The organism is Parviterribacter kavangonensis (genome assembly GCF_056863335.1).
This window is the reverse complement of sequence record NZ_JBXPJA010000003.1, coordinates 618,408-672,902: the sequence shown is the minus strand read 5'-3', so window position 1 is coordinate 672,902 and position 54,495 is coordinate 618,408. Positions and strand designations below refer to the sequence as shown.

Genomic DNA, 54,495 nt, shown 5'->3' with positions numbered 1-54,495 from the left:
ACGGCAACGGCTCCGCCGCCAAGAAGCCGATCACCGCGAAGATCCAGTAGTCCGGTTCAGAGGACGACCGCGAGCTTCTTCGCGGTCGGTGCGAGGAGGGCGAGCAGGCGCTTGCCCTCCTCGCGCACCTCGCGCTTCTCGTCGCGCGTGAGCATCTCGAGCGGCGTGACCGTCAGCGTGCCCCCATCGGCGCGCCACATCGCGCGGACGAAGCCGTCGACCAGCACCATCGGGCGGCCGAGCGCGCGGACGACGACGTCACGATGCTCGACCGGGATGACGCGCGAGCGGTCCTGCCAGGCGACGAGCACGTTGTCGTACTCGCCGAGGAAGCGGACGGGCACCTGCGCGTCCGGAGCGGGGAACGGAGCATCGGGGACGTCGAGCAGCTCGCGCCCCGCGTCGTCGGTGACGGTCGTGAGCCGCGGGCGCAGCCGGTCCGTCGCCTCGCGGACGCGGGTGAGGCCCGACCACGCGGCGATGTCGCCCACTGTCGCCGGGCCGAACGCCGCGAGGTAGCGGAGGATCAGCTCGTCCGGCTCGGTGCTCGTCGCGACCGGCGCGCCGAGCCAGTCCTCGACGTGCACCCACGTCGTGCGGCCCGTCTTCGTCCACATCCCGCGCGGCGGCGGCTGAAGCACCGGCTCGGCGAAGTGGACGCCGCGCGCGAGCGCCTCGGGGTCGACGCCGGGGAACCGCTCGCCCAGCAGCTCGCGCAGGTCGGCGGTCGAGCGGGGTCGCTCGCGCAGCAGCTCCCGCGCCACCGCCCGGACCGCGTCGAAGTCCACGCCGTCGAGCGCGCGGCGCATGTCGGGACGGCCGCGCTCGGTCCGGTCGAGGACCGCTTGCGTCACCGGGCGGATCCGCAGCGCGTCCTCGCTCGTGAGCAGGTGGAGCGTCGCGCGCATCACGCCGATGCGGACGACCTCGCGGCGCTCGTAGAGCTCCTCGAGGTGATGCGGGTCGAAGCCCTCGACGCGCGACCACAGGCCGGCGTACGGCGCGCGCGGGACCTGCGCCTGCATGCCGACCAGGCGCTCGAGCACGGTCGTAACCGGCAGCCGCTCCCGCTCGAGGAGCAGCTGCCGGGCGAGCAGCGACCGGTTGAGCGCGCGGACGTTCAGCTGTTCACGCAGGTCTGCGCGGCCTTGATGAGCTTCTTCATGACCGGGTTCTCGGCGTTCGGGTCCTTGCGGACCTCGGCGTCCGCCTTCTTGAACTCCGCGAACGAGACCGTCTTCTCGACCTTGTCGAGCGCGCACTCGCACGTCTTGCGCGACGCGCTGCCCGCGGCGGTGCAGGAGTCGATGAAGGTCTCGCGCACGTCGTCGGGATACTGGTTGCCGGCGGTCGTCTCCTCCGACGAAGACGTCTCGGTCTGCGTCGGCTTCGTCGCAGTGGAGGCGCTGTCGGACGAGCTGTCGTCGTCGCCGCAGGCGGCGACGCCGGCGAGTGCGAGGCTGAGGAGCAGAGCGGTCAGGGCGTGCTTCATGGTGCGTGGGTCCCCCTCGGGGTGGTCGTCGGACTTAGCGGCGGAAGGTCGCGATCGTGCGCTTGCCGGTCGCGTTGCCCGCTGCGTCCTTGGCGAGCACGTCGACGGCGATGGTCGCACGTCGTGTCGATCGCAGGCGGCGGAGCAGGATCTTCCGGCCGCCCTTGGCCAGGAGGCGCAGCGTCAGCGTGTACTGACAGGACTCGGAGCCCGGCCGGATCGAAGGCAACCGCACCGGCCCGCCGGAGCACGTGACGGTGTAGCCCGCCGCGGCCCCGGGCAGGCCCCGCCGCAATGGAGACGGTCCGCTCCTGGCACGAGCTCGACGCCGCGATCACCGACCGGTCCTTCGGCCGCCATCCCGGCCAGGCGCGGTCGACGCTCGTCTTCCGCGGCCTGGCACGCTCCACCTACACGAACATCTCGAGCCTCGCCCGGCTCGAGGGCGACTACGCGACCGTCGAGCGCCATCTGCTGCGCAACTTCCGCAAGTACGCGCACAAGGAGCGACCGGGGCCGACGGAGTGGGACTGGCTCGCGCTCGGCCAGCACCACGGCCTGCCGACGCGGCTGCTCGACTGGACGTTCTCGCCGTCCGTCGCGCTGCACTTCGCGACCGCCTCGTGGCCCGGCGACGACGCGGTCCTCTGGGCGGTCGACGTCGCGGCGGTCCACGGGCACCTTCCCGTCGTGCTGCGCGAGGCGCTCGACGGCGAGGGGTCGCTCGTCTTCACGACCGAGCAGCTCGCCTCCATCGCGCCGACGGTCCACGACCTCGACCGGCTTCGCGGCGACGAGCCGTTCGCGCTCTTCTTCGAGCCGCCGACCCTCGACGGCCGGATCGCCAACCAGGCGGCCGTCCTCTCGCTCCTCGCCGACCCGATGTGCCACATGCACGAGTGGCTCGGCGAGCGCGACGGCATGTGGCGGGCCTGGCGGATCCCGGCCGAGCTCAAGACCGAGATCCGCGAGCGGCTCGACCAGGCCCATATCCACGAGCGCCTGCTCATGCCGGGGCTCGACGGGCTCGCCGCCTGGCTGCGCCGGTACTACTCGCCGCAGCCGTTCGACGACGAGCGCGACCGCGGCGGCTCGATGGACGGCAGCGACGCCCGTCCGCAGACCGAGGGGTCGATGGCCTAGCGGCGCGGGCCCCGGGAGCGCGGGCCTCAGGCGGCGGGCTCGGGGACGCGCTCGCGGATACCAAGCGCGGGCAGCTCGACCGTGAACGCGGCGCCGCCCTCCTCGCGGGTGCGGGCCGAGACCGTGCCGCCGTGTGCGGTGACGATGGCGTGCACGATCGCGAGGCCCAGTCCCGCGCCCGCCGGCCCGCGCCCACGGGCGGGCTCGGCGCGCCAGAAGCGCTCGAACAGCTCGTCGCCGTCCTCGACCGGCAGCCCCGGCCCGTCGTCGGCGACCTCCAGGCGAACGTGCTCCCCGCGACGGTGCACGTCGATGTGCACCGGCGTCCCCGGCGGCGTGTGCACGAGCGCGTTGCGCACGAGGTTCCCGATCACCTGGCGCAGCTCGTCGGCGTCGCCGAGCACGAGCGTCTCGTCGGCGTCGGCCTCAAGGGCGATCGAGCGGTCCGGCGCGGCGGCGCGGCCGTCGTCGGCGGCGTCGCGCGCCAGCTCGGCGAGGTCGACCGCGTCGCGGGCGCGCTCGCGCGTCTCGTCCATGCGGGCGAGCAGCAGCAGGTCCTCGACCAGCACGCCCATGCGCGCCGCCTCCTGCTCGATGCGGCTCATCGCCTTCTCGGTCTGCGCCTCGTCGCTCGCCGCGCCCATGCGGAACAGCTCGGCGTAGCCGCGGATCGACGCCAGCGGCGTGCGCAGCTCGTGCGACGCGTCGGCGAGGAACTGGCGCAGCCGCTCCTCCGAGGCCTGCCGCTCGGCGAACGCGGTCTCGATCTTCGCGAGCATCCGGTTGAGCGCCAGCCCGAGCCGGCCGACCTCCGTGCGCTCCTCCGCCGGCTCGACGCGGTGCGAGAGGTCGCCCTCCGCGATGCGGCTGGCCGTCGCGCCCATGCGGTCGAGCGGGCGCAGCCCGACGCCGATCACCCACCAGCCGAGCGCGGCCATGAGCAGCAGGACGCCGCCGACGACGGCGAGCATCACGAGCAGCAGCCGGTCGAGCTGCTCGTCGACGCCCGACAGCGGGACGGCGACGATCGTCATCCAGCCGGCGCGCTCCGGCTGGGCGTCGACGCGGTACTCGAGCGAGCCGTCCTTGGCGTCGACGGTGATGGTGCGGTCGAGCGGCACGTCCGCCGGGAGCGCGGGCGGCGACGGTGCGGCCTCGCCGTACGTGAGCACGACGGAGCCCTGCGTCGTGCCCGTGTCGTCGCGCCGCTCGGCGTAGACGCCGGGCGGCAGCGACAGCGTGCGCTCCCTCGGCCCGTCGCCGTCGCGGTCCGGGAACGGGCCGGGGCCGCCGCGCGAGATCGGTCCGCCGAAGCGCTCACCCGGCGGCGCGGGCACCTGGTTGTCGTCGAGCGCGCGGCGCGCGAGCGGCTGGGCGGTCGCGGCCTGCTCGTCGACGCGTTCGGTCAGGAAGTTGCGCTGCTGCGTGTAGATGACGGTCGCGAGGACCGCGAAGCAGACGGCGGCCAGCACGAGGACGCCCGCGAGCAGGCGTCCGCGCAGCGACCGCAGCCTCCGGATCATCGCGGCAGGCGCAGCGCGTACCCGACGCCGCGCGCCGTGTGGATGAGCGGCGGCCCGTGGGCGTCGAGCTTCTTGCGCAGGTAGCTGACGTACGTCTCGAGCACGCGGCCGTCGCCGCCGAAGTCGTACTCCCAGACGTTGTCGAGCAGCTGGCCGCGGCTGAGCACACGGCGCGGGTTGAGCAGGAAGAAGCGCAGCAGGCGGTACTCGGTCGCGGTCAGCTCGATCGGCTCGCCGGCACGGGTGACCTCGCGCGTGTCCTCGTCCATCTCGAGGTCCTCGAAGACGAGCTTCGTCGACTCGTCCTCGGTCTTGCCGACGCGGCGCAGGATGGTGCGGATGCGGGCGACGAGCTCCTCGAGGGAGAACGGCTTCGTGACGTAGTCGTCGCCGCCGGCGGTCAGGCCGCGGACCTTGTCCGGCGTCGCGTCGCGCGCGGTGAGGAAGATGATCGGCACGTCGGTGCGCTGGCGGCCGAGCTTCTCCGCGACGTCGAAGCCCTCCATGTCGGGGAGCATCACGTCGAGGACCATGAGGTCCGGCTTGAAGGCGCCGACCTGGTCGAGGGCCTCCTGCCCCGTGGCGGCGGACGCGACCTCGAAGCCCTGGTAGCGGAGGGCCATCGAGACGACGTCGACGATGTTCGGCTCGTCGTCGACGACGAGGATGCGGTGCTCGGCAGTCGTGGTCACGGTCCGATCATCGTCGCGCACGCTTCGGGTGGACTGGGAGCTTCCCGGGAGGAACCCGGGAGCGCGCGGTCCCAGCATCGTCCCGGGGTCGCCCCGGGGCCTTCCGACGGGCGGAACGGAAGGTGGCTCCCATGATCGAGATCGTGGTGCCCGTCTACAACGAGCAGGAAGCGCTCGCGGCGTCGATCCGCCGCCTGCACGATCACCTGAGCGGTGAGCTGCCGTTCGACTGGCGGATCGTCATCGCCGACAACGCCAGCACAGACGCGACGCCGCAGCTGGCCGACGCGCTGGCCGCCGACCTGCCCGGCGTGCGTGCGCTCCACCTGCCCGAGAAGGGCCGCGGCCGCGCGCTGCGGACCGCGTGGAAGGCGAGCGACGCGGACGTCCTCTGCTACATGGACGTCGACCTCTCGACGGACCTCAACGCGCTGCTGCCGCTCGTCGCGCCGCTCGTCTCCGGACACAGCGACGTGGCGATCGGGACGCGGCTGGCGAGCGGGTCGCGGGTCGTCCGCGGCGCGAAGCGCGAGCTGATCTCGCGCAGCTACAACCGCATCCTCCGCGCGGCGCTCGCGACCCGCTTCTCCGACGCCCAGTGCGGCTTCAAGGCGATCCGCGCGGACGTCGCGAGGGAGCTGCTGCCGGACGTGCGCGACGAGGGCTGGTTCTTCGACACCGAGCTGCTCGTGCTCGCGCAGCGCCAGGGCCGGCGCATCCACGAGGTGCCGGTCGACTGGACCGACGACCCGGACTCGCGCGTCGACGTCATGCGCACCGCGCTGGACGACCTGCGCGGCGTCGCGCGGCTGCTCGCCGGTGCTCGCCTGACGCGGTTCCTCGCGATCGGCGTGGCGTCCACGCTGGCCTACGCGGTCCTCTTCCTTCTCCTGCGCGGCGGGCTCGGCGCGGGCGGCGCGAACGCGGTCGCCCTCGCCTTGACTGCCGTCGGCAACACGCAGGCGAACCGCTTGCTGACCTTCCGCATCCGCGGTCGTGAAGGGCTGCTGCGCCAGCACGTCATGGGCGCGGTGGTGTTCGTCCTGACGCTCGGGCTGACGAGCGGCGCGTTGGGCGTGCTGCACGCGATCGACGCGTCGCCGGCGCGACTCGTGGAGCTCGGCGTGCTCATCGCCGCGAGCGTCTGCGCGACCGCGACCCGCTACGTCGCGCTGCGGTCGTGGGTCTTCGCGCGCCGCCGGCACGCCGTCGCCCAGCTCCTCTCGCCCCTCTCCTGAAAGGCCTTCCGATGTCCTCGGCTTCCTTCCCCGCCCCCGCCGCCGCCCTGCCCCGGGCGGCGGCCCGCGCGCGTGCACTGCCGGTCCGCGTGGAGCTGCTCGGCCTCCTCGCGCTCGCCGCCGTGCTGAACCTCTGGGGCCTCTCGATCAACGGCACCGCGAACGAGTACTACGCCGCCGCGGTCAAGTCGATGGCGTCGAGCTGGCACGCGTTCCTCTACGGGTCGTTCGACGTCAGCGGGATCCAGACCGTCGACAAGCCGCCGCTGGCGCTGTGGATCCAGGCGCTCTCCGTGCGCGCGTTCGGCTACGGGTCGCTGCAGCTGCTCGTGCCGCAGGCGCTGATGGGCGTCGCGAGCGTCGGCCTCGTGTACGACCTCGTGCGGCGCCGCTTCGGCCGCTTCGCCGGCGCGGTCGGCGGGCTCGCGCTGGCGCTGACGCCGATCGCGGTGGCGATCTCGCGGCACAACAACCCCGACGCGCTGCTCGTCCTGTGCTGCGTGCTCGCGCTGTGGGCCATCGTCCGCGCGCTCGAGGACGGCCGCGCGCGCTGGGTGGTGCTGAGCGGCGTCGCGGTCGGGCTCGGCTTCGAGGCGAAGATGGCGGCCGCGCTGATGGTCGTCCCGGCGATCGTCGCCGCGTACCTGTGGGTCGCGCCGCGCGGCCGTGCGGTCGCGGCGCGTCAGCTGGCTTGCGGCGGCGCGGCGATGGCCGCGGTCGGGCTCGCCTGGCCGCTGCTCATGTGGCTCACGCCCGCGAGCGATCGTCCCTGGATCTCAGGGACGAGCGACAACAGCGTCTGGTCGCTCATCCTCGGCTACAACGGCCTCGGGCGGCTGTTCGGCCAGGACGGCGGGCCCGGCGGCGCCATGGGCGGGCCGGGTGGCGGCGGCGGTCCGGGCGGCGTGTTCGGCGGCGAGACCGGCGCGCTGCGCCTCTTCAACTCGGCGCTCGGCGGCCAGGCGGGCTGGCTCATCGGCTTCGCCCTCGCCGGCGGGATCGGCATCGCCGTCCTCAGCCGGCTGCGCCGCACCGACGCCCGCACCGGCTGGATCATCGCCGTCGGCGGCACCGCCCTGACGATCGCCGTCGCGTTCAGCCGCGCCGAAGGGATCTTCCACCCGTACTACGTCTCCCAGCTCGCGCCGTTCGTGGCCGCGCTGGTCGGCGCCGCGGCCGGAGAGGTCGTGAGGGGCCGCCGCGCCGCGCGCGCCGCCGCGGCTGAAGACGTCTCGGGCCGTGCCCCTCTCGCCGCCGGAGAGGCGTCGTCGGATGAGGTCGTCGACGACGGCGGGCCTCGCTCGCGCGTCTTGGGCCCGGCGGTCATCGCCGGCGGCGTCTTCTCGGAGATGCTCGTGCTGCGCGAGAACGGCGCGTTCACGTGGCTGCCGCTCGTCCTCTGCGGCGTCGGTGCGTTCACCGCCGTCGTGCTCGCGATGGGCGTGCCGAAGCGCGTTCGTCTCGGGGCGGTCGCCGTCGCTCTCACCGCGCTGCTCGCCGCTCCGGCGACGTGGGCGGCGCAGACGGTCGGTCACGCGACGAGCGGGACGTTCCCCGCCGGCGGGCCGGCGACGATGACCATGGGCGGCCCCGGCGGCGGAGGCGGCGGGATGTTCGGCGGCAACTCGGGCGTCTCGGAGGCGGTCGCCTACGCGCAGGCCAACGGCGGCGGCACGATCGCCGTCTCGAGCCAGAGCAGCGCGGCCGGGACGATCCTGAGGGGCGACGGCGTCGACGTCGCGGCGATCGGCGGCTTCTCCGGCCGCGAGAGCGAGGTGTCGATCAGCTGGCTCGCCGACGCGGTCGAGCAGGGCCGCATCCGCTACGTCCTCACCGACGGCGCGAGCGGCATGCCGAACGACGGCCGCACGGGCGCGACGACCGTGATGAGCGCCGCCGCGCAGGTCGGTCGGGAGACGTCGGTGAGCGGTCTCTACGACCTGCAGGGCACCGCCGACGCGCTGCGGGCGCTCGCCGGCTGACGGACTCAGAAGGCTCCCGGGCGGCCTTCACGGCCGGCCCGGGAGCCACCGCGATCGTGATCCTCATGACCAGCCGCAAGCTCATCTCCACCGCCGCGGCGGCCGCGGCGGCCGCGGCCCTCGCCGTGGGCGCCTTCGCTCTGGGCAGCAGCAACTCCGACGGCGCGACCGGATCGCAGGCCGCGGCGTTCGGGCAGCCGCCCGCGGGCGCTCCGGCCGGCGCTCCGAACGGCGCCATGCCGCCCGGCTTCGGCGAGCCCGTCACCGGCTCCACCGCGACGAAGGTCGCCGACGCCGCGACGGCCAAGTACCCCGGCGAGGTCGACCGCGTCATGAAGCTCGGCGACGGCTCCTACGTCGCGCACGTCATCACCTCCACCGGCGAGCTGCACGTCACGGTCAGCAAGGACTTCGAGGTCACCGGCTCCCGGCAAGGCGGGCCGGGCGGTGGCGGCACCAGCGGGGACACAACGCAGAGCTGACGGGGCCTCTGCGCCGCAGGGGACGCGGGGCCGGCGCGGCGAGCGCCGGCCCCGTCGTCGTTCTCAGCCCCCGTCGATCTCGTCGAGCGTGCGGCCGGAGACGACCGACTGCGGCTCCTCGGCCACGACGTCGTAGCCGCGGCGCGCCTCGTCATCGCGGCGCTTGAGCAGCAGCCACTGCGACTTCAGCCCCTCGCCCCGCGTGCGCTGCAGGACGAAGCCGCCGCGCAGCTTCTCGCCGTGCAGCACGAAGACCGCGTGGCCGCGCTCGATCGCCTCGGGCCACCGCACGCGCCCGCCCTGCTCGTACGTCCCGCGGTCCCAGATCGACACCGGCCCGTAGGACGACGGGCCCTCGAAGTCGTTGTAGGCGAGCCCGTGGTCCTCGACCTGCACCGCCAGGCGCTTGTCGGCCGGGTCGAGCGAGGGCCCCTTCGGCACCGCCCAGGAGCGCATGACGCCATCCACCTCGAGCCGCAGGTCGAAGTGGTGCGCGGTGGCGCGGTGCTCCTGCACGACGAAGACGCCGGCCGGGACGCCGCGGATGCCGAGCTGCTCGTGCCCCTCGGCCTTGACGCGCTCGACGGTCGCCTCGCCGGCGGCCTCGACGAACGACTCGACCGCGTCCGCATCGCCCTCGACGTGCGCCCGCACGGCGCCGTCGTCGTCGGAGCGCAGCCACCCCAGCAGGCCGAGCTCGTCCGCGCGCGCATGCAGCGCATCGCGCACCGCCTCGGGATCGTCGGCGGGATGGATGGTGACTCGCCGGGCCGTCACCCGGCCGAGCGTACTTCAGCTACGCCGCGAAGCTGAGCGGCCGCCGCGCATCGGCGCGGAACTCGCTGGGGCTGACGCCGGCATGGCGGCGGAACGCCTTGGTGAAGTGCGCGGGCTGCTTGTAGCCGACGAGCGTCGAGACCTGGCGGACGGTGAGCTGCGGGTCGCGCAGGAGGCGCTCCGCGTTGCGGATGCGGATCTGCGTGAGGCAGTCGCGGAACGGGGCGTCGGCGTGCTCGGCGAAGCAGCGCTGCAGCTGACGGCGCGAGGTCGCGATGCGCTGCGCGACGTCCTCGAGCGTCAGCTCCCGGCCGTGCTCCTCCTGCATGACGTCGAGCGCCTCCCGGAGCAGGGTGGTGCGGTGCATGTAGGTCGAGCGGCGCTGGGTCATCGTGGTCCTTCTACGCACGAGCATCGGGTGCGGGATGCGTGCACCCGAGCCAGCTCGGCCGATCAGCCGAGGACGAAGTCAGTGCGTCGCGTCGAACAGCAGCCGGCAGCCGGGAAGCAGCAGCTCGCCGCGCGCGGTGCGGTCGGTGGCGAAGGCGACCGTCAGCGTCGCGCTGAGCCGCTTGCCCGCCTGCGTGGCGGTGACGCGCTGCGCTCGTGCGCCCCACGTCGTCTCGCCGTCGCTCGTCGCGCGGCGCAGCACGCGCCGTCCGGCGACCGCGAGCTCCGCGGTGCCGCAGGCCGGAGCGGCGTTCGGACCGGGGGTGATGCGCAGCGACGCGAGCGCCTTGGCCCCGCGCGGGACGGTGAAGCGGCCCGCCGCGACGTAGCCGAGCGCGGGCGACAGCCGCCACGTCCCGGGGCGCGGGCGGCGCGGCGCGCCGGCGCTGCGCAGCCGGGCCACGGGGCCGCGCGCGTTGGCGTGCGTCAGCCCGGCCACGGTCACCGTCGCGACGGTCGTGGGTGCGACGCCGGCGATCCGCGCCGAGCGCTTCCCGGCGGCGACCACTCGCTGCTCGGTCCGGCCGTCGCCGAGCGCGACGTCGACGACGTGGCGGAACCCGGGCTCGCGCGCACGCCACCGCACGACCAGCGCGGACGCGGTGCGCTGCACGCGCAGCCTGGCCGGCTTCGCCGGCTTCGGGGGACCCGGCGCACGGTAGCGGCCCGCGACGATGCGCGCCCGCGGCAGGCCGTTCTGCTCGACCATCGCGACGATCCGCCGCGTGCCCGCCGGGCCGTCGGCGGGCCGGAACCGCTGGCTGCCGCGCGCCGCGGCGGTCGCGGCGATGACGTGCCAGACGTCGCGGCCGCTCTCGACGAAGCGCACGCGCTGGCCCGGGATCGGCCGGACGCGGTAGTGCAGCGTGCGCTTGCGTCCCGTGCCCGAGACGGTCGCGCGGGCGGCCGGGTCGGCGACGCCGAACGCCTCGCGCACGCGGCGGACCTCCACCGCGCCGTCGTCCTCCAGCCTCCACGTCCCCGCCGACGGGCGGCGGATGAGCAGGTACGTCGTTCCCGTCTCGGTCTTGACCGCCGACAGCCGGCCGGCCGTCGCCTGCGGCTGGTCGTTCGTCACGGAGATGCGCTCGCCGCGCGGGCCGGTGAGCGTGACGCTCGGCGCCGCTCCCTCCCCCTCGACGGCGAACGCCGCGCTGCGCAGCCCCGGCTTCAGCACGTAGCGCCGTGCGGCCGCGGCGTGCGCGCGGCTGCCGATCGCCGGGCGCCACGGGCTGAGGTCGCATGAGCCCCACCACGCGTCGAAGTCGCCGCCCCACGTGTAGCCGACGCCCGCGCGGAAGTACGCCTCGATGCACGCGCCGATGCCGATGTTCGACGCGATCATGTCCGCGCCCGCGCACGGGTCGCTGATGAACGGCACGCGGATGCAGACGCGTTCCGACCCCTCGAGGCTGAACGCGTTCAGGCCGTCGACGAAGCCGCGCAGCTTCCCGTTCGCGTAGGCGACGCCGAGGTCCCAGTTCTGGTCGCCGCCCAGCTCGAACAGCCCGGTCGACGAGTAGCGCACGTACGCGCTGCCGAGCTGGAAGCGGTCGCCGAAGTACTTCTCGATGAGGTTGGCGGTGCCGGTCAGCTCGACGACGAACGGGTCGCCGAACACCGCCTTGAAGACGCCGTTGACCGTCACGGGCTGGACGCCCTTGATCGTCGGGCCGGCGCTGAACGCGGCGCTGCCGGTGAGCGAGAACGGGCTGCGCACGACCTCGAACCCGATCCGCTGGAGGTACACGCCGGCCGACACCGGGACGTTGAGCCCGGACACCGACGCGCGGAGGAAGTCGAAGTCGCCGCGGTACAGCCCGAACGCGACCTTCACCTCGTACGGCTTGCCGAAGCGCAGCACCGCGGTGGCGCTGCCGGTCAGCGTGCCGCCGGCGCGGTAGCCGAGCGCGACGTCCTTCAGCTCGAGCCCGAGCGCGGTGACGCGGTCGATGCCGAACGAGAGCCCGTTGAAGCTCGACCCGTGGTCGTTGTCGGTCGTGAACCCGGTCGTCGCCGTCGTCGTGCGGTCGCCGAGGTAGTTGAACGGCCAGAAGCCGAACTTCAGCGTCGGGTCGACCTGCGCGCCGCCGGCGCGAGTGAGCGAGACGACGACGCGCTCGGGGCGGAAGAAGAGGAAGAGATCGACGAGCGGCTCCTCCCCGCCCGCGCTGACGATGAGCGGGCTCGCGTTGTCGATGACCTGCTTCGGGCGGTCAAGGACGCCGCTGAGGTCCCAGTCGACCTCGCCGTCGTAGAGCCGGATGCGCGTGTGGTCGGCGGGCGAGACGCGCACGTCGCCGCCGTCGCTCGAGACGCTGCGCAGGCGCGTGTTGATGACGAGCCTGCCGTCGCTGCCGGGTTCGAGCAGCAGGCCGTTGAGCTTCACCGGGATGCCCGTCGCGACGACCGTGTCGGCGCCCTGCGCGCGCATGCACCGCTCGCTGCGCGCGTCGATGAAGTCGGCGCGCACGGTGCGCACGCAGTTGCCGACGACGCGCATCGTCTTCGTCGCGGTCCGCTCCGTTCTGCCCGCGGTTGGCGACGGCGTCGCGGTGATCGTGATGTCGGAGTAGGCGACGGAGGTCGGGGCGTTCTCGGCCGCGGTCAGCCGCAGCGTCGCGTCCGCGCCGGTGCCGGGCACCGGGTTCGGCGTGAACGTCGCGGTGACGCCCTGCGGCAGGTTCGACGCGCTCAACATGATGTCGCCGTTCGAGCCGTTGAAGCGGTTGATCGAGACGGGCACGTCGACGCCGTCGCCCTCGGGGAGGTTGACCGGGTCGGTCGCGACGGAGAGCGCGAAGTCGGGCGGCGGCGGAGGCTCGACCGCGGGATCGGGCGTGGTGATCGCGAGGTCGTCGATGATGATCCCGAGGTAGAACGCGGGGCCCGAGACCTCGACGGCGGCGATGTCGGCGGTCGTGCTCAGCGTCGTGACCGACAGCTGCTTGTTCGCGGTCGTCGTCCCGGCCGCGACTGTGGTCGTCTGCGTGCCGACGGCCTGGTTGTTCGCGTCGAGCGCGCGCAGGGTGACATCCGTCGTGACGCTCGGGTCGTTGCCGAGCAGCCCGACGCGCACGCTGACCGTGCGCGCGAGGGTCCCGAGCCGGCCGACGGTCCGGCCGCTCGCTCCCTCCGGGCAGCCGCCGGGGCACTCCGAGATGTCGGCGACGCGATCGCCCGACGTCGCCTGCGACGGCACGGACTTGATCACCGGCAGCCAGCCGTCGCCGCTCGCCGGCCCGCGGAACGTCACGCCATGCGACTGCGCGTACTGCGCCGACACCGTCGTGCCCGCCGCCAGGTCGTCGAAGGTGATCGTCCTCGTGACCGCGTGCGCGGGCGCAGCGAGCAGCGCCGTGACGAGGATCGTGAGCGCGGCGAGCCTCACCGGCAGACCCTACGCCTGTCCGGTGCGCTTGTGTGAATCGGTTCTCCGGTGCGATGGTGGAGCCTTGAGCACGCTCGCCTCCGACTTCGCCTCCATCGCCGCGTCGCTGCCCGGCGAGCACGGGCTCGCGGTGTCCGCCGTCGGGCCGGGGCAGCCCGTGGAGTCCACGGGCACGCTGCAGTCGGCGGAGGCGTGGTCGACGGCGAAGGTGCCGCTGGCGATGGCGGTGGTCGCCTCCGGGCTCGGGGCGTCGCTTGCCGACGAGCTGGAGGCGGCGATCTGCGTCTCCGACAACGCGGCTGCGGAGCGGTTGTGGGAGGCGCTCGGGGGCGGTTCGGCGGCTGCCGAGGCCGTGACCGCTCAGCTGCGGGCGGCGGGCGATCGCGAGACGGTCGTCGAGTCGCGGCGCGTGCGACCGCCGTACACGGCGATCGGCCAGACCGCGTGGTCGCTGTCGGCGCAGGTGCGGTTCGTCGCCGGGATGGGATCGCTCGAGGCGGGCGCGGCGGTGCTCGACCTCATGGCCCGCGTCGCGCCCGACCAGCGGTGGGGCCTCGGGACCGTGGACCCGGAGGCGCGGTTGAAGGGCGGCTGGGGACCGGATCCGTCGATCGACCGTCAGATGGGGATCGTGTCCGTGCGCGGGTCGCCGCTCGCCGTCGCCCTGCTCACCCGGCCGGCGGACGGGTCGCACGAGACGGGGATGCGGAACCTCGACGTGCTCGCCAGTGCGCTGATCTAGCTGGCGATCGCGCGCCAGAGGCGGTGCACGTCTCGCTCCGTCGTGTTCGTCTGGCCGATCGAGACGCGGATGTAGTGCGTGTCACCGACGACGGAGGGCGTGACGAAGAGGTCCGGGTGGCGGTTGATCCTCGCGACGAGCGCGTCCGTCGCCTCGTTGCCGTCCACGTGGCGGAAGCTGACGAGCGCGAAGGAGACGGGCGCGATGCGTTCGAGGTCCGGGTGCTCGTCGATCTTCGTCGCGAGGTCGTCGGTGAGGGCGATGTGCTCGCGCAGCTTGGTTCTCAGGCCTTCGGCGCCGAAGCTCCGCAGGACCCACCACAGCTTGAGCGCGCGGAAGCGGCGGCCGAGCGGCACGTGCCAATCGCGGTAGTCGATGACCTCGCCGCTCGCGGACGCGGCGTTGCGCAGGTAGGGCGGGAGGATCGAGAGCGCCTGGATGAGCGGCTCGCGGTCGGCGACCCACAGGACGTTGCAGTCGAAGTTCGTGAAGAGCCACTTGTGCGGGTTGAACGTCCAGCTGTCCGCTCTCTCGCTGCCCGTCGCGTGGTGGCGCTGCTCCTCGAGGAGCATCGCGCTGCCCGCCCAGGCCGCGTCGACGTGGTGCCAGAGGGCGTGCTCGGCCGCGAGGTCGGCGACGGCGTCGACGGGGTCGACCGCTCCGGTGCCGGTCGTGCCGATCGCGCTGGTGACGATGGTCGGGACGAGCCCGTTCGCGCGGTCCTCGTCGATCGCGTTGCGCAGTGCTGTGGGATCGAGCGCGAAGGCGTCGTCGACGTCGACGAGCCGGACGTGCTCGAAGCCGGCCACGCGCGCGCCGCGCTCGACCGAGCTGTGCGCCTGGGCGGAGCCGTAGGCGACGAGGCTGTGGAGCTCGCGCCCCTGCCTCGTCGCGCGGTCGCGGGCGACGACGTGGACGAGGTGCGTCGCGTCCGAGGCGCTCATCTGGATGACGCCGCCGCCCGGCCCGACCGCGGTCTTCCACGTCTCCGGAAGTCCGAGCAGGTCGACGAGCCAGTCGAGCACGTGCGCCTCGATCTCCGTGAGCGCGGGGCTCGTCGACCACAGCATCCCCTGGGCGCCGAGGCCGGCGGAGACGAGCTCCGCGAGGATCGAGGGCGGCGACACGTTCGCCGGGAAGTACGCGAACCAGCCGGGCGACTGCCAGTTCGTGATGCCCGGGAGGACGACGTCGTCGAGGTCCTTGAGCAGGTCGTCGAACGGCTCCGGCCGCTCCGGCGCGCTCGGCGGGAGCTTCGCGCGGGTCTCCCCCGGCTCCACCTGCGCCTGGATCGGCAGGTCCGCAACGCGCTCCATGTACCGCGCGACCCACTCGACGACCTCGTGGCCGTGCCGGCGGAACTCGTCGGGCGTCATCTCCAGGCGGTCGGGCACCGCCCCAGTATGCGAAAGCGCCGCGGCCGCCCACGTCGGGGCGACCGCGGCGCGCCGCCATCCCGGCTGTCCCCGAGCGGCGACTGGTCACCGCCGCCCGGCTCTCACCGGGCGGCGGCGGCTCGCTGTCGTGCTGCTCCTAGTGCAGGACGGGGCGGAGCGGGCGCGCCTTGCGCGGCGCGGGCGCGGCGGCGGGCTCCTCGACGGGCTCCGGCCGCTTCGCCGTCACGGTGGCGGGCTCCTCGGGGAAGCCGCTGTCACCGAGCAGCGAGTTGAACCACATGAGGATGCCGACGGAGAACGCAGCTCCGGTGACCATCGCGAAGACGACAGCCGCAGTCGACGAGACCATCCACATCCCGATCTCGATCAGGATCTGGGTGCACAAGATGAGGGCGCCGTACACGAGGACGATGCCTGGATCACGATCAGCGAGCTTCATGGGCTGATCGTCGGCGAGACGCGCTCCCATCGCGTCCGCAGACCCCGCCCCTCCTCGTACGTAGTTCCCCGCGGTCCCGGGGTTCGGTCAGCCGCCGGCGAGCCCTACTCGAACGGATAGCCGGTGAGGCCGCGCCGCGTGCACCGCGACTGCCGATCGGACGCCGCGACCTTGACGGCCTGGCGCGCCATGTCGTACTGAAGCCGGAGCAGCGACCGCCGAGACTTCCGCGCCCGCTTCACAGCGCGCTTCAACCGCGCCGCCTTCCGCTTCGCCACGGTCTCCGCCTTCGTCGCCGCGAGGCACTCGGCGGTGATGTCGAGCCGGCTGGTCAGCGCGTTGGAGTGGGCGAGCTCGAGGGAGTAGCCAGCGCCCTCGCAGCCGATCTGCTTCACGCGGAGGAAGTACCGGTGTCCCCGTACCGAGGTGAACGCGACGCGTCCGGCCGTCACCGGGGCGGAGGCGGATGGCGCCGCCGGATCCCACCCGAGCCCGATGGTCCCGAGGTTCCGCTCGTACGACACCTCCTCGTCGGCATCGAGAAGATCGATGAGCAGGCGACCGGTCGGCTTGGGACACGCGGTGAGGAGCGTCGCCAGCACCCCGATCTGCTTCGGCGCCCGCACGTACAGGACGTACCAGTCGACGTCCTGCGGCGTCTCGAGCCCGGCGGCCAAGCTGCTCTGGAGAACCGGTCCCGTCGCCGTCGCGGCGGTCTCGTTCGGCTCGAACGGTCCATCCGCCGCGGCAGTCCCGGCGAAAGCGAGCAGCGCGGCGCAGGCCGCGAGGGGGATCAGGCTTCTCAAGTGCACTCCGAACACGTCGGCATTTCGTCGACGTATCTTGAACGTTCCGGCTCAGCCGGTTCAGCGGGTCACGCCGAAGTGCGTGACCGTGAGCGAGGGCGCCTCCTTCGACGGCGGGAGCGTGGGGTCGTCGAAGAGGGCGCAGTCGTCGATGCTCTGGCAGCCGCAGTTCGTCGCGGACTCGAGCCAGGTGCGGACGCGCTCGGCGCGGGCGATGAGGGCGTCGATCTCGGGGAGGCGGCGTTCGGCGACCTCGCGGAGGTGGTCGGACATCGGGTCGGCGCCGTGGTGGACGAGCTCCTTGATCTCGTCGAGCGAGAGGCCGGCGCGCTGAGCGACGTCGATCACCGTCAGGCGACGCAGCGCGGTCTCGTCGTAGCGGCGCTGGCCGCTCACGCGCTCGACCGGCGGGAGCAGCCCGATGCGGTCGTAGTAGCGGACGAGCGAGACGTTGACCCCGGCCTTCGCCGCCACCTCGCCGATCCGCATCGTCGTGTCGTTCTCGTTCATCCCGTGTCGTCGCTTGACCTGAAGCCGACTTCAGCATCCACTCTACGGAGCATGTCCACTCCGATCGCATGCAGCCTCGACCCCGGCGCCTACCGCGCCCGCATCGACGACCTCTCCGCGCTCGCCGCGCGGGCGCTCCTCGCACGGACGCCGACCGAGGGCGGAGAGCGGTTCACCTTCCGCGACGACGAGTCGGTCGAGGCCCAGCTGCGCGCCGCGATCGCCGCCGAGGCGACATGTTGCACGTTCCTGAAAATGGAGCTCGAGCGGCGCGACGGCACGCTCGTCCTCGACGTGACCGCCCCTGAGGAGGCGCGGCAGGTCATCGCGGAGCTGTTCGCGTGAGCGTCTTCGAGAAGCTCCTCGGCGGCGGCGCGGTGCTCCTGGCGCTGTGCTGCGCGCTCCTCCCCGTGCTCGGCGCCGCGGTCGGCGGCGGCCTCATCTCGTCGGCCGGGGCAGTCGGCGTCGTCGCGGGCGTGGCGGTGCTCGCCGGCGTGATGGCCTTCGTCGCCCGCCGTCGCCGTCGGGGCGCCGCCTGCTAGGCCGGCTGGAGGTCGGCCAGCGCGGCGAGGACCTCGTCGTCGTGGGTCTTCGGGGAGGCCTTCGGGATGACGTGGCGGACGACGCCGTCCTCGTCGAGGATGAACGTGGCGCGGAGGTTCCCCCAGTAGGTGCGGCCGTACATCGACTTCTCGGCCCAGACGCCGTACTGCTCGGCGACCGCGTGGTCCTCGTCGGCGAGGAGCGTGAAGTTGAGCGACTGCTTGTCGTGGAACTTCTTGACGTCCTTGACCGGGTCGGGCGAGACGCCGAGGACCGTCGCGCCGGCGGCGTCGTACTCGCCGCCGCGGTCGCGGATGCCGCAGGCCTGCGTGGTGCAGCCGGGGGTGTCGGCCTTCGGATAGAAGTAGAGGACGACCCGCTTGCCGCGCAGCGAGCTCAGCGTGACGGGGTCGCCGTCCTGGTTCGGGAGCGTGAAGTCGGGGGCCTCGGCGCCGGTCTCGATCATGGCCTCAGTATGCGACCCCCGGGCTCACCGGCCCGGATCGCGGACGAGGAACGGCGTGGCATCGAACGTCGCCGATCCGACCAGGCTCACCCCCTGCGGCCCCCGGGGGTCGCCCCACCAGTTGCGCTCGGCGACCACCGAGAGGTTGCGCACCGCCGCCGCCCCGACGCCGCTGGTCACGATCCGGTTGCGGCCCGGGCTGTGGAGCACGCCGCCGCCGAAGTCGATCGCGGCGCCGGCCGCGCCGCCGGAGTAGTCGTCGAACGCGAGTCCGTAGTGACCGCTGCCGGCGATGTCGTTGTGGGCTCCCTTGATCGCCGTGTTCGCGAGCGTGCCGCTGTTGTAGAAGTCGACGCCCGCGTAGGACTGGTCCAGGATCGTGTTCCGGCGGATGTCGGCCGTGATCGACGCGTTGTTGCCCCAGCCGAATCCGGCGTAGTTGCTCAGCATCACCCCAGCGGCCTTGCAGGCCTCCAGCCTGTTGCGGAAGACGTCGTAGTGGGCGACGTTGTCCACGCCGATCATCTCGAGAGCGATGCAGCTGCCGTTGTTGTTCGGTGACCTGGGAGCGTCGCTCGGGACCCACGGCGTGGTCCCCGCGCGGCGGATGGCGGTGTCCCGGACCTCGAAGGCGAGCTCGAGGCCCCGGCCCAGGAGCGCCGCCTGGAGGCCGCTGCCGTTGGAATCGGAGATGTCGCTGTCACGCATCCTCAGGCGGATCGTGCTCCCCGGCTGACTGCCCGGGCCGCGTGGGTTCGGGGGCGCGCCGTAGAGCTCCATCGCGGTGGCTGACGCGTTGCCGAGACGGTTGGGGTTCGTGTAGCGGTAGCCGCGCACGTCCACGCCGATCTTCGCGTCGCCGTCCTGGAAGACGAGCAAGCCATCGTTGTTGGTGATGGCACTTCCGACGTCGTCGACGACGATGCCGTGCAGGCGTGCGCCGACCGTCGCAGCTTCGTCGGCGTCGATCTGCATCGCGTTGTGGACGACGGCGTACGGCGGCAGCTGCTCGGCGAAGGCCTGGAGGTCGCGGAACACGGTGCGCTTCACCGTGAGCCGCACGCGTGCGGCGTCGGTCGCCCGCAGCAGCAGGCCGCCGCTGGCGGCCTCGGCGAGCGTGTTCTCCTCGATGCGGAGCTTCGATCGCGTCGCCCCGGAGCTGCGGAGGGCGATCCCGGCGGCGCCGGAGACGAAGCTCTGGCGCAGGACGGCCCCGCTGGCGTCGGCGAGCCCCGGACCGAAGTTGCCGACCGAGTGCGTGCGGTTGAAGCCGGTCAGGAGGTTCCCGGAGATCGTGACGCGCCCGACGTCCTCGCCGGTGATCGCCGAACGGGCGGTGTCCGCGATGTGGAGGTTCCGGACGACAGTCCGCTCCGCGAGGACCACGCCGGCGCCGTCGTGGCGCGCGGGATCGGTGTTCGTGATCGTGGGCGCGACCGTCGCCGGGTCGGAGACCGGCCCGGCGTCCCCGGTGAGCTTCTGCCCCGGCTTCAGGGCGATCCCGCCGTCGAGCGGCGAGGCCCCGGCCCGCGGGACGAGGACCACGATCTTGTCGCGCGGCCGAGACGCGGACTCAGCCAAGGCGAGCGCGTCGAACGGACGCGTCCGGGAGCCGTCTCCGCCGGGCGCGGCGCCGGCTTGGACGTACCACCGGCCACCACCGGGAAGCGGACCGGTCCCGGCGCCCGCCGGGGCGGCCGGTAGCAGGCAGAGCACCAACACGGCGAGCACGCCGAACCGCCGGCAAGCGTTCGGTGGATGGCCTCTCTGAGCACTGCGTCGCTGCGACATCTCCCAGTTCCCCCGACTCGATCTCGCCCGGAGGCTGGCACCGGCGGGCCGCTGCGAAGTAACCGCCGGGCGGACCGCTTGTCGGTTCGGCCAAGCGGACGACGAAGCTCGCCCGGAGGCTCAGAGGAGGCCGGTGGGGTCGGCGGGGACGTCGACCGCCAACTCGCGGAGGGCTTCGATCGGCACCCACTCGAGTGCGCTCTCGTGGGTGCACGCGAGGATGACGAAGCAGGCCGCGCCGTCGTCGTAGGCGCGCTTCCAGTTCGGCGCCGTGACGCACCAGCGGTCGCCGGGGACGAGGCCGGGGAAGTCGAACTCGAGCCGCGTGGTGACGAGGTCGTTGCCGATCGACTTCTGGTGCGCGAGGAACTCCTCGGTCATCACGCCGCAGATCAGGTGGGTGGACTGGCCGAACGGGTCCGGGCGGCAGCACCCGTCGCGGTGGAACCCGGTCATCGGGTCGACGCCGCACTCCTCGAGCGGCCCTCCGAGCACGTTGCGCTGACTCACGGGCCCGAAGGATCGCGGAAGGCGGCCGAAGGCGCCTCGAAGGCAGGGCGATCAGGCGCGCGCGAGCGCGGCGTTCCAGCGCGCGACCGTCTTGCGGAGGCCCGCGATGGCGAGGGTGCCGCAGGCGGCGGGGACCCAGATCGCGATCGCGCGGTAGGCGAGGACGGCCGGGAGCGCGAGGGAGGCCTCGACGCCGAAGGCGATCAGGACGCCGGTGGTGCCGCCGGCGACGAGGCCGGGGAGCGGGATCGTGTTGGCGAGTGCGCCGGTGAAGTAGGCGATCACGAGGACCTCGACGGGCGGCGGCGAGCCCAGCGCGGCGAAGGTCGACGCGAGGACCGCGAGGTCGAAGCCCCACCAGGCGAACGCGCCGGCCAGGCGGCCGTCGAACCCGCGGGCGAACCCGATCGCGCCGCGAACGGCCTCGCCGAAGAGCGTCTCGGTGCGCGAGAGGACGAGCGCGGCGACGATGACCGCGATGCCGAACAGCGCGGGAAGCAGCGCGAGGGCGACTGGGCCGGTGCCGCCGGCGAGCAGCGCCACCCCGGCGACGGCGAGCGCCGCCATGAACACGGCGTAGAGCAGGACGAGGAACGTCAGGAGCGTGCGCACGGCGGAGCGGGCGCCGAGGCCCGCGCGGGCCAGCGCCCACAGCGTCAGGGCGATCCCGCCGAGGCCGGCGGTCGGCAGCACGCGCGACGCGGCGGTGCCGGCCAGCGAGACCTCGGCCGCCTGGCGCGCGCCGATCGCGTCGGTCGCCCGGCCGGCGATGAGCCAAAAGAGCAGCGCGTAGCCCGTGAACGAGAGGACCTCGCACACGATGCCGAGCGCGAGGAAGCCGACATCGGCGTTCGCGACGCGCTCGAGCGCCTCGGTCAGCTGCGCCGCCGGGCCGCGCGTGAAGGCGAGGACCGCGAAGACGACCGCGCCGAAGGAGACCAGCGCCAGCACCTGCCCGCGGCCCGGCCGCGCAAGCGAGCGCGGCCGGGCCTCGAGCGCCTCCCCCGTGACCCCGCCGGGCTGCGCGGCCGCGAGCAGCGCATCGGCGGCGCCGCTGACGCGCGTCACGAGCGCGTCGCGCAGCCGGCCGGCGCTCGCGGGCGGAGCCGGCGAGAGGGCGATCGGGCGGGGCAGGGTCGGCATGCTCGGAAGGATCGGTCGTGGAGAGCAAGGGGGCATCGGGGGGATCCCGGAACTTGTTCACCAGAGACCCCGGCCGTTACGGAGACTCATCGGGGTCGACCCCGGCGTGTGTGCGATCGGCTACTTGAGGAGCCGCGAGAGGCGCCGGTCCTTGAGGACCTTGCCGCCGGTCTGGTCGTTCGGGCAGTAGCACATGACGTAGTCCTCGTAGTGCACGGCCTCGATCGTCGTGCCGCAGCGCGGGCAGGGCTCGCCCTGCTTGCGGTGGACCTGCAGCGGCAACGGGAGCTTGTCGGGGATGGGGAGCTCGACGACGCGCTCGTAGTGCTCCAGCGCACCGCCGAGGACGTCGACGATCGCCTCGCGCAAGGCGGCGGCCTCTTCCGCAGACAGGTCGTCTCCGCGCTTGAACGGCGACAGCCGAGCGGTCCACAGGATCTCGTCGACCCACGACCGCCCGATCCCGGCGATCACGCGCTGGTCCCGCAGGACGGAATGCAGCGGGCGCGACCCGCCGGCCGCCAGCAGCGCGGCGAGATCCGCCGGAGGGTCGGGCCACGCCTCCGGCCCCAGCGTCGCGATCGCGTCGTCGGCCAGGACCGCGTCCTCACCCCGCAGCACCTTCACCCACGCCGCCTGCCGGGTCCCGAACTCGCGCAGGCGCAGCTCGCGAGTGGGTGGGGTCGAATCCAGCCGCAGCAGCAGCCGGGACGTCCGGTCTCGCAGGCCGGCGCGCTTGTCGTACAGCTGCAGCCGCCCCGCGTTCATGAGGTGCACGAGCACCTTCAGGTCGCCGGCGACGTCGATGACGAGGTGCTTGCCGATCCGCCGCACGCCCTCGATCGCGTTGCCCTCGAGCGCCTGCAGCGGAGGGTCGAACGTCTTCAGGGCGTTGATGCCCGGCGCCAGCGTCGATTCGATCACGACGCCCCGGACGGCCGCGGAGATCCGCCGCGCGGTGATCTCGACTTCCGGCAGCTCGGGCACGCCGGAGCCTCAGCTCGCGGCAACGGCCGCGGCGATCCGGTCGAGCTCGCGCGGGCGCATCAGCGCGATGAGCTCCGCCTGCGTGCCCTCGATGCGCACGCCCGCGACGCCGCCCTTCTTCAGCTCGATCCGCGCGCCCGTCAGATCGAGCACGACCTGCGAGAAGTCCGGCTCGTGCCCCACGAGCAGGACGCGCTGGTCGGCGCCGGCCGCGTGCATCAGCGCACGCGCATCGCCGAGCGTGAAGCCGCCGCGCAGCGGCTCGTGCACGACGGGTTCGATCCCGAGCGACTCGCACGCCAGCACGGCCGTGTCGAACGCCCGCACCTTCGGCGAGGTCCACACGTCGTGGATGACGAGCTCCAGCGCGGCGAGCGCCCGGCCGGCGCTGACCGCTTGCCCACGGCCGCGGTCCGTCAGTGCGCGATCGTCGTCCGGCGCGGGAGACGCATGCGGCACCGCCTCGCCGTGACGGAGGAACCACAGCTGCTGAGCCATAGTCGGGCGAGCCTAACGGGCGAGCGACTGCTCGAGGGCATCACGCGCCTCGGCGACCTCGTCTTCCAGTGCATCGAGCTCCCGGCTCGTCGCCGGATCAAGCGCGCGACCCTCGCGGTAGGCCCCCATCAGCTCCGCCATCTCGCGCAGCGCATCGAGCGCCCCGCCGGCGAGCCGCGACGCCCGCGGATCGTCGCCGTCGCAGCGCTGCACGGCGGTGTCCAGCCGCGACAGCGCGCGATCGAGCTCCCCGAGCGACGCCCGCCCCGCCGGGGTGATCGCGTCGCGGTCCTCGAGCCAGTGGTCCATGGCGTGCTCGAACGCCTGCACCGCGCGGTCCAGGGCGCGCAGCGCCGCCACGCCGTTGTAGCCGTGCTCGCCCCGCTGAACGGGCTCGGCGGAGCCGGGGACGTCGCGCTCCTCGGCGAACGGCGGCTCGGACGGGCCGACCGGCGGCTCGTCCAGCACCGGCCCCTCCAGGGGCGGCGGCTCCACCGGGGCGACCGGGTCGTCGGCGGTGCCGGGCACCCCGTCGGGACCGTCGAGCTCGCTCTCGCGCCGCGATCCGTTGGCGACCCAGCCGGCGACGAACGCGGCCACGAGGAGGACGAGGACAACGATCTGCTCCGCGCTCACGGGCGGGGATGCTCGCACGGGCGCCGGATCGGCGCGCTCAGCGGCTGTAGACCCGGACCGGCGGCGAGGTCTCGCCGCTCCAGCGCAGCCGGAACCGCTCGCCCTTAGCGAACGACGTCGTCAATCGCAGGACGCCGCGGGAGTCCGTCGTGACGGTCTTGAAGGTCCGGTACCGCTTGCCCTTGCGGCCGCGTCGCTGCACCTCGACGCCGGTGCGCGCGGTCGCCGTGCGGACGACGCCCCACAGCGAGACGCGCGACCCGCTGCGCTGCGCGCTGAGGGTCAGCTTGAACGCCTCGAGCGACGGCTTCGCCCGCCCGTTCGCGAACCGCAGGCCGGTCTCGAACCCGCCGTAGCGAGCGCTGGCGCGGACGCCCTCGATCGGCGGGTCGTCGCGCAGCAGGTACTGGGAGAACGCCTTGACGCGCGGGTTGAACCAGGCCATCCGCTCGGCGGTGGCGCGGAACTCGTACTGCTTCATGAGCGACACGCCGAAGTAGCGGTCGGGCGACGACTGCACGCCGAACTCCGTCAGCCACAGCGGCATCCCCTTGCGGATCCGGCCGGCGGCGGCGGAGCGATCCAACGCGCGGGTCAGGCGCGACAGCACCGCCAGCGTGGCGTCGTTCGACGACGGCGGCACGAACGTCGGGCCCTGCTTGGTCGTGTACGGGTGGTGCGCCCAGCCGTCGGCGTCGAGCCTGGAGCACTTGCCGCTGCGCCGGTACGCGGAGTTGAGGCAGAGCACGCCGCGCAGGAACGTCAGCGGCGCGACGACCTTGCCCGTGCCGCGCGGCGCCGTCTCGCCGATCAGCAGCGTGTCGCTCCCGTTGCCGGTCGCCTTCAGCGCCTTGTCGGCGGCGAGGAACATCGAGCGGTAGATGCGCGGCGACAGCGGCCGCTTGCCCTTCGCGTACTGCGGCTTGAGGAAGTCGGGGTGGTTCGGCTCGTTGCCGATCGACCAGATCCGCACCTGCTCGCCGTAGCGGCGGCCCAGCGCGGTGACGAACTTGCCGAACAGCGACGCGCTCGGCCGGGTGACGAAGTCCTTGCGGCCCTTCATCGCCCACTTCGGGCCGGGCGTCGCAGGGGTCATGACGACGGGCCAGCCACGCTCGCCGGCGGCGGCCATGATCGCGTCGTACTTGCTCCAGTCGTAGGAGGCCGGATCGCTCAGGTCGCCGCTCGGCCGCGACCGCGACGTGGCGTTCGGCGCGACGTCCTTCCAGTAGACGACGAGGCGCAGGGAGCGGACGCCGAGGCCGCTCAGCTCGTCCAGCGCGCTCGCGCGGATGTCGTCGCGCAGCAGGTCGCGCGGGGCGTCGAAGAGGAGCATCTGGCTGCGCGACGCCAGCGCAGGGGCGGCCATGCCGGACACGAGTCCGGCCACGAGCGCGCAGATGAGCGTGCAACGGCGAAGCATGAGAACGACGCGGGGGCGAAACGACGGGGATGCGCGTTAGGCGCTCTCTCCAACCCCCCAGACACGGTACTGCGCTCCGAGTTGCGACACTGCCCCGTCACATGGCGCTGCACCAGATCGCTCCCGACGACATCGTCCGCACCCACGAGGAAGCCGAGGCTCACGAGCGTCCACCGCTGCTCGTCACCGAGCCGCTCGAGGCGTTCCTCGACACGCATGGGCTGGGCTCGGGCCCGATCGAGGCGGTTCCGGTCGGCGAGGGCCACTCGAACGTGACGTACATCGTCAGCCGCGGCGACTGGGAGGCCGTCATCCGCCGTCCGCCGCGGCCGCCGCTGCCGCCGAGCGCCCACGACGTGCTGCGCGAAGCGCGCGTCATCAACGCCCTGCAGGGGCAGGCGCGCGTCCCGCGGATCCTCGCCGTCGGCGACGACGAGAGCATCATCGGCGCGCCGTTCTACGTCATGGAGAAGGTCGACGGGCACGTCATCACCTCCGAGGTGCCGGCCGACCTCGACAGCGTCGAGGACCGCCGCCGGATGGGCGAGGAGCTCGTCGACGCGCTCGTCGAGGTCCACGCGGTCGACTGGGAGCGCGCGGGGCTCGAGGGCTTCGGGAAGCCGACCGGCTACCTCGAGCGCCAGGTCCGCCGCTTCTCGGGCCTGTGGGAGCACAACCGGACACGCGAGGTCGAGGCGGTCGAGCGCGTCGCGACGTGGCTGCGTGACAACCTGCCCGAATCGCCCATCTGCACGATCGTGCACGGCGACTTCCGCCTGGGCAACGTGATGATGGCGCCGCAGTCGCCGGCGCGCGTCGTCGCGATCTTCGACTGGGAGATGGCGACGATCGGCGATCCGCTGGCCGACCTCGGCTACCTCTCGACGCTGTGGACCGACGCGGACGATCCGCCGCTCGGGATGTTCGAGCTGAGCGCCGTCACGCGCGAGCCCGGCTTCCCCACGCGGGGCGAGCTCATCGCTCGCTACGAGGAGCGCAGCGGCCGGTCGATGACCAACATCCGCTGGTACCAGACGCTGGCGCTGTGGAAGTCGGTGGTCTTCATGGAGGGCAACTACAAGCGCGCCGTGAGCGGCACGACGGACGACCCCTTCCTCAAGCAGTTCGGCGACGGCGTGCTGGAGCTGGCGCGGCGCGCCGAGGAGGTCGCGCTCGGCGCCTAGGCGCTCAGCGCGGCTTGCCGCCGCGCGAAGAGGCCAGGCGGGCGCGGACGTGCTCGATCTGGCGGCGGGTCTTCGGATCACGGGCGGCGCGGACGGCCTGGCCGGCCAGCCGCTTCCCCTGCGGGCTGCGCGCGAACTGCGCGACCTTGGTGAACAGGCTCATGACCCTGGGCCTGCCCGCCGGTGACCGGGAGTCAAACGTCCGCCTCCAATCGCCGGCGCAGCTCCGCCCCGCGGCCCGCCGCGACCGCACGCGCTGCCCTGCGCTCGGACAGCTCGACGCCGCGCGCCTCGGCGAGCTCCAGCAGCTCCTGGCGCTCCTCCCCCTCCTTCGCAGCCTGCAGGAACAGCCAGCCGAAGAGCACGAGCGTCAGCAGCGAGCCCTCGACCATCATGATCGCCGCCGCCGCGGCCTGGTCGGCCTCGAGGTCGGACGCCGTGTAGACGTCGTAGAGCGGGTGGCCGGTCCACAGCAGGACGTTGGCGAGCACCGCCCCGAGCAGCCGGACGGCAACGATGTAGCCAAGCTTCGCGAGGTTGCCGAACCACGCCGGCTTGGGCAGCGGGCCGAAGAGCGGCATCCACACGTTCACGCCGAGCGTCACGAAGAGCGCGTGCTGCAGCGCGTGGACCGCCTCGTGCTCGACCGCCGCCTCGTGCAGGAACGCAAGGTGCCAGGCCAGCAGGTTGAGCGCCCACAGCAGCAGCGCCGGGACCGGGTGCGTGAGCGCCCGCAGCCAGCCGAGCCAGCGGATGCGCAGCGCCGGCGCGAGCACCGGGCCGGTGAGCCCGAGGACGAGCAGCAGCGCCGCGAGATCGCCGAGCAGCAGGTGCTCGGCCATGTGCGCCGAGAACCGCTCCCCGGCCAGGTGGCCGAGCGCGACGAGCCCGACGACGCCGAGCAGCAGCCCGCTCGCGAAGCAGAGCTGGCGCCACGTGGGCACCGGCCGGCCCTCGCGCGCGAGCATCGAGGCACGGCGGCCGTAGAGGACCCCCGCGACGATGGCGGGGGCCCATTGCAGCGGCTCGGCCGCGGCGGCCAGGTGGGCGAGGACCACGCCCTGCATCCTCGCGCGCTGACGGCTGCGCTGCTACTTGCTAGCTGCGCTTGCCGCGCCCGTACAGCAGCCGCACGAGGCCGCCGACGATCTTGCCCTGGCGCTTGTACGGGAACATGTGGACGTCCTTCTTCGGCGCGAAGCGCGTCACGAGGATCGTCTGCATCGCGCAGTACTTGCGGATGCCGCCCGCGCCGTGGCGCGAGCCGAGGCCCGACGCCTTCCAGCCGCCCATCGGCAGCTCGAGCGCCGAGTAGTTGAGCATCGCGTCGTTGACGTCGACCGCGCCCGACTGCACGCGCCGGGCGATCGCCTCGCCGCGGGCCAGGTCCTTCGTGTAGACCGAGCCCGAGAGGCCGTACGGCGAGTCGTTCGCCAGCCGGATGGCCTCCTCGGCGTCGCGCACCTTCATGATCGGCAGGGTCGGCCCGAAGGTCTCCTCGGTCATGGCCTTCATCGAGTGGTCGACGCCGGTGATGACGGTCGGCTCGTAGAAGGTGCCGCCCTCGCGGCGGCCCTTGCCGCCGGTGACGATCGTCGCGCCCTTCGCCTCGGCGTCGCGGACGTGGTCGTCGATGATGTCGTACTGCGGCGGCGACGTGACGGCGCCGATGTCGACCGAGCCGAACCCGGTCGGCACGCCCTGGCGCAGCGCCTTGACCTTCTCGGTGACCTTGGCGACGAACTCGTCGTGCACGGGCTCCTCGACGTAGACACGCTCGACCGAGATGCAGGTCTGGCCGCCGTTCTGCATCGAGTAGTAGACCGCCGAGTTCGCAGCGCGCTCGAGGTCGGCGTCGGAGAGGACGATCATCGGGTCCTTGCCGCCGAGCTCCAGCGAGACCGGCGTGAGCGTCTCGGCGGCGCGCGCCATGACCTTCTTGCCGGTCGCCGTCGAGCCGGTGAACATGATCATGTCCGCCTCGTCGACGAGCGTCTGCGCGGTCTCGCCGCGGCCGTTGGCGACCTGGTAGACGCCCTCGGGCAGGCCGCACTCGCGCAGCGCCTCGGCCATGAGCATCGAGGTCATGGGCGTGACCTCGGACGGCTTGAGGATCACCGCGTTGCCGGCCATGAGCGCCGGGATGCAGTCGCCGAACGAGTTCGTCAGCGGGTAGTTCCACGGCCCGATCACGCCGATGAGCCCGAGCGGCTGGTAGCGCACGACGAGCTTGCGTCCCATGACGAGCGGCGAGCTCGTCTTGACGCGCTCGTCGGCCAGGTACTTCGACGCGTTCTTCGCCCAGAAGCCGAACGCCGACGCGGCGTAGTTCACCTCGGCGATCAGCGCGTCCTCGTACGTCTTGCCGGTCTCGGCGACGATCGTCTCGACGATCCGGTCGCGGTTGTCGACGACCCACTTCTGGGCGCGCAGCATGACGCGCGCGCGGCCCTCGAAGCCGAGGGCGTTCCACCCCGGCTGGGCGGCGCGCGCCTTGCGCGCGAGCTCCTTGACCTCGTCGGCGGAGAGCTCCTCGACCCGCGCGATCTCCTGCCCCGTCGCGGGGTTCTCGACGATGATCTCGCCGCGCTCCGGCTGCTTGACCGGAGCGGCGACGTCCTGATCCCGCTCGTCCTTCTCGATGACGCGCTCTTCGACGCCTGCCATGTTCGCTCCCTCCAACCGCTCTGGCTGCGCGGCCAACCCTAGCCCAATCGGGCCGGAGGGAGGGGCCGCTAGGCGAGGTCGATGCCCTCGATGACGACGTCGTCGTGCGGCTTGTCGCGGCCGTCGGTGGAGGTGCCCTCGATCGAGTCGACGGCCTCCATGCCCTCGGTCACCTGGCCGAAGACGGTGTGCTTGCCGTCGAGCCAGGGGGCCTCGGGCGTCGTGACGATGAAGAACTGCGAGCCGTTGGTGTTCGGGCCGGCGTTGGCCATGGCGAGCGCGCCGCGGACGACCTTGTGCTGGTTGAACTCGTCCTCGAACGTGTAGCCGGGGCCGCCCGTTCCGGTGCCCGTCGGGTCGCCGCCCTGGATCATGAAGTCCTTGATGACGCGGTGGAAGATCACCCCGTTGTAGAACCCCTCCTCCGCCAGCCTGCGGAAGTTCGCGACGGTCTTCGGGGCATCCTCATCGAACAGCTCGATGGTGATCGGCCCGTGGTTCGTGCGGAGCGTGGCGGTGGAAGGCATCAGGTCAGTTCCTCACTGGAGCAGGTCGACTTCGGGGATCGCGACCTTCGTGTCGGCGGGCTGCTTGGTGATCCAGAGCAGCACGTGCCGGAAGGGCCGCTGACCGACCTTGACGGTCGATTCGAGCCCGACGTCCTTCAGCGTGTCGATCTTCGCCCAGCGGGCGTCGAGGGCGTCGGGCGGGAGCGACTTGGCGTTCGACGCGTAGACCTCGACGGTGAAGCCGGGCGTGTCGGCGCCGAAGCGCAGCTTCTTGATGAGCTTGGCCTCGTCGAGGGTGATCGCCAGGCCGATGCCGACGTTCCCCTGCGGATCGACGGGCGCCTCCCAGGCGGTCGAGGCCTTGCCGTCGATCGCGTCGGCCGGGTCGCCGACGAGGTCGCCGCCGCACTGGTCCGGGTCGTACGTCGAGGCGGCGCCGGCCGAGAGCGGGATCGACTGCAGGCCGGAGCCGTTCTGCTCCGCCGTCGTCGTCGTGCCGTCGCCGGAGGAGCCGGACGAGCCGGAAGAGGTGTCGCCGGACGACGTGTCGCCGGATGTGTCGGTGGCTCCGCCGGAGCCCGTGTCCGCGGGCGTGTCGTCGGCCGGCGGCGGCGTGTCGGCGGTCTCGCTCTCGGGCGCCTTGACGGGCGGGACGTCGGCGCTGTCGGACTTCGGGGCCTCGACGGGCGGCGTCGTCTCCTGCGTCGTGGCGGGGGGCGCGGTCTGGGCGGGCGGCGTCGAGACGACGGGCGCGGCGGCGGGCGGCGGCGGGCTCGAGGCCTCGCGCTCGGCGTCGCTGGCCAGCGCGGCGTACGCGGCGGCGCCGGCGCCGAGCGCGAGCACGGCGACCGAGCCCATCACCGTGACCGCGGCGCGCCAGCCGGCACGGTCGCCGAGGCGGCCGGGCTGCGCGCTGCCGCACTCCAGACACCAGTCCTGGCCCGCGGCGAGCGGGGCGGCGCAGCTCGCGCAGAGGCGGGCGGCCTCGACCGGCGGCTCGGCGGCCTCGGGCGGCTGCCCCGCGCCGGGCGCGGGCTCCTCCGTAACGGGGGGCTGTTCGATCGTCGCGGACATGCGGCGTTCGCCGAGGGGAACCCTCAGCCTACGCGTTAGTTCCGGGCCAGCTCGACTTCCAAACGCCGGTCCTTCAGCGCGCCGACCACACGGTCGGCCTCGCCGGCCGGCACCCCGAGCAGCGAGAACCGCTCGAGGACGCGCACGTCGCGCACGGCTTCGCCGTCGAGCCCGGTCGCCCCGGTGACGGCATGGACCAGGTCCGCCACTTCGACGCCCTCGGCGCGTCCTCCTGCGGCGATGAGCGTCACGAAGGGCTCGTCGCCGTCGCGGGCGACGTGCGGCTTGGAGTGGCGGCGCGGGCGCTCGCGGACCGGCGCCGGCGCGACGTGCGCGCCCTCGATCCACTGCGCGATCGACGTGCCGATGTGGTCCTCGATCGCGGCGAGCTCCTTCTTCTGCCGCGGCTCGACGAAGGTGATCGCGCGGCCGGACCGCCCGACGCGACCGGTGCGCCCGATGCGGTGCACGTACACGTCCGGCGACGTCGGCACGTCGAAGTTGACGACGTGGGTCACGGTCGAGATGTCGAGCCCGCGCGCGGCGACGTCGGTCGCGACGAGGATGGGGACGCGGCCGCCCTTGAAGGCGAGCATCACCCCGTCGCGCGAGCCCTGCGACATGTCGCCGTGCAGCGCCTTGACGTTCATCCCCTTGTCGCGCAGGCGCTTGTAGAGCTGGTCGGTGCGGATCTTCGTGCGCGCGAAGACGATCGCCTGGTCCGGCTTCTCCGCCGCGAGGACGTCGACGAGCTTCTCCGCCTTGTCGGGACCCTTCACCTCGAGCTGGAACTGCTCGACCGTGTCGACGGTGAGGAACTCCGACTTCACCTTGATGTGCTCGGGGTCGTACAGGTACCGGTCGGCGAGCTTGCGGATCGGCGGGGGCATGGTCGCGCTGAAGAGCGCGGTCTGCCGGCTGTTGGGCGTCAGCGAGAGGATCCGCTCGACGTCCTCCATGAACCCGAGGTCGAGCATCTCGTCGGCCTCGTCGAGCACGACGAAGCGGCACTCGGTGAGGATGAGCGAGGCGCGCGAGATGAGGTCGAGCACACGGCCGACGGTGCCCACGACGACGTGGCCGCCGGCGTTGAGCTGCGCCTGCTGCGAGCGGATCGGCGCGCCGCCGAACGTGGCGACGACGTCGACGCCCTTGCGCTGGCCGTACGCGCGGATCGCCTGCGTGACCTGGATGCACAGCTCGCGCGTCGGGGTGAGGACGAGCGCCTGGACGTCCTTCACCTCCGGATCGACGTACTCGATGATGGGGAGGCCGAAGGCCGCGGTCTTGCCCGACCCGGTCTGCGCCTGGCCGATCACATCCCTGCCCTCGAGCATCGGCGGGATCGCCTGCTCCTGGATCGGGCTTGGTTTCTCGTAGCCGACATCGCGCAGCGCTTCGAGGGTCTGCGCGGACAGGCCGAGATCGGCGAAGGTCGTCACGGCGTGTCACTGTAGGACCGACTGGGGGTCAGGGGGAACGTCTACCCTGCCCCGCTCGATGATCTACGGACGCACGCGCGAGCGCAGCGAGCTGGAAGCTCTCCTGGAGGCCGCTCGCGAGGGACGCAGCCAGGCCCTCGTCATCCACGGCGAGGCCGGCATCGGCAAGAGCACGCTCCTCAACGCCGCCGCGGAGGCCGCCGAGGGCTTCCGCGTGCTCCGGGCCCGCGGCTACGAGTCGGAGTCGGAGATCCCGTTCGCCGGGCTGCTCGACCTGCTGACGCCGCTGCTCGACGTCGTCGACCGCATCCCGCCGGCGCAGGCCACCGCGCTGCGCGGCGCGCTGGCGATCGAGGCGCCGTCGCCGCACGACCGGTACGCGGTCCCCGCCGCGGTGCTGAGCATCCTCGCGGTCGCCGCGGAGGACGAGCCGGTGCTAGTGGTCGTCGACGACGCGCACTGGCTCGACGACGCGTCGCGCGAGGCGCTCGTGTTCGCCGCGCGGCGACTCGAGGCCGAGGGCGTCGTGATGCTGCTGTGCGTGCGGACCGGCGAGGGCGTCGCCGTCGAGGCGCTCGGGCTGCCCGCGATGCGCATCGCCGGGCTGGAGCCCGACGCGGCCGCCGAGCTGCTCGACGCGAAGCTCTCCGGCGTGCCGTCCGCGGTCCGGGGGCGGCTCCTCGAGACCGCGGAGGGGAACCCGCTGGCGCTCGTGGAGATCCCGTCGACGCTGACGAGCGAGCAGCTGATGGGCCGCGAGGCGCTGCCCGCGCCGCTGCCGCCGAGCACGACCGTGCGGACCGCCTTCGAGCGCCAGGTCGCCGGGCTGCCCTCCGAGACGCAGCGCGCGCTCGTCGTGCTGTCGGCGATGCAGACCGGGCGGGCCGACGTGCTCAAGCAGGCGTTCGAGCTGCTCGAGCTGCCCGCCGACGCGCTCGACCCCGCCGAGGCCGCGGACCTCGTCCGCATCGACGGCGCCCGGCTCGAGTTCCGCCATCCGCTGCTGCGCGCCTCCGTCTACCACGGCGCGTCGGCGCCCGAGCGGCGCGCCGCGCACGAGGCGCTCGCCGCCGTCGCCCCCGACGCGCGCCGCCGCGCCTGGCACATGGCGTCGGCCGCGGTCGCGCCGGACGAGCGCATCGCCGCCGCCCTGGAGGAGGCCGCGATCGACGCGCGCGAGCGCGGCGGGTCCGCCGCCGCGGCGTCGTCGTTCGCCCGCGCCGCCGAGCTGACCGTCGACGACGAGCCGCGCGCCCGGCGCCAGCTCGAGGCCGCGCGCGACTACACCGTCTCGGGCGGGTTCGACCGCGCGCTCGCGCTCATCGAGGACGCGCTGCTGCGCACGCGCGACGAGGTGCTCAAGGCCGACCTGCGCCGCGCCCGCGGGCACGTCGAGCTGCGGCGCGGCGCGCCGGTCGCGGCGTACGAGCTGCTCGAGGCCGAGGCGATGCGCCTCAAGGACACCGATCCCGCGCGCGCGGCGATGACGCTCATCGAGGGCAGCGTCGCGCACATGATGACCGGCGACATGCACGCGCTCGAGGCGGCGGGGCGGCGTGCGCTCGAGCTGGCGAAGGACCACGACCCGGTCACCACCGCTGTCGCGCAGATCATCATCGGCGAGACGCTCATGGCGCTGGGGCGGACCGCCGAGGCCGGCGAGCTGCTCGACCCGATCGTCCCGATGATCCTGGGCGGCGATGTGCTCGCGATGAACCCCGAGGTCGTCGGCATGATCGGCCACTCGGCGATCTGGGCCGAGCAGTGGGACCGCGCGCAGGAGATCCTCGACCGCATCGTCGAGGCCGCGCGCGAGGCGGCGGCGGTCGGCGTGCTCATCTACCCCCTGTCCGCCCGGTCGCACCTGCACTTCCGCCGCGGCCGCTGGCAGGCCGCCTACGCCGACGCCGGCGAGTCGGTCGAGCTCGCGCGCGAGACCGGGCAGATCGGCCTGCTCGCGCACAGCCTCACGGCGCTGGCGCGCGTCGAGTCGGGGCTGGGCCACACGCTCGACGCCCAGCGCAACGCGCGCGAGGCGCTCGAGATCACGCGGACGCTCGGCAGCGACGCGATCAAGGTCTACGCGCTCTCGGCGCTGGCGTTCGACCACCTCGCGCACGGGCGGATCGAGCCGATGATCGAGCTGCTCGACGAGGCGACCGACACGTCGGACCGGCTGTCGATGAACGAGCCGTCGCTGGTCCAGTGGGCGCCCGACCACGTCGAGGCGCTCGCCCGCCACGGCGACGCCGAGGGCGCCGAGCGCGCGCTCGAGCGATTCGCCGCGCAGGCCGAGGCGACGCAGCGGCGCTGGGCGCTCGCCGCGACCGAGCGCTGCCGCGGCATCATCGCGCGCCAGTCCGAGTTCGCCGCCCACTTCGAGCGCGCGCTGCACCTCCACGACGGCGACGGCCAGCCGTTCGAGAAGGCGCGCACGCACCTCGCGTACGCCGAGCGCCTGCGCCGCGTCAAGCAGCGCGCCGAGGCGCGGCCGCACCTGAACGCCGCGCTGGCGACGTTCGAGCGGCTCGCGGCGAAGCCGTGGATCGAGCGCGCGAAGGAGGAGATGACGGCGACGGGCGGGCCCTCCGGCTCGCGCGCCGACTCCGCCTCCGCGACCGACGAGCTGACGCCGTCGGAGACGAAGATCGCGCTGCTCGTGGCGCAGGGCATGACGAACCGCGAGGTCGCCGCCGCGCTGTTCCTCAGCCCGAAGACGATCGAGCACCACCTCAGCGCGATCTACCGCAAGCTCGACGTGCGGTCGCGCACGCAGCTCGCCCGGCTGTTCGCCGAGGAACGCGCGCCGCTCGCGGCCTAGTCGGCTCCCACCACCCGCCCCCTACCGACCCGGGTCCAGCAGCAGCTTGCCGCTCGTGCGGCGGCCGGCGAGGTCCTCCTGGGCCTCGCGGGCCTCGGACAGCCCGTAGGTCCTCCCGACGGTGACCTTCAGATCGCCGCGGGAGGCGCGGGCGAAGAGGTCGTCGAGGGCCTCGCGGTACATCGCCGGGCGTTCGATGACGTGGTTGATCCACAGGCCGATGACCGCCTGCGAGCGGCGCAGCAGGCGGCCCGTGCGAACCTCGTTCTGCTCCTTCGTCGCGATGCCGTAGGCGATCATCCGGCCGAACGGCGCGAGCGCGTCCATCGACTCGTCGAAGACCCGGCCGCCGGCCATCTCGAGGACGACATCGACCGGCTCGCCGCCGTTGGCGTCGCGCAGGCGGTCGGCGAGCTCGTCGGGCTCGGCGCCGATGGCGACGTCGGCTCCCAGCTCGAGCGCGAGGTCCCGCTTCTCCTCGGTCGACGCCGTCGCGATGACGCGGCCCGCGCCGAACGCCTTGGCGAGCTGGACGCACAGCGAGCCGGTGCCGCCGGCGGCGCCGTGCACGACGACGCTCTCCCCCTCCGCCAGCCGCGCGGCGGTGCGCAGGAGGTGCCAGGCGGTCGTGCCCTGGATGAGCAGCGACAGCGCGGTGCCCTCGTCGAGCCCCTCGGGCAGCGGCACGGCGTGCTCGGCGCGCACGGCCGCGACCTCGGCGTAGGCGCCCTTGCCGCCGGTGAGCGCGACGACGCGCTCACCCGTGTCCTCGCGGACGCCCGCGACCTCGCTGCCGGGGATGAGCGGGAGGTCGGCCTTCTGGATGTACTTGTTCTCGCGCTGGTGCGTGTCGGCGAAGTTCATGCCGACGCGGGAGACGCGCACGAGGACCTCGCCGTCGCCGGGGACGGGCTCCGGGACGTCGACGAGCTCGAGCACCTCGGGGCCGCCGAACGCGGTCTGCTGGATCGCCTTCATCGAGCGGCGGAGGCTATCTTCGCTCCGCGATGAGCCTCACCGTGGTCGGATCCATCGCCTTCGACGCCGTCAAGACGCCCTTCGGCGAACGCGAGCGCATGCTCGGCGGCGCCGCGACGCACTTCGCCCTTGCCGCCTCGTTCTTCGACGAGGTCCACGTCGTGGGCGTGGTCGGCGGCGACTTCGAGCCCGAGCACGAGGCCGTGCTCACCGATCGCGGCGTGGTCACGCGCGACATCGAGCGCATCGAGGACGGGCGCACGTTCTTCTGGGCCGGCGAGTACGGGTTCGACCTGAACTCGCGCGAGACGCTCGACACGCAGCTCAACGTCTTCGAGACGTTCGAGCCGAAGCTGTCCGAGCAGTCGCGCTCGTCGGACGTCCTGTTCCTCGCGAACATCCAGCCGGACCTGCAGCGGCAGGTGCGCGAGCAGTGCGCGAACGCCCGCTTCGTCGCGATGGACTCCATGGACCTGTGGATCACGATCGCGCGCGACTCGCTGCAGAAGACGATCGAGTCGGTCGACGGGCTGCTGCTCAACGACGCCGAGCTGAAGATGCTCACCGGCAAGCCCAACCTCATGCAGGCCGCCCGCGAGGTCATGGGCTGGGGCCCGAGCGTCGTCGTCGCCAAGCAGGGCGAGTACGGCGCGGCGCTCTTCACCGAGAGCGGCTTCTTCGCGCTGCCCGCCTACCCGCTCGAGACCGTGCTCGACCCGACCGGCGCGGGCGACTCGTTCGCCGGCGGCTTCATGGGCTACCTCGCCGCGCACCGCGACGCCCCGCTCGACGACGGCGTCCTGCGGCGCGCGATGGCGTACGGCACGGCGGTCGCGTCGTTCAACGTCGAGGACTTCGGCACCGACCGCGTCAGCCGCCTCACCGCGCCCGAGATCACCGACCGGGTGACCGAGCTCGCGCGCGTGACGCACTTCGAGGACGCCCCGATCGAGCTGCGCGCCTAGACGCCTCTTGCCATGCCAAGAGGTCTTTGCAAAGATCTCTTGGCATGGAGGTCGATCCCACCCGGCTGCGCGCGCTGTCGCATCCGCTGCGGCTGCGGATCCTCGGCGAGCTGCGGCTGAACGGCGCGGCGACCGCGAGCGCGCTCGGGCGGCGCCTTGGTGAATCCTCGGGGTCGATCAGCTACCACGTCCGGCAGCTCGCGCAGCACGGCTTCGTCGAGGACGCGCCGGGCCACGAGGGCGGCCGCGAGCGCTGGTGGCGGGCGGTCGAGCAGTCGACGAGCTGGTCGCTGCGCGACGCCGATCCCGCCGCCGTCGAGCTGTCGGGGAACGTCGCCGCGATCCACGCCGGCTGGGCGCGCGACTGGCTCGCCGAGGTCGAGCAGTGGCCCGCCGAGTGGCGCGACGTCGGCGGCTTCAGCGACTGGCTCCTGCACCTCGACCCGGAGAGCCTCGAGGCGTTGAACGCTGAGGTCGCCGAGGTGGTCGAGCGCTACCGCGGCCGGCCCGCCGAAGAGGGGACCGAGGCGATCGCCGTCGTCTGGCACGCGCTGCCGAGGAAGGCGCCGTGACGGCGCGTAGGAGGCCTCGTCGTCGCATGACCCTCGAGCGGCGGTTCGTCTTGCTGCGGGCGCTTCGGTGGGCGCCGCTGGGCGTGCTGATGCCGATCATGGTCCTCGTGCCGCTGGATCGCGGCCTCGACCTCCCCGCGGTCGGCGTCGCCTTCGCGGTGCACAGCGCGGTCGCGATGGTGCTGGAGGTCCCGAGCGGGTGGCTGGCGGACACGGTCGGGCGCAAGCGCGTGCTGCTCGCCGGCGGTGCGCTCATGGCCGCGTCGCTCGCCGCGTTCGCCGCGGCGTCGAGCGTGCTCGCGTTCGCCGGGACGCTCGCGGCGCTGGCGGCCGGGCGGGCGCTGATCTCCGGCTCGCTCGAGGCGTGGTTCGTCGACGCGCTGCGCGAGCGCGATCCGGACGCGGCGCTGCACGGCGGGATGGCCGCGGGCACCGCGGCGGAGGGGCTGGCGATGGCGGCCGGCGCGATCGCCGGCGGCGCGCTGCCGGCGCTGACGGGCTCGTTCACGCCGGCGATCGTCGTCAGCGCGGGCGTCGCCGTCGTCTACGTCCTCGCCGTCGCGGCGCTCATCGACGAGGTCCGCCCGCGGGAACGAACGCAACCCGCGCCCGACGCGCGCACGCTCGCCGTGCTCCGCGCCCGGCCGCAGGTGCGTCTCTTGCTGCTCCTCATCGCGCTCTTCGGGATCGCGCAGTCCGGCATCGAGCTGCTCTGGCAGCCGCGCACCACCGACCTCCTCGGCGGCGACGCGATCGACGGGACGCTGCTGCTCGGCGGCCTGACCGCGGCGTCGATGGTCGCCGTCGCCGCCGGCGCGATGGCGTCGCGGCTGACCTACGCGGCGGCGATGGCCGCGGCGGCGGTCGCGGTGGCGGGGCTCGCGCTCGCGGGCGGCGTGGTCGTCTTCGCGATCGCCTACCTCGCCTGGTACGCGGCGCTCGGCGCCGTCGACCCGGTCCACGCCGCCGCGCTGCACGACGCGGTGCCCTCGGAGACGCGCGCGACGCTCGCCTCCGTCGACGGCCTCGCCCACCAGTCCGGCGGCCTGGCGGGCAACCTCGGCCTGCCCACCCTCGCGGCCGCCGCGGGCGCGCCGTGGGGCTTCGCGGCCGCCGCCGGGTTCCTCGCACTCGGCGCGCTGCTTGCCCGGAAGGTGACACCCGCGGCTTCACGCACCGAGATCGCGGGCATCGCTTCACCATGTCCGACCGGATCGCCAACCCCTGGGGCACCAGGACCCCCTACGGTCGCGGCACCGAGTGGCCGCGCCGCGTCGACCAGTTCCTGACCGAGGGCCTCGCGCCCGAGGACGTCGACGCGTGGGTACCGACGGCCTCGATCCTGCACTCGAACGGCGACGCGCTCGACATCGCCGTCAAGGACGGGCGCATCGCCGGCGTCCGCGGCCGCGCCGACAGCCGCGTCAACCACGGCCGGCTCGGCCCGAAGGACCTCTTCGGCTGGCAGGCCAACAACGCGAAGGACCGACTCACCAGGCCGCTGCTGCGCGTCGACGGCGAGCTGGTCGAGACCGACTGGGACACCGCGATGGACGCGATCGCCGAGCGGTCGCGCACGCTGCTCGACGAGCAGGGGCCGGGAGCGTTCGGGTTCTACACCTCCGGCCAGCTCTTCCTGGAGGACTACTACACGCTCGCGGTCATCGCGCGGGCCGGCCTGAAGACGAACCACCTCGACGGGAACACGCGCCTGTGCACCGCCACCGCGGGCGAGGCGCTGAAGGAGACGTTCGGCTGCGACGGCCAGCCGGGCTCCTACACGGACGTCGACCACTGCGAGGTGCTGCTGCTCGTCGGCCACAACGTCGCCGAGACGCAGCCGACGCTGTGGGAGCGGATGCTCGACCGGCTCGACGGCCCGCAGCCGCCGCGCCTGATCGTCGTGGACCCGCGCACCACGCTGCCCGCGCAGCGCGCCGACGTGCACCTCGCGCCGAAGCTCGGCACGAACCTCGCGCTGCTCAACGCGCTGCTGCACGAGCTCATCACGATCGGCGCGGTCGATCGGGACTTCGTCGACCGGCACACCGTCGGGTTCGACGACCTCGAGCAGCAGGTCCGCGGCTGCCCGCCGGAGTGGGCGGCCGGCATCTGCGACGTCCCCGCCGACGACATCCGCGCCGCCGCGCGGATCCTCGCCTCGACCGACCGCATCCTGTCGACCTGCCTGCAGGGCGTGTACCAGTCGCACCAGGCGACGGCCGCCGCGGTCCAGGTCAACAACGTCAACCTGCTGCGCGGCGCGCTCGGCAAGCCGGGCGGCGGCATCCTGCAGATGAACGGCCAGCCGACGGCGCAGAACACGCGCGAGACCGGCGCGAACGGCGACCTGCCGGGGTTCCGCAACTGGGCGAACGACGCGCACGTCGAGGAGCTGGCCGAGCTGTGGGACGTCGACCCCTCCGACATCCCGCACTACGGCCCGCCGACGCACGCGATGGAGATCTTCCGGTACGCGGAGGAAGGCTCGATCCGGTTCCTGTGGATCAGCGCGACGAACCCGGCGGTGTCGCTGCCGGAGCTCGCCAGGGTCCGCTCGATCCTCGCGCAGGAGCGGCTCTTCGTGATCGTGCAGGACCTGTTCCTGACGGAGACCGCCGGGCTCGCCGACGTCGTTCTCCCCGCCGCGACGTGGGGCGAGAAGGAGGGCACGTTCACGAACGCCGACCGCACCGTCCACCACTCGGACAAGGCGGTCGACCCACCGGGCGAGGCGCGCGCCGACCTCGACGTCTTCCTCGACTACGCGCGCCGGATGGACTTCCGCAACCGCAGCGGCGGCCCGCTGATCACCTGGCACGACCCCGCGTCGGCCTTCCGCGCGTGGCAGGCCTGCAGCGCGGGCCGGCCGTGCGACTACACCGGCCTCTCCTACGAGCGGCTGCGCGAGGGCGGCGAGACGCAGTGGCCGTGCAACGAGCGCTTCCCGGACGGCCGCGAGCGCCTCTACACGGACGGCGACTTCTTCGCCGCACCGGACACGGCCGAGACGTACGGGCGCGACCTGATGACCGGGACGGCGGTCGAGCCCGACGAGTACAAGGCGGCCAACCCCGACGGCAAGGCGATGCTCAAGGGAGCGGAGTGGACGCCGCCCGTCGAGGTGCCCGGCGAGGAGCACCCGCTGCAGCTGACGACCGGCCGCACGCTCTACCACTTCCACACCCGCACGAAGACGGGGCGCGCGCCGCAGCTCGCGCGAGCGGCGCCCGACGTCTGGGCGGAGCTGTCGGCCGCCGACGCCGAGGAGCTCGGGATCGGAGAGGGCGACGTGGTCGACGTCGTCACGCCGCGCGGCCGCGTGCGGGCGCGGGCGCGCGTGACGGCGATGCGCGCCGGGATCGTGTTCCTCCCGTTCCACTACGGCAGCTGGGACCTGACGGACCTCAAGGACGAGCACGACCGCGCCGCGAACGAGCTGACGATCACGGCGTGGGACCCCGTGTCGAAGCAGCCGCTCTTCAAGACGGGTGCGTGCCGGGTCGAGAAGCGCGCCGACGCCGGGGGCGAGCCGGCTCCCGCGCCGACCACGACCGCGTCCGCCCCGGTGCACGCCGGCGTCCCACCCACGACGGGCGGCGCCGACGCGGAGGTCAGCGAGGAGGTGGCGGCATGAAGATCGACGTCGCGCTGCGCGAGGCGCACGCGGCCGAGGCGGCGCTGGCCGACGAGCTCGAGCGCGTCGGCGCGCAGCACAAGGCCGACCACGACGTCTTCCACCTCACGAAGACGCTGCGCTCGTGGTGCGACCGCCATGCGCGCCGCCTCTCCGAGCAGGCGCCGCGCTACGGGATCGAGCTCGACATGACGGCCGGCGACGGCGAAGGCCATCACGGGGTCCTCGACCGCGCGCGCGAGAAGAGCTCCGAGCTGCTCGGCCGGAGGCCGGAGCCCGGCCTGCTGCTGCTGAAGGACCTCCGCGAGCTGCACCTCGCCGCGGCACGAGCGTCGTTCGCCTGGACCGTCCTCGGCCAGGGCGCGCAGGCGGCGCGCGACGCAGAGCTCCTGGAGGTCGTCACCGAGTCGCATCCGGAGACGATCCGGACGCTCAAGTGGACGGTCCAGAGGGTGAAGGAGGCCGCGCCGCAGGTGCTCACGAGCTGACGCACGTTGGGTTCGTGCGTCAGGTCACGAACCTCCCGTGCCGATCGGGGCCGACAGGGGTAGGCTTCGGCCCGTGGAGGCGTGGGGCTTCATCTGGATCATGCTGGTCCTGAAGATCCCGCTCGTGATGCTGCTGTACACGGTCTGGTGGGCGATCAAGCAGACGCCCGAGCCCGTGGACGACGGCTCGGGCGAGGGCGGCAGCGGCGATCGGGAGCCGCCGCGGCCCGAGCTGCCGCGCTGGCCGCGCCGTCGCGGCCCGCACGGCGAGCCGACGCTTCCCTCGCCGCCGCGCACGCGCACGTCCGTGCAGTCGCGCGACCGCGTCGGGCAGTAGCTTCCCCGGCGTGAGCGCTCCGACCTCCGTCCTCTCCGACGGCACGATCCGCCGCCTCATCGAGGACGGCCGCATCCGGATCGACCCGTGGGACGCCGGCATGGTGCAGCCCGCGTCGATCGACCTGCGGCTCGGCGCCTCGTTCCGCGTCTTCCACAACCACCGCGCGGCGGCGATCGACCTCGACGATCCGCCGGAGAACCTCACCGAGTCGGTCGTCGTCGACGACGACGAGCCGTTCGTCATCCACCCCGGCGAGTTCGTCCTCGGCCGGACGCTCGAGTGGGTGTCGATCCCCGATGACATCGTGGCCCGCATCGAGGGCAAGTCGAGCCTCGGCCGGCTCGGGCTCATCGTGCACGCCACCGCGGGCTTCGTGGACCCGGGCTTCGAGGGGACGCTGACGCTCGAGATCACGAACCTGACCCGTGTCCCGATCAAGCTCTACGCCGGCCGCCCGATCGCGCAGCTGTCGTTCATGACGCTCGATCGGGCCGCGGAGCGGCCGTACGGGCACCCGGACCTCGGCAGCCACTACCAGGGTCAGATCGAGGCGACCGAGAGCCGATACGGCGCGCAGACGTAGCTGCGCGAGGGTCAGCCGCGGCTGAGTTGGGGTACTGTCGCCCGCATGGACCTGGTGACCATCTTCGCCGAGGCGGCGGCGCACGAGTCCAAGGACTCGACCGCCTTCTACGTCATCGGCGGACTGCTCGCGGTGTTCGCGGTGATCGTCGGCCTGCTCGGCATCACCCGCCCGTCGTGGGGCGAGGGCCCCTCCCGCGCTGTGATGGGGATCGGCGCGATCCTCGTCGTCGCCACCGTAGCCTCGGCGATCATCGCCACCTGAGCCCTGGAGACCGTCATGAGCGCCGACACGCAGCAGGACGAGCAGCAGTCGGGCGGCAACGGCCAGCCCGGCAACAACACGCTCACCGTCACGGACAACCGGACGGGCAAGACCTACGAGGTCGAGATCACGGACGGCACCGTCCGTGCCATGGACTTCCGCCAGATGAAGGTCGACGAGGACGACTTCGGCCTCATGACCTACGACCCCGCGTACACCAACACGGCGTCGACGCGCAGCGCGATCACCTTCATCGACGGCGACAAGGGGATCCTCGAGTACCGCGGCTATCCCATCGAGCAGCTCGCGGAGCAGTCGACGTACCTCGAGGTCGCCTACCTGCTGGTGAACGGGGAGCTCCCGAACCGGCAGCAGCTCGACGACTGGGTCGGCGAGATCACCATCCACACGTTCGTGCACGAGAACGTGAAGAAGTTCATGGAGGGCTTCCGCTACGACGCCCACCCGATGGGGATGCTCTGCGGCGGCGTCGGCGCGCTGTCGACGTTCTACCCGGACGCCAACGACATCAAGGACCCGGCGAACCGCCACATCCAGACGATCCGGCTCATCGCGAAGATGCCGACGCTGGCCGCGTTCGCCTACCGGCACTCGATGGGGCAGCCGTACGTCTACCCGGACAACGACCTGTCCTACAGCGGCAACTTCCTGAACATGATGTACAAGATGACGGAGCTCAAGTACGAGCCCGATCCGCGGATCGAGCGAGCTCTGGACGTCCTGTTCATCCTGCATGCCGACCACGAGCAGAACGCGTCGACGAGCGCGGTCCGCAACATCGGCTCGACGCAGGTCGACCCGTACTCGTCGCTGGCCGGCGGCGTCGCGGCGCTCTACGGCCCGCTGCACGGCGGCGCGAACGAGGCCGTGCTCCGCATGCTCCGCCGCATCGAGTCGACGGACAACATCCCCGACTTCATCAAGGGCGTGAAGGACGGCAACGAGCGCCTGATGGGCTTCGGGCACCGGGTCTACAAGAACTACGACCCGCGCGCGAAGATCATCAAGAAGTCGGCCGAGGAGGTGTTCGAGGTCACGGGCAAGAACCCGCTCCTCGACATCGCCACCGAGCTCGAGAAGATCGCGCTCGAGGACGACTACTTCATCGGGCGCAAGCTGTACCCGAACGTCGACTTCTACTCGGGTCTCATCTACGAGGCGCTCGGCCTGCCGGTCGCGATGTTCCCCGTGATGTTCGCCATCGGGCGGACGAGCGGCTGGATCGCCCAGTGGCTCGAGCTGGTCGAGGACAAGGAGCAGAAGATCGCCCGCCCGCGTCAGATCTACACGGGCGAGCGAACTCGCGACTACGTCCCGCTGGACCAGCGCTCCAGCTAGGGCTGCAGCGGGCCGTCGACGACCTTCAGGTCGGTGACGATCCCGACCACCTTGTTGAACGAGTAGGCCGGGTTGAACGCGGTCGGCACGGGATCGGCGTTGCCGTAGCCCTTCTGGTTGACGAGCTGCGCGACGTAGGCGGCGTGGTTGGCCTCGACCGAGTGGATCGAGAGCGCCGCCTTCGTCACCGCGGCGTTCGAGAGGTACGGCGCGGCGCCGGCGTACGCGGCGGTGCCGACCGGCTCGATCGACGCGGCGGTCAGCAAGAACGTCTGCTGGTCCTTCAGCAGCGCGTTGACCGTGTCGGCGTTGAACGCCGGCTCCTTCACCGCGGCGCTGCCGAGCACCTTCTTGAGCGCGTTGACGTGCGCACGCTCGTGGACCGCCAGGATCTTCGCGGCCTGGTTGACGTCGGCGTCCGGGAAGTCCTTCTTCACGGCTGCCTCGTAGAACGCGGCCTCGATGTACTCGAGCGTCAGCGCGTAGTTCGCGATGACGACGTCGTTCTTCGTCGGCTTCTTCGCCGTGCGGCGGACGGACGCGAGCTTCGTCGAGTACGCGCCCTTCTGCTTGGCCGTCGCGGCGGCGTAGGCCTCGAGCGGTGAGAGCAGCCCGAGCGCGGCGGAGCCGGCCGCGATGCCGCCCGCGCCGACGATGCCCTTGCGCATCAGCTCGCGCCGGGTGTCGCCCGTCGGGTCCAGCGCGCCGGCGTCCTCGGCCAGCGTCCGGATGTCGCCGGAGGTGTCGAGGGCGTCCAGATCGATGCGGGTCATGTGGCCTCCTGTCGTGGTTGACGCACGCCGAGGCGGTAGCGCGACGGGGGCGGAGGCGGATCACGCGCTCGAGGCGTGTGGCGCGCAGGCGTTCCCGTGAGCGGACGCACAGTGCCGCCGGTTGCTCGGTTGCATCATGCGACCTTGAACCATGTCCCGTCCGCTCCCCCCGATCCTCTTCCGCCACATCCGAGCGGACGACAAGGGCCGGCTGGCGGCGGGGCTGCAGCGGTTGTCGCCCGAGTCGCGGCAGCGGCGGTTCCTCATGCCGAAGCCGCGCTTCAGCTCGAGCGAGCTGCGCTACTTGACGGAGATCGACGGGTTCGACCACGTCGCGATCGTCGCGGTGTCCGCGTCGGACCCCGACGTCTTCTACGGCGTCGGGCGGTTCGTTCGGCTGGCCGAGGATCCGCAGACGGCGGAGGTGGCGGTCGTCGTGGGCGACAGCCTGCAGGGGCGTGGTCTCGGGCGCGAGCTCGGCAGGCGGCTGGCCGACGAGGCGCGCGAGCGGGGCGTGCTGCGCTTCCGGGCGACGCTGCTCGGCGACAACGAGGCTGCGCACCGGCTGTTCGCGTCGATCACCCGTCGGCTCGACCGCAGCAACGGGTGGGGCGCCGCCGAGGTCGTCGGCGAGATCGCGGCCTAGCCGAGCGCGCGCCGGAGCGCGTCGACGGCGCTCTCGCCGTCCTGCTGCTCGACGAGCTTCTTGCGGATCCAGCCGGTGTAGGCCTCGGCGGATCCGTCGCCACGGACGTCCACGCCGCCGCGGAGCCCGTCGGGCCCCTTGATGTCGAAGCGGCCGGCGACCTGCTGGATCGGCTCGTACGAGCGGGCGATCCCCTTCGTGTGCCCGCGCTGCCCCACGCCGCCGATCCTCGCCTCGAGAGCATCGAGCAGCTCCCCGAGCGAGGCGAACCGCTCCTTGCGGATCTCCGGCCCGACCCGGGCGGTGAGCTTGTAGGGGGTGCGCGCCACGAGCCGGCGAGTCTAGGGGTCGAGGCAGGGCACGTCGTGGCCGTACGGGCCGCGACCGGCGAGGCACCAGGCGCCGCAGGTCGCGGCGAAGCGCAGCGCGTCGTCGAGCGGTTGCCCGGCGCCGAGGGCGGCGGTGAGCGCTGCGGCGAACGTGTCGCCGCAGCCGTACGTGTCGACGGGCGGGCCGGGCGGGGCGACGGTCTCCCAGCGCCCCGACGTCCCGTCGGCGGCCTGCCAGCGCCCGCCGCGCTCGCCCTCCGTGCGCACGACGAGGCGCGGCGGCGGGTCGAGCTCGTCCGGCTCCATCGCCTCCCCGGCGTCGCTGCCGCTGCCGACGAGGACGTCGACCTCGACGCCGGCGGTGACGAGCGCGTCGCGGCCGCGCGGCGTCGCGACGAGGACGCCAGCCGCCCGCGCCGCCTCGAGCGCCCCGGCGTCGCCGCCGGTGAAGTAGACGCCGCCGCAGTCCGCGAGCCGCTCCCACGGCAAGTCGTCCTCGCGGTGCGGGACGAGGCGCTCGCCGATCACCGTGATCGTCCGCTCCGACGCCTCGTCGAGGTGCGTGAACGCGCGTCTCTGCGGCGCGTCGCGAACCGCGGCGTGGACGTCGACGTGCCAGTGGTCGCGCAGGCGCTTCTCGGCCTCCCGGCCGAGCGCGTCGTCGCCGACCGCCGTGAGGAACAGCGCGTCGCCCACCATCCGCGCGAGCTGCACCGCGGCCACGGCACCGCCGCCGCCGGGCTCCGCGAACCCCGACGACGCCTCCACGATCTCCCCCGCGCGCGGCAGGTGGTCGACGAGCGCGAAGTCGACCCACTCGACGTGGCCCACCACTCCGACCGTCATCGCCCGCCTCCTCCCATCACGCCGGCCGCCGCGCCGGAGGGCGCGGGTTCACAGGACGAGGGTTCCCCCGTGGCGGCGAAGCCAACGCCGCGGGCGCTGGTACTGCGGCAGGTGGCGCTCGACGAGGGCCCAGAAGCGGGGCGAGTGGTCCATGACGAGCAGGTGGCAGGCCTCGTGCCAGACCACGTAGTCGAGGACCTCCTCGTCGGGCGCCAGCAGCAGGCGCCAGTTGAAGCTCATCGCGCCGGTGCTGGAGCAGGAGCCCCAGCGCGTCTTCTGGTTGCGGATCGTCAGCGTCGTGTACGAGGTTCCGAGCGCCGCGACCGCCTCGTCCAGGCGGGGTGCGATCTCCGCGCGCGCCATCCGCCGGTACCAGCGCTCGACCGCCGGCCGGTGGTCGCCCTCCGGGACGAGCAGCGTGTCGCCGCGCCGGTGCGCCCGCGTGCGCCCGGCCTCGGGGACGAGCACCAGGCTCGTGCCGAGGTACGGGAGCGTGCCGTCGCGCGCCCCGACCGCCTCCCGGACCGCCTCGGCCTCGCGCAGCCGCCGCTCGATCCACGGGCGCAGCTCGCGCACCGCCTCGGCGGCCGCGCGCTCCGGTGCGCGGCGCGGGAGGATGACCTCCACGCCCCGCTCCGGGTCGACGGAGACGCGGACCCGGCGGGCGCGGGGGGACCGGCGGATGGAGTAGTCGATGACGCTCACGGAGGGCGGGAAGGGTACGCCGCCCTCCGGTCGCTCAGACCTTGCTGTTCGTCTTCAGGTCCCAGCCGAACTTGACGGGCGCGCCGACCGTGCCGTCCGCCTTGACCGCCCAGAAGCTCATCTCGATCCGGCCGAACGAGAGCGAGCCGCGATCCTTCGTCACCGCGAGCCCGTTCGCCCAGGACGACACGAGCACGTCGGTCAGCTTGTACGCGAGGATCCGCACCGGCTTCGGGCCGGTCTTCATGACCTCGATCTGCACGGCCGGCAGATGGGTGCCCTGGACGGCCGCGGCGAAGAGCTTCGGCGACGACGAGTCGACCTTCTTGACGACGTCGAACGTCGAGAACGACGGCTTGCCGCCGGCGCCCTGCGTGACCTTCAGCGAGAAGCCGCTCAGCTGGATCCAGTCCTTGTGCTTCGCATCCGTCGCATCGCCCTTGATCCCGTCGACCTTCATGAAGAGGTCGACCGAGGCGTTGTCCTTGACCGTCCCGCCCTTGAACGCGTCGGTCGGGCTCTGCGGCACCGCGGGCCCGGCGAACGTCGTGACGCGGCTCGCCGTCGTGCCGGTCGGCCCGGCGGGACCGGCGGGGCCTGCGGGGCCTGCCGGTCCGGCGGGGCCGGTCGCGCCGGTCGCCCCCGGCACGCCCTGCTGGTTCCAGCTCAGCGCGAGCTCGCCCGCGGAGCAGGTCGCCGTGTCCTCGATCACGCGCAGGTCGCCGGTCTTGCCCGTGGTGTTCGTGCCGGTCATGTAGCAGCCCTTGATCGCGCCGTCGCCACCGGGGATGGCCGCGATCGCAAGCGCGCTGGCCACCCCGGCGAGCGCAACGGCGAGGACGAGGACGGAGAGGGAGCGCCTGGACATGGCGCGACACTACGGACCCGGGGCGCCGCGGTCCACGAGCTGCGAGAGGACGACCTGCGAGCGCGTCCGCACCACCGTGCCGTCGCGCTGGAGGTCGCTGATGAGCCGTTCGAGGTCGGCGTTGTCCTTCGTGCGCACGCGCGCGATGGCGTCGGGCTCCCCCGTGACGCTCCACGCCTCGACGACCTCGGGGATCCGCCGCAGCGTCGCGGCGACCGCGTCGAGCAGCGTTCCGGGCGCGTAGAACAGCTCGACGAGCGCCTCGGTCGCGTCGCCGAGCGCCGCGTGGTCGACGACCGCGGTGAAGCCGCGGATGGCTCCGGAGGCGCGCAGGCGGTCGACCCGGCGCTTGACGGCGGGCGCGCTCAGCGCGACGTGCTCTCCGATGTCGCCGTACGAACGACGCGCGTCTTCGCGCAACAACGCAACGATCTTGCGGTCAACCTGGTCCAAGAGACACATCGTTGCAGGTAGACGCAGCCACGTCCGCCGTTCCGTGCCGCACACTGAAGGGCATGCGCAAGCTCGCCCGCGTCCTCTTCGACGAATCGCACTCCGAGGCGTGGACGATCCGCCCGGACGTCGCGCGCCAGATCCAGCCGAGCCACCCGGCCGACTCCTCGTACGCCCGCGCGGCCGAGGTGCTCGCCGGCCGTGACTTCACCGTCGCCGCCCACACCGACGGCCCGCTCACCGCGAGCACGCTGGCGGTCGCCGACGTGCTCGTCATCGCCCACCCGAGCGACCCGAAGTGGGAGCGCACGGTGCCGGGCGGCTCCCCGCTCTTCTCCGATGCCGAGCTCGACGCGATCGAGGCGTTCGTCCGCGACGGCGGCGGCCTCGTGCTGCTCGGCGAGGAGGAGCAGGACAAGTACGGCACGAACCTCGGCGACCTCGCGACCCGGTTCGGCGTGACGATCGAGAACACCGTCGTCTCGGACTACGAGCGCCACGACAAGGCGCCCCATTGGGTGGTCGCCGACCTCGCCCCCGGCGGGCTGACTGCACGCGTCGGCGCGGCGACGTTCTACCGCGCGACGACGCTCGACGCGAGCACCGGCACCGTCCTCGCCCGCGCCGGCGCGTCATCGTCCGCGCCCGGAGGCGCGCTCGCCACGGTCGTCGAGCACGGCCGCGGCCGCGTCGCCGTCCTCGCCGACTCCGACCTCTTCGGCGACGACTGCATCGACGAGCACGGCCACGCAGCGCTGTGGCAGAACCTCGTCTACTGGGCGGCACGCGGCGCCTTCGCCGCCGACATGCCGAAGCCCGCCTCGCCGGCGAAGGCCGACGCGCACTGGAGCAGGCTCAAGGCCGAGACGGACGCGCTGCGCCTCAAGCAGAACCCGGACGGGTCGTGCGACGAGGACGTCGCGCACCACGTCACCGCGATGGCGCAGGCGATCGCCGGGCTGAAGGGCCACTTCCCCCACCAGGACGCCTACCTCGCGGCCGTCATCGACGACCTCCTCGCCTGGCGCGAGGGCGGGTTCGCGCGGCCGGACTTCACGCGCTCGCTTGAGCTCTTCCGCCCCGAGCAGCAGCGCGTCGACGGCATCGAGCACCTCGTCGTGTTCCCGATGTACCTCCAGAACGCCTCGCGCGACACGCGGTTCGAGGCGCTCATCATCCGCGTGCCGTGGCCCGAGTGGCTCGCGCAGCTCGAGCGCACGCGCTACGACAACCCGAAGTTCGTGCCAGTGACGTTCGTCGACAACACGGCGGGCTACGACAGCGAGTGCGCCGTGCTCTTCCCGGAGACCGTCGCCGTCGCCGGCCGCCCGGTCAACAACTTCGGCGGGATCTTCTGCGACCGCGAGGCCGCGCGGTTCCGCCGCGTCATCTCGCAGGCCGCCGACCTGCTGCACCTCAACCTGCCGCCGGACGCCGGCGCGATGCTCGTCTCCGAGCAGCTGTCGCGCGACGCGTACCTGCTGTGGGACCTCGTGCACGACCGCGCGCACTCGCACGGCGACCTGCCGTTCGACCCGTTCATGATCCGCCAGCGCTCGCCCTACTGGATGTACTCGCTGGAGGAGCTGCGCTGCGACCTCACCGCGTTCGGCGAGGCGGTCAAGCTCGAGGCGGAGGGCTTCGCGTTCGCGCGCTACGTGCAGTACGCGATCCTCTTCGACCGCCTCTTCCGCTTCCCCATCACGGGGTCGCGGGTGCGCAACTACGACGGGCTCGGCGGTCAGCTGCTGTTCGCCTACCTGCACAAGCACGGCTTCGTCCACTGGACCGACAACCGGCTCACGATCGAGTGGGACACGGTGGCCGACGGCGTGCAGGCGCTGCGCGCGATGGTCCAGGAGCTCTACCGTGCGGGGATCGACCGCTCGAAGGTGAACCACTGGATCGCCGCGCACGACCTCGTGGCGACGTACGTGCCGCCGGCCACCGCCTCGAAGTGGGCGGCGGGCGCGCGCGCGACGGAGCTGCCCGCCGACGAGTCCGAGCCGAAGGCCTGGATCGACCTCGTCTGCGACGACGAGTTCCCGCTCTCGATGTTCTACCTGCAGCTGCAGGGCAAGCTCGCGGTGGCCGCCCCGGAGAAGGCCGCCGCGTGATCGTCGTCACCGGAGCGGGCGGGTCGCTCGGGCCGTACGTCGCCCGGCGGCTCGCCGCGGACGGCATCGACGTCGCGCTCGTCGACACCGACGTGTCGCGGCTGGACGGCCTGCCCGGCGAGCACCACGCGGTCGACCTGCTCGACGACGACGCGGCGCGCGCGTTCGCGGAGAGCCTCGACGGGGTCACCGGCGTGGCGCACCTCGTCGGCGGCTGGCGCGGCGGCACGCCCGTGCACGAGCAGCCGCTCGAGGAGTGGGCGCTGCTGCACGACCTCCTCATCCGCACGGTCCAGCACGTCACGCGCGCGTTCACGCCGGCGCTGAAGGCGGCGGGCGACAAGGGCCGCTTCGTCCTGGTCTCCAGCAGGACCGCGCAGGCCCCCACGAGCACGAACGCCAACTACGCCGCGGCGAAGGCCGCGGCCGAGGCGTGGACGCTCGCGCTGGCGGATGAGCTCGGTGAGACGCGCGGGACTGCCAACATCCTGGTGGTGAACGCGATCGTCACCCCCGAGATGCGCGAGAGCAACCCCGACAAGGCGTACAGGACGTTCACCGACGCCCGGCACATGGCGGACGCGATCGCGTTCCTGTGCTCGGACGCGTCAGGCGCCATGAACGGGCAGCGGCTCTCGCTGCACGGATGAGCCCGCACCCTCGCGGCTTCGGCTCCGACAACCACGCGGGCGTGCTGCCGGAGGTCGTCGCGGCCATCACGGCCGCGAACGACGGCACCCATGCCCACTCGTACGGTCACGACGCGTGGACCGAGCGCGTCGAGGCGCTGTTCCAGCGCGAGCTCGGCGACGACGCCCGCGCCTTCCTCGTCTTCAACGGCACCGGCGGGAACGTCGTCGCGCTGCGCGCGCTGTGCCGTCCGTGGGAGGGCGTCGTCTGCGCCGAGACCGCGCACCTCAACGTCGACGAGGGCGGTGCGCCCGAGCGGATGGGCGGCCTCAAGCTGCTGACCGTCCCCACGCCCGACGGCAAGCTGACGCCGGACCTCGTGGCCCGGCGCCTGGTGCGCTTCGGCGACGAGCACGCGATCCAGCCCCGCGTCGTCTCGATCACGCAGTCGACGGAGCTCGGCACGCTCTACACGCGCGAGGAGCTGCGCGCGCTCGCCGACCAGGCGCACGAGCAGGGCCTCCTCCTGCACGTCGACGGCGCGCGGATCACGAACGCGGCCGCAGCGCTCGGCTGCTCGCTGCGCGAGGCGCTCGACGGCGCGGACGCCGTGACGTTCGGCGGCACGAAGGCCGGCCTGCTCTTCGGCGAGGCGGTCGTGTTCCTCACCCCCGGGCTCGGCGACGGCGCGCTCTACCTGCGCAAGCAGTCGATGCAGCTGGCGTCGAAGATGCGCTTCGCCGCCGCGCAGTTCGAGGCGCTGCTCGGCGACGGCGAGCCGTGGCGCCGCGCGGCGGAGCACGCCAACGGCATGGCCCGGCGGCTCGCGGACGCGCTCGACGACGTCGTCGAGATCACGCAGCCCGTCCAGGCCAACGCGGTCTTCGCGATCCTCCCGCCCGGCGCCGCCGAGGCGCTGCAGGGCGAGTTCTTCTTCTACACGTGGGACGAGCACCGCGGCGAGGTCCGCTGGATGTGCTCGTGGGACACGACCGAGGAGGACGTCGACGCGTTCGCCGCGGCCGTGAAGGAGGTGGCGTGCCGCACGCCGTCGTGAAGCTGCCGCCCCACGTCCCGTCCGAGGGGATCGAGGTCTTCGTCAACGGCGTGCCGCAGCGCGCGGGCGCGGACTACCGCGTCGAGGGCCGCACGCTCGTCTTCGACCGCGAGCTCAAGCAGGAGGGCAAGCTCGGCTTCTGGCGCTGGTTCCTCGGCGCGTGGGGCATCGGGACGTACCGCCAGAACGACTCGGTCGACGTGCGGTACGAGGCGCGCGGGATGCCGCAGGTCGCCGAGCGGCTCGAGATCGTCGCTCCGTCTACGGAGCAACCGCCGGAGCGCCAGACGAGTTAGCGCCGGGGGCGCCGTGGGCAGACTGGTCGTGCCATGAGCTTCGACTCCTCCTCCGAGGACCTGGCCCGCCGGGGCCGCGCCCACACCCGTCTGCGCGAGCTCCTCGACGCTCGCGGTCCCGCGCTCCTGCACAGCTACGAGCGCGAGCAGCTGGTCGACGCCGCCGACGCCCTCCTGTTCGGCGAGCCCGACGCGATCGAACGCCGTGACGCCTCGCTGGACCTGCTCGACGACCTCGTCGAGTTCGGCCGGTGGGAGCCGAGCGCCGCGAACGCCGCCGCCCAGGCGCTGCGCGCCTGCGGCCCCGTCACCGTCGGCCGCTAGCTCCTAGCCCAGAGCGAGGGAGGCCTCGCCGAGGCCCGAGCCCTCTTCCCACGGCCGCATGAGCCTGAGCGCGGCGAGGATCGCGCGCGTGGCCGGGGAGCGGTTCAGCGTGTAGAAGTGGATGCCCGGTGCGCCGCCGCGCAGCAGCTCGGCGCACTGGAGCGTGGCGAACGCGACGCCGAGGTCGCGGACGGCCTGCGGGTCCTCGCCGCGGACGTCGAGCGCGTGCTGCAGCCCGGCGGGGATCGCCGAGCCGGACAGCGTCGCCATCCGGCGGATGCCGTCGACGCTCTGGATCGGCATGACGCCGGGGATGATCGGCACGTCGATGCCGAGCTCGCGGGCCCGCTCGACGAACGCGAAGTAGACGCTGTTGTCGAAGAAGAGCTGCGTGATGAGGAACCGCGCGCCCGCGTCGACCTTCTCCTTGAGGTAGCGCAGGTCGTCCTCGGGCGAGGTGGCGTGGATGTGCGTCTCCGGGAACGCCGCGCCGCCGATCGCGAGGTCGGGGTACTCGGCGCCGATCAGCTCGACGAGCTCGCGCGAGTACTCGAGGCCGCCCTCGGTCTTGCTCCAGTGCTCCTGGCCGGGCGGCGGGTCGCCGCGCAGCGCGAGCACGTTCGCGATCCCGGCGGTGCGCATGCGGTCGAGCACCTGGCGCAGCTCGTCGACCGTCGCGCCCACGCACGTGAAGTGCGCCATCGCGTCGAGGCGGAACTCGGTCTGGATGCGCTCGACGATCTCGATCGTCTTGTCGCGCGTCGAGCCCCCCGCGCCGTAGGTGACGCTGACGAACGCCGGCTCGAGCCGCTTGAGCTCGCCGAGCGCCGCGAACAGGTTCTGCTCGCCCTCGTCGGTCTTCGGCGGGAAGAACTCGAAGGAGAAGACGGGCTCGTCGCTGGCCGCCAGCAGCTCGTCGATCCGCATCGTCAAGAGGGTAGGGCGCTCCAGCGCTCTGGCTCGCCGGGGATGCGCTCGGCCCGGCCGGTCACCTCGAGGTGGCGCAGGTAGCAGAGCGTCTCGGACAGCCACCAGTTCGCGTTCAGCTGCGTCACGGGCGCGTCGTAGACGAGCGGGATCGTCTCGAACGCGGTCTTCGGGCCACTGCCGTCGCCGATGGCGGCGCGGACCTTCTCCACCCGCTCGCCGACGAGCGCGCGGTTGGCGTCGATGTGCGCCCGGATGTCGGTGAACGTGCGGCCGTGCCCGGACAGCGCCAGCCGCGCGTCGAGCTTCTCCACCACGTCGAGCGAGCTGAGGAACTCGCCGGCGGGGTCGGGCGTGTAGCCGTAGTCGTAGTAGAGCGAGACGCGGCCGAGCAGGTGGTCGCCGGAGATGAGCAGCCGCCGCTCCTTCTGGAAGAGGCAGACGTGCGACGGCGCGTGGCCGGGCGTCTCGTGGACCGTCCACGTCCCCAGGTCGGTCTCGATCTCGACGCCGGGCAGCAGCGGGCGGTCGGGCGGGATGAGCTCGGCGATGCCGATCTTCTGGCCCTTGCGCTCCTCCA

At 72.9% G+C, this 54,495-nt stretch carries 60 protein-coding genes (2 of these 60 running past the window's edge); 25 read left to right on the top strand and 35 right to left on the bottom strand.

Translation table 11 applies throughout. From position 1 onward, the window contains the following. Positions 1-50 carry the 3' portion of an acyl-CoA dehydrogenase family protein gene (locus AC1UE4_RS23155; protein WP_482919697.1) on the top strand. Its footprint begins 1,924 nt before the window's first position, so only the last 50 of its 1,974 coding nucleotides appear in the window; its start codon lies off the left edge, out of view; it ends in the stop codon at positions 48-50. A gap of 6 nt (positions 51-56) precedes the next feature. On the opposite strand, the gene AC1UE4_RS23150 is transcribed toward AC1UE4_RS23155, so the two are convergent. From AC1UE4_RS23150 to AC1UE4_RS23140, 3 genes are all read right to left on the bottom strand, one after another. Beyond that, positions 57-1,046 (bottom strand): winged helix DNA-binding domain-containing protein, encoded by a 990-nt coding sequence (locus tag AC1UE4_RS23150; protein WP_482919696.1) that lies wholly within the window; start codon positions 1,044-1,046, stop codon positions 57-59. Positions 1,047-1,120: 74 nt separating this feature from the next. Next, positions 1,121-1,492, bottom strand: coding sequence for a hypothetical protein (locus tag AC1UE4_RS23145; RefSeq protein ID WP_482919695.1), 372 nt, complete (start codon positions 1,490-1,492; stop codon positions 1,121-1,123). A 34-nt stretch (positions 1,493-1,526) separates the two neighbouring features. Further along, the gene (locus AC1UE4_RS23140) at positions 1,527-1,727 is read right to left on the bottom strand and encodes a hypothetical protein (protein ID WP_482919694.1); all 201 of its coding nucleotides are present in this window, start codon (positions 1,725-1,727) and stop codon (positions 1,527-1,529) included. 59 nt (positions 1,728-1,786) lie between these two features. Here AC1UE4_RS23140 and AC1UE4_RS23135 point away from each other — a divergent pair, with 59 nt between their 5' ends. Continuing rightward, positions 1,787-2,635 (top strand): FRG domain-containing protein, encoded by an 849-nt coding sequence (locus tag AC1UE4_RS23135; RefSeq protein ID WP_482919693.1) that lies wholly within the window; start codon positions 1,787-1,789, stop codon positions 2,633-2,635. 26 nt (positions 2,636-2,661) lie between these two features. Here AC1UE4_RS23135 and AC1UE4_RS23130 read toward each other — a convergent pair whose 3' ends face one another. Together AC1UE4_RS23130 and AC1UE4_RS23125 are read right to left on the bottom strand one after the other, a co-directional pair. Beyond that, complete coding sequence (locus AC1UE4_RS23130; protein ID WP_482919692.1) at positions 2,662-4,158, bottom strand: sensor histidine kinase; 1,497 nt, start codon at positions 4,156-4,158, stop codon at positions 2,662-2,664. Beyond that, the gene (locus AC1UE4_RS23125) at positions 4,155-4,850 is read right to left on the bottom strand and encodes a response regulator transcription factor (protein WP_482919691.1); all 696 of its coding nucleotides are present in this window, start codon (positions 4,848-4,850) and stop codon (positions 4,155-4,157) included. Before AC1UE4_RS23125 ends, AC1UE4_RS23130 begins: the two co-directional genes overlap by 4 nt. 131 nt (positions 4,851-4,981) lie before the next feature. Here AC1UE4_RS23125 and AC1UE4_RS23120 point away from each other — a divergent pair, with 131 nt between their 5' ends. From AC1UE4_RS23120 to AC1UE4_RS23110, 3 genes are all read left to right on the top strand, one after another. Next, positions 4,982-6,088, top strand: coding sequence for a bifunctional glycosyltransferase family 2/GtrA family protein (locus AC1UE4_RS23120; protein ID WP_482919690.1), 1,107 nt, complete (start codon positions 4,982-4,984; stop codon positions 6,086-6,088). Between the two features lie 11 nt (positions 6,089-6,099). Further along, entirely contained in the window at positions 6,100-8,070 is a 1,971-nt protein-coding gene (locus AC1UE4_RS23115; protein WP_482919689.1) for an ArnT family glycosyltransferase, read from the top strand. A gap of 65 nt (positions 8,071-8,135) precedes the next feature. Beyond that, positions 8,136-8,552, top strand: a complete 417-nt coding sequence (locus AC1UE4_RS23110) for a hypothetical protein (protein ID WP_482919688.1) — start codon at positions 8,136-8,138, stop codon at positions 8,550-8,552. Between the two features lie 63 nt (positions 8,553-8,615). Here the strand turns inward: AC1UE4_RS23110 and AC1UE4_RS23105 are convergent, their stop codons facing one another. The 3 genes from AC1UE4_RS23105 to AC1UE4_RS23095 all read right to left on the bottom strand — a co-directional run bounded on the left by AC1UE4_RS23105 (position 8,616) and on the right by AC1UE4_RS23095 (position 13,170). Then, a complete protein-coding gene (locus AC1UE4_RS23105; RefSeq protein ID WP_482919687.1) occupies positions 8,616-9,329 on the bottom strand; it encodes an acylphosphatase in 714 nt (237 codons plus the stop codon). A gap of 19 nt (positions 9,330-9,348) precedes the next feature. Next, on the bottom strand, positions 9,349-9,720 hold the full coding sequence (locus AC1UE4_RS23100; protein WP_482919686.1) for a helix-turn-helix transcriptional regulator: 372 nt from the start codon (positions 9,718-9,720) through the stop codon (positions 9,349-9,351). A 78-nt stretch (positions 9,721-9,798) separates the two neighbouring features. Then, positions 9,799-13,170: a hypothetical protein gene (locus tag AC1UE4_RS23095; protein ID WP_482919685.1), complete on the bottom strand. Its 3,372-nt coding sequence runs from the start codon at positions 13,168-13,170 to the stop codon at positions 9,799-9,801. A 64-nt stretch (positions 13,171-13,234) separates the two neighbouring features. Between AC1UE4_RS23095 and AC1UE4_RS23090 the strand changes: the two genes are divergently transcribed. Then, positions 13,235-13,912: a serine hydrolase gene (locus AC1UE4_RS23090; protein ID WP_482919684.1), complete on the top strand. Its 678-nt coding sequence runs from the start codon at positions 13,235-13,237 to the stop codon at positions 13,910-13,912. Here AC1UE4_RS23090 and AC1UE4_RS23085 read toward each other — a convergent pair. The 4 genes from AC1UE4_RS23085 to AC1UE4_RS23070 form a co-directional block, all read right to left on the bottom strand. Beyond that, positions 13,909-15,306 (bottom strand): pyridoxal phosphate-dependent decarboxylase family protein, encoded by a 1,398-nt coding sequence (locus AC1UE4_RS23085; protein WP_482919683.1) that lies wholly within the window; start codon positions 15,304-15,306, stop codon positions 13,909-13,911. The two genes, AC1UE4_RS23090 and AC1UE4_RS23085, sit on opposite strands and share 4 nt — an antisense overlap. 139 nt (positions 15,307-15,445) lie before the next feature. Next, positions 15,446-15,748, bottom strand: coding sequence for a hypothetical protein (locus tag AC1UE4_RS23080; protein WP_482919682.1), 303 nt, complete (start codon positions 15,746-15,748; stop codon positions 15,446-15,448). A 104-nt stretch (positions 15,749-15,852) separates the two neighbouring features. Next, entirely contained in the window at positions 15,853-16,554 is a 702-nt protein-coding gene (locus AC1UE4_RS23075; protein WP_482919681.1) for a hypothetical protein, read from the bottom strand. A gap of 60 nt (positions 16,555-16,614) precedes the next feature. Beyond that, on the bottom strand, positions 16,615-17,064 hold the full coding sequence (locus AC1UE4_RS23070) for a MerR family transcriptional regulator (protein ID WP_482919680.1): 450 nt from the start codon (positions 17,062-17,064) through the stop codon (positions 16,615-16,617). Positions 17,065-17,115: 51 nt separating this feature from the next. Here AC1UE4_RS23070 and AC1UE4_RS23065 point away from each other — a divergent pair, with 51 nt between their 5' ends. Both AC1UE4_RS23065 and AC1UE4_RS23060 read left to right on the top strand, forming a co-directional pair. After that, on the top strand, positions 17,116-17,409 hold the full coding sequence (locus AC1UE4_RS23065; RefSeq protein WP_482919679.1) for a hypothetical protein: 294 nt from the start codon (positions 17,116-17,118) through the stop codon (positions 17,407-17,409). After that, positions 17,406-17,606: a hypothetical protein gene (locus AC1UE4_RS23060; protein ID WP_482919678.1), complete on the top strand. Its 201-nt coding sequence runs from the start codon at positions 17,406-17,408 to the stop codon at positions 17,604-17,606. Before AC1UE4_RS23065 ends, AC1UE4_RS23060 begins: the two co-directional genes overlap by 4 nt. Here the strand turns inward: AC1UE4_RS23060 and bcp are convergent. The 8 genes from bcp to AC1UE4_RS23020 form a co-directional block, all read right to left on the bottom strand. Beyond that, positions 17,603-18,073 carry a thioredoxin-dependent thiol peroxidase gene (gene bcp, locus AC1UE4_RS23055; RefSeq protein WP_482919677.1) on the bottom strand — a complete coding sequence of 157 codons (471 nt, stop codon included), beginning with the start codon at positions 18,071-18,073 and terminating at the stop codon, positions 17,603-17,605. The genes AC1UE4_RS23060 and bcp overlap by 4 nt on opposite strands. Positions 18,074-18,097: 24 nt before the next feature. Then, entirely contained in the window at positions 18,098-19,654 is a 1,557-nt protein-coding gene (locus AC1UE4_RS23050; RefSeq protein ID WP_482919676.1) for a hypothetical protein, read from the bottom strand. Positions 19,655-19,984: 330 nt separating this feature from the next. Next, on the bottom strand, positions 19,985-20,374 hold the full coding sequence (locus AC1UE4_RS23045; RefSeq protein ID WP_482919675.1) for a DUF2237 family protein: 390 nt from the start codon (positions 20,372-20,374) through the stop codon (positions 19,985-19,987). 51 nt (positions 20,375-20,425) lie between these two features. Then, positions 20,426-21,517 carry a lysylphosphatidylglycerol synthase domain-containing protein gene (locus tag AC1UE4_RS23040; protein WP_482919674.1) on the bottom strand — a complete coding sequence of 364 codons (1,092 nt, stop codon included), beginning with the start codon at positions 21,515-21,517 and terminating at the stop codon, positions 20,426-20,428. Between the two features lie 120 nt (positions 21,518-21,637). Further along, positions 21,638-22,504: a DNA-formamidopyrimidine glycosylase family protein gene (locus tag AC1UE4_RS23035; protein WP_482919673.1), complete on the bottom strand. Its 867-nt coding sequence runs from the start codon at positions 22,502-22,504 to the stop codon at positions 21,638-21,640. Positions 22,505-22,513: 9 nt separating this feature from the next. Further along, positions 22,514-23,002 (bottom strand): SixA phosphatase family protein, encoded by a 489-nt coding sequence (locus AC1UE4_RS23030; RefSeq protein ID WP_482919672.1) that lies wholly within the window; start codon positions 23,000-23,002, stop codon positions 22,514-22,516. A gap of 12 nt (positions 23,003-23,014) precedes the next feature. Continuing rightward, the gene (locus AC1UE4_RS23025; RefSeq protein WP_482919671.1) at positions 23,015-23,638 is read right to left on the bottom strand and encodes a tetratricopeptide repeat protein; all 624 of its coding nucleotides are present in this window, start codon (positions 23,636-23,638) and stop codon (positions 23,015-23,017) included. A gap of 37 nt (positions 23,639-23,675) precedes the next feature. Beyond that, a complete protein-coding gene (locus AC1UE4_RS23020; RefSeq protein ID WP_482919670.1) occupies positions 23,676-25,061 on the bottom strand; it encodes an alpha-amylase family protein in 1,386 nt (461 codons plus the stop codon). 101 nt (positions 25,062-25,162) lie between these two features. On the opposite strand from AC1UE4_RS23020, the gene AC1UE4_RS23015 reads away from it, so the two are divergent. After that, a complete protein-coding gene (locus AC1UE4_RS23015) occupies positions 25,163-26,245 on the top strand; it encodes a phosphotransferase family protein (protein ID WP_482919669.1) in 1,083 nt (360 codons plus the stop codon). A gap of 4 nt (positions 26,246-26,249) precedes the next feature. On the opposite strand, the gene AC1UE4_RS23010 is transcribed toward AC1UE4_RS23015, so the two are convergent. From AC1UE4_RS23010 to AC1UE4_RS22985, 6 genes are all read right to left on the bottom strand, one after another. Next, complete coding sequence (locus AC1UE4_RS23010) at positions 26,250-26,408, bottom strand: hypothetical protein (RefSeq protein WP_482919668.1); 159 nt, start codon at positions 26,406-26,408, stop codon at positions 26,250-26,252. Positions 26,409-26,439: 31 nt separating this feature from the next. Next, entirely contained in the window at positions 26,440-27,303 is an 864-nt protein-coding gene (locus AC1UE4_RS23005) for a cytochrome c oxidase assembly protein (RefSeq protein WP_482919667.1), read from the bottom strand. Positions 27,304-27,343: 40 nt separating this feature from the next. Further along, on the bottom strand, positions 27,344-28,912 hold the full coding sequence (locus tag AC1UE4_RS23000) for a succinic semialdehyde dehydrogenase (RefSeq protein ID WP_482919666.1): 1,569 nt from the start codon (positions 28,910-28,912) through the stop codon (positions 27,344-27,346). A 68-nt stretch (positions 28,913-28,980) separates the two neighbouring features. Beyond that, positions 28,981-29,439 (bottom strand): peptidylprolyl isomerase, encoded by a 459-nt coding sequence (locus AC1UE4_RS22995; protein ID WP_482919665.1) that lies wholly within the window; start codon positions 29,437-29,439, stop codon positions 28,981-28,983. 12 nt (positions 29,440-29,451) lie between these two features. Beyond that, the gene (locus AC1UE4_RS22990; RefSeq protein WP_482919664.1) at positions 29,452-30,495 is read right to left on the bottom strand and encodes a hypothetical protein; all 1,044 of its coding nucleotides are present in this window, start codon (positions 30,493-30,495) and stop codon (positions 29,452-29,454) included. A 35-nt stretch (positions 30,496-30,530) separates the two neighbouring features. Next, positions 30,531-31,937, bottom strand: coding sequence for a DEAD/DEAH box helicase (locus tag AC1UE4_RS22985; RefSeq protein ID WP_482919663.1), 1,407 nt, complete (start codon positions 31,935-31,937; stop codon positions 30,531-30,533). A gap of 58 nt (positions 31,938-31,995) precedes the next feature. Between AC1UE4_RS22985 and AC1UE4_RS22980 the strand changes: the two genes are divergently transcribed. Then, positions 31,996-34,758 (top strand): AAA family ATPase, encoded by a 2,763-nt coding sequence (locus AC1UE4_RS22980; protein WP_482919662.1) that lies wholly within the window; start codon positions 31,996-31,998, stop codon positions 34,756-34,758. A gap of 21 nt (positions 34,759-34,779) precedes the next feature. Here the strand turns inward: AC1UE4_RS22980 and AC1UE4_RS22975 are convergent, their stop codons facing one another. After that, the gene (locus tag AC1UE4_RS22975; RefSeq protein WP_482919661.1) at positions 34,780-35,736 is read right to left on the bottom strand and encodes a quinone oxidoreductase family protein; all 957 of its coding nucleotides are present in this window, start codon (positions 35,734-35,736) and stop codon (positions 34,780-34,782) included. Positions 35,737-35,765: 29 nt separating this feature from the next. Between AC1UE4_RS22975 and AC1UE4_RS22970 the strand changes: the two genes are divergently transcribed. From AC1UE4_RS22970 to AC1UE4_RS22930, 9 genes are all read left to right on the top strand, one after another. Continuing rightward, complete coding sequence (locus AC1UE4_RS22970; RefSeq protein WP_482919660.1) at positions 35,766-36,701, top strand: PfkB family carbohydrate kinase; 936 nt, start codon at positions 35,766-35,768, stop codon at positions 36,699-36,701. Positions 36,702-36,745: 44 nt separating this feature from the next. Beyond that, a complete protein-coding gene (locus AC1UE4_RS22965) occupies positions 36,746-37,273 on the top strand; it encodes an ArsR/SmtB family transcription factor (protein ID WP_482919659.1) in 528 nt (175 codons plus the stop codon). 26 nt (positions 37,274-37,299) lie between these two features. Continuing rightward, on the top strand, positions 37,300-38,562 hold the full coding sequence (locus tag AC1UE4_RS22960; protein WP_482919658.1) for an MFS transporter: 1,263 nt from the start codon (positions 37,300-37,302) through the stop codon (positions 38,560-38,562). After that, positions 38,475-40,910: a molybdopterin oxidoreductase family protein gene (locus AC1UE4_RS22955; RefSeq protein ID WP_482919657.1), complete on the top strand. Its 2,436-nt coding sequence runs from the start codon at positions 38,475-38,477 to the stop codon at positions 40,908-40,910. Before AC1UE4_RS22960 ends, AC1UE4_RS22955 begins: the two co-directional genes overlap by 88 nt. Next, positions 40,907-41,398, top strand: coding sequence for a hypothetical protein (locus tag AC1UE4_RS22950; protein ID WP_482919656.1), 492 nt, complete (start codon positions 40,907-40,909; stop codon positions 41,396-41,398). Before AC1UE4_RS22955 ends, AC1UE4_RS22950 begins: the two co-directional genes overlap by 4 nt. A 73-nt stretch (positions 41,399-41,471) precedes the next feature. Next, positions 41,472-41,735: a hypothetical protein gene (locus AC1UE4_RS22945; RefSeq protein WP_482919655.1), complete on the top strand. Its 264-nt coding sequence runs from the start codon at positions 41,472-41,474 to the stop codon at positions 41,733-41,735. 10 nt (positions 41,736-41,745) lie between these two features. Further along, a complete protein-coding gene (dcd, locus tag AC1UE4_RS22940) occupies positions 41,746-42,321 on the top strand; it encodes a dCTP deaminase (protein WP_482919654.1) in 576 nt (191 codons plus the stop codon). A 45-nt stretch (positions 42,322-42,366) separates the two neighbouring features. After that, complete coding sequence (locus tag AC1UE4_RS22935; RefSeq protein ID WP_482919653.1) at positions 42,367-42,585, top strand: hypothetical protein; 219 nt, start codon at positions 42,367-42,369, stop codon at positions 42,583-42,585. 15 nt (positions 42,586-42,600) lie between these two features. Further along, entirely contained in the window at positions 42,601-43,944 is a 1,344-nt protein-coding gene (locus AC1UE4_RS22930) for a citrate synthase (protein ID WP_482919652.1), read from the top strand. Here AC1UE4_RS22930 and AC1UE4_RS22925 read toward each other — a convergent pair. After that, on the bottom strand, positions 43,941-44,717 hold the full coding sequence (locus tag AC1UE4_RS22925) for a ferritin-like domain-containing protein (RefSeq protein ID WP_482919651.1): 777 nt from the start codon (positions 44,715-44,717) through the stop codon (positions 43,941-43,943). The two genes, AC1UE4_RS22930 and AC1UE4_RS22925, sit on opposite strands and share 4 nt — an antisense overlap. 151 nt (positions 44,718-44,868) lie before the next feature. Here AC1UE4_RS22925 and AC1UE4_RS22920 point away from each other — a divergent pair, with 151 nt between their 5' ends. Further along, a complete protein-coding gene (locus AC1UE4_RS22920) occupies positions 44,869-45,363 on the top strand; it encodes a GNAT family N-acetyltransferase (protein ID WP_482919650.1) in 495 nt (164 codons plus the stop codon). Here the strand turns inward: AC1UE4_RS22920 and AC1UE4_RS22915 are convergent. Genes AC1UE4_RS22915 through AC1UE4_RS22895 form a run of 5 tightly spaced genes read right to left on the bottom strand, consistent with a single transcriptional unit; the run spans position 45,360 to position 48,573 of the window. Beyond that, a complete protein-coding gene (locus AC1UE4_RS22915; RefSeq protein ID WP_482919649.1) occupies positions 45,360-45,692 on the bottom strand; it encodes a hypothetical protein in 333 nt (110 codons plus the stop codon). The genes AC1UE4_RS22920 and AC1UE4_RS22915 overlap by 4 nt on opposite strands. A gap of 12 nt (positions 45,693-45,704) precedes the next feature. After that, positions 45,705-46,538 (bottom strand): PfkB family carbohydrate kinase, encoded by an 834-nt coding sequence (locus AC1UE4_RS22910; RefSeq protein WP_482919648.1) that lies wholly within the window; start codon positions 46,536-46,538, stop codon positions 45,705-45,707. Positions 46,539-46,586: 48 nt separating this feature from the next. Next, on the bottom strand, positions 46,587-47,243 hold the full coding sequence (locus tag AC1UE4_RS22905) for a M48 family metallopeptidase (protein WP_482919647.1): 657 nt from the start codon (positions 47,241-47,243) through the stop codon (positions 46,587-46,589). A 34-nt stretch (positions 47,244-47,277) separates the two neighbouring features. Next, the gene (locus AC1UE4_RS22900; protein WP_482919646.1) at positions 47,278-48,111 is read right to left on the bottom strand and encodes an Hcp family type VI secretion system effector; all 834 of its coding nucleotides are present in this window, start codon (positions 48,109-48,111) and stop codon (positions 47,278-47,280) included. A 9-nt stretch (positions 48,112-48,120) separates the two neighbouring features. Continuing rightward, the gene (locus AC1UE4_RS22895) at positions 48,121-48,573 is read right to left on the bottom strand and encodes an Lrp/AsnC family transcriptional regulator (protein WP_482919645.1); all 453 of its coding nucleotides are present in this window, start codon (positions 48,571-48,573) and stop codon (positions 48,121-48,123) included. Between the two features lie 53 nt (positions 48,574-48,626). Here AC1UE4_RS22895 and AC1UE4_RS22890 point away from each other — a divergent pair, with 53 nt between their 5' ends. The 5 genes from AC1UE4_RS22890 to AC1UE4_RS22870 are packed head-to-tail and all read left to right on the top strand — an operon-like array spanning position 48,627 to position 52,988. Beyond that, positions 48,627-50,681, top strand: coding sequence for a DUF6421 family protein (locus AC1UE4_RS22890; RefSeq protein WP_482919644.1), 2,055 nt, complete (start codon positions 48,627-48,629; stop codon positions 50,679-50,681). Next, complete coding sequence (locus tag AC1UE4_RS22885) at positions 50,678-51,331, top strand: SDR family NAD(P)-dependent oxidoreductase (protein ID WP_482919643.1); 654 nt, start codon at positions 50,678-50,680, stop codon at positions 51,329-51,331. Before AC1UE4_RS22890 ends, AC1UE4_RS22885 begins: the two co-directional genes overlap by 4 nt. Continuing rightward, positions 51,328-52,368, top strand: coding sequence for a threonine aldolase family protein (locus AC1UE4_RS22880; protein WP_482919642.1), 1,041 nt, complete (start codon positions 51,328-51,330; stop codon positions 52,366-52,368). Before AC1UE4_RS22885 ends, AC1UE4_RS22880 begins: the two co-directional genes overlap by 4 nt. Next, complete coding sequence (locus AC1UE4_RS22875; protein ID WP_482919641.1) at positions 52,350-52,664, top strand: hypothetical protein; 315 nt, start codon at positions 52,350-52,352, stop codon at positions 52,662-52,664. The genes AC1UE4_RS22880 and AC1UE4_RS22875 overlap by 19 nt, the downstream gene beginning before the upstream one ends. Positions 52,665-52,697: 33 nt before the next feature. Beyond that, positions 52,698-52,988, top strand: a complete 291-nt coding sequence (locus AC1UE4_RS22870) for a hypothetical protein (protein WP_482919640.1) — start codon at positions 52,698-52,700, stop codon at positions 52,986-52,988. 3 nt (positions 52,989-52,991) lie between these two features. On the opposite strand, the gene metF is transcribed toward AC1UE4_RS22870, so the two are convergent. Then, the gene (metF, locus tag AC1UE4_RS22865) at positions 52,992-53,915 is read right to left on the bottom strand and encodes a methylenetetrahydrofolate reductase [NAD(P)H] (protein ID WP_482919639.1); all 924 of its coding nucleotides are present in this window, start codon (positions 53,913-53,915) and stop codon (positions 52,992-52,994) included. A gap of 2 nt (positions 53,916-53,917) precedes the next feature. Further along, a protein-coding gene (locus AC1UE4_RS22860) for an MBL fold metallo-hydrolase (protein WP_482919638.1) crosses the window boundary here: on the bottom strand, positions 53,918-54,495 show its 3' portion. The gene runs 424 nt beyond the window's last position; the window shows 578 of its 1,002 coding nt (coding positions 425-1,002); its start codon lies off the right edge, out of view — the gene reads right to left on this strand; its stop codon occupies positions 53,918-53,920.

Coding starts and splice junctions, on each gene's coding strand:
- AC1UE4_RS23145 (WP_482919695.1), bottom strand. CDS start 1,492: ATGAAGCACGCCCTGACCGCTCTGCTCCTCAGCCTCGCACTCGCCGGC.
- AC1UE4_RS23135 (WP_482919693.1), top strand. CDS start 1,787: ATGGAGACGGTCCGCTCCTGGCACGAGCTCGACGCCGCGATCACCGAC.
- AC1UE4_RS23130 (WP_482919692.1), bottom strand. CDS start 4,158: ATGATCCGGAGGCTGCGGTCGCTGCGCGGACGCCTGCTCGCGGGCGTC.
- AC1UE4_RS23120 (WP_482919690.1), top strand. CDS start 4,982: ATGATCGAGATCGTGGTGCCCGTCTACAACGAGCAGGAAGCGCTCGCG.
- AC1UE4_RS23115 (WP_482919689.1), top strand. CDS start 6,100: ATGTCCTCGGCTTCCTTCCCCGCCCCCGCCGCCGCCCTGCCCCGGGCG.
- AC1UE4_RS23110 (WP_482919688.1), top strand. CDS start 8,136: ATGACCAGCCGCAAGCTCATCTCCACCGCCGCGGCGGCCGCGGCGGCC.
- AC1UE4_RS23100 (WP_482919686.1), bottom strand. CDS start 9,720: ATGACCCAGCGCCGCTCGACCTACATGCACCGCACCACCCTGCTCCGG.
- AC1UE4_RS23080 (WP_482919682.1), bottom strand. CDS start 15,748: ATGAAGCTCGCTGATCGTGATCCAGGCATCGTCCTCGTGTACGGCGCC.
- AC1UE4_RS23070 (WP_482919680.1), bottom strand. CDS start 17,064: ATGAACGAGAACGACACGACGATGCGGATCGGCGAGGTGGCGGCGAAG.
- AC1UE4_RS23065 (WP_482919679.1), top strand. CDS start 17,116: ATGTCCACTCCGATCGCATGCAGCCTCGACCCCGGCGCCTACCGCGCC.
- bcp (WP_482919677.1), bottom strand. CDS start 18,073: ATGATCGAGACCGGCGCCGAGGCCCCCGACTTCACGCTCCCGAACCAG.
- AC1UE4_RS23040 (WP_482919674.1), bottom strand. CDS start 21,517: ATGCCGACCCTGCCCCGCCCGATCGCCCTCTCGCCGGCTCCGCCCGCG.
- AC1UE4_RS23030 (WP_482919672.1), bottom strand. CDS start 23,002: ATGGCTCAGCAGCTGTGGTTCCTCCGTCACGGCGAGGCGGTGCCGCAT.
- AC1UE4_RS23020 (WP_482919670.1), bottom strand. CDS start 25,061: ATGCTTCGCCGTTGCACGCTCATCTGCGCGCTCGTGGCCGGACTCGTG.
- AC1UE4_RS23015 (WP_482919669.1), top strand. CDS start 25,163: ATGGCGCTGCACCAGATCGCTCCCGACGACATCGTCCGCACCCACGAG.
- AC1UE4_RS23010 (WP_482919668.1), bottom strand. CDS start 26,408: ATGAGCCTGTTCACCAAGGTCGCGCAGTTCGCGCGCAGCCCGCAGGGG.
- AC1UE4_RS23000 (WP_482919666.1), bottom strand. CDS start 28,912: ATGGCAGGCGTCGAAGAGCGCGTCATCGAGAAGGACGAGCGGGATCAG.
- AC1UE4_RS22995 (WP_482919665.1), bottom strand. CDS start 29,439: ATGCCTTCCACCGCCACGCTCCGCACGAACCACGGGCCGATCACCATC.
- AC1UE4_RS22990 (WP_482919664.1), bottom strand. CDS start 30,495: ATGTCCGCGACGATCGAACAGCCCCCCGTTACGGAGGAGCCCGCGCCC.
- AC1UE4_RS22980 (WP_482919662.1), top strand. CDS start 31,996: ATGATCTACGGACGCACGCGCGAGCGCAGCGAGCTGGAAGCTCTCCTG.
- AC1UE4_RS22975 (WP_482919661.1), bottom strand. CDS start 35,736: ATGAAGGCGATCCAGCAGACCGCGTTCGGCGGCCCCGAGGTGCTCGAG.
- AC1UE4_RS22970 (WP_482919660.1), top strand. CDS start 35,766: ATGAGCCTCACCGTGGTCGGATCCATCGCCTTCGACGCCGTCAAGACG.
- AC1UE4_RS22965 (WP_482919659.1), top strand. CDS start 36,746: ATGGAGGTCGATCCCACCCGGCTGCGCGCGCTGTCGCATCCGCTGCGG.
- AC1UE4_RS22960 (WP_482919658.1), top strand. CDS start 37,300: ATGACCCTCGAGCGGCGGTTCGTCTTGCTGCGGGCGCTTCGGTGGGCG.
- AC1UE4_RS22955 (WP_482919657.1), top strand. CDS start 38,475: ATGTCCGACCGGATCGCCAACCCCTGGGGCACCAGGACCCCCTACGGT.
- AC1UE4_RS22950 (WP_482919656.1), top strand. CDS start 40,907: ATGAAGATCGACGTCGCGCTGCGCGAGGCGCACGCGGCCGAGGCGGCG.
- AC1UE4_RS22935 (WP_482919653.1), top strand. CDS start 42,367: ATGGACCTGGTGACCATCTTCGCCGAGGCGGCGGCGCACGAGTCCAAG.
- AC1UE4_RS22930 (WP_482919652.1), top strand. CDS start 42,601: ATGAGCGCCGACACGCAGCAGGACGAGCAGCAGTCGGGCGGCAACGGC.
- AC1UE4_RS22925 (WP_482919651.1), bottom strand. CDS start 44,717: ATGACCCGCATCGATCTGGACGCCCTCGACACCTCCGGCGACATCCGG.
- AC1UE4_RS22920 (WP_482919650.1), top strand. CDS start 44,869: ATGTCCCGTCCGCTCCCCCCGATCCTCTTCCGCCACATCCGAGCGGAC.
- AC1UE4_RS22910 (WP_482919648.1), bottom strand. CDS start 46,538: ATGACGGTCGGAGTGGTGGGCCACGTCGAGTGGGTCGACTTCGCGCTC.
- AC1UE4_RS22900 (WP_482919646.1), bottom strand. CDS start 48,111: ATGTCCAGGCGCTCCCTCTCCGTCCTCGTCCTCGCCGTTGCGCTCGCC.
- AC1UE4_RS22895 (WP_482919645.1), bottom strand. CDS start 48,573: ATGTGTCTCTTGGACCAGGTTGACCGCAAGATCGTTGCGTTGTTGCGC.
- AC1UE4_RS22890 (WP_482919644.1), top strand. CDS start 48,627: ATGCGCAAGCTCGCCCGCGTCCTCTTCGACGAATCGCACTCCGAGGCG.
- AC1UE4_RS22880 (WP_482919642.1), top strand. CDS start 51,328: ATGAGCCCGCACCCTCGCGGCTTCGGCTCCGACAACCACGCGGGCGTG.
- AC1UE4_RS22870 (WP_482919640.1), top strand. CDS start 52,698: ATGAGCTTCGACTCCTCCTCCGAGGACCTGGCCCGCCGGGGCCGCGCC.
- metF (WP_482919639.1), bottom strand. CDS start 53,915: ATGCGGATCGACGAGCTGCTGGCGGCCAGCGACGAGCCCGTCTTCTCC.